The following is a 57,671-nucleotide window of genomic DNA, read 5'->3' as shown; positions in this document are numbered from 1 at the left end:
CGGATTGCCCGTTGCCGAATCCTCAGCCACGTCGCTGACAGCGACGACCTTCTGCGTATTGAACACGTTGAATACGTCCATCTTGAACTGCAGGCCAGGCGCGAACGACGGCCGGTAAGCCACATTCAGATCGAACGTCGTTGTCGTCGGCAATCGACCCGCGGTACCACGGGGGACCGCCGACACGGTGGCGTCATTCGAGGCGCCGTCGGGTGAATTGCTGCAACGCATGAAGCCGGAGCCGTAGGGGTGTGGCGAGTAGTTGGTCTCGCCGAAATTGCCGTCACCGTCCGGATCCGTTCCAGCCGGTTCCGGGAGCAGCGGATTCTGGTCCAGTACGCCCAGGCAGTTGATTGGCCGACCAGTCTGTACAAGCAGGTTGCCGCCCACCGACCACTCGTCGGTCACATCGTAGTTGCCGAAGACTTTCAGGGCGTGGCGACGGTCATTGGGCAGATAGCCTTCCGTATCGACCGTGAGTTCGCGATAGTCGAAGTCCTGGGTGGTATTGGTGTCGCCCTGGCCGATGTCCGACTTCACGCCGCCTTCGGTATTGCCCTTGTTGTAGCCCAGCGTGTAAGACGCCTGGAAGAAGAACTTGTCCCAGCTGCCGTCCAGGAATAGCTCCAGCGCCTTGTACGAACGCTTGGCCTGCGGGCTGAGGCGATCTCCCTCAACCGTGTAGGTGGTGTAGATACCATCGCCGTTGAGGTCGGTGACGATGACGGCGTCCTCGCCCGGATTGAACAGGCGGCAATACGGGAAGCCCGGATTCGGCACCGTGTAGTCCAGCCCGTCCGCATCAGCCAGGTCGGTGATGGCGGTGTAGTCGCAGTTGTCGTCGATGGCCGCCTTCAGCTTGCGGTAGATGCCCCGCGCACCGAAATTCAGGTGGTCGGTCAATGCGCTCTGGAAGCCCAGGATGAACTCGTCCTGGTACATCGGATCCAGGTTCTTGCTGGCGATGGTGTTCGGGTCATGGGCGTTGCCGTCTTCACCGTTGATCAGGTTCAGCGGATTAAGCGGACCGATCAGGATCGGGGCGCCTGTCACCGGATCGACCCCGGAAAAACGGTTGTTGTTGCTGCGCTGGTAGATGGAGGCACTGGAGCCGCGAACGGCGACGCTGGGAGTCAGCGGAAGCGCGTAGCGGCCGGCATTGCCGTAGATCTTCAAGGTCGAATCGCCATTCACGTCCCAGGAGAAGCCGAGGCGCGGGCCGAACTGGTTCTTGATCTTGACGAAGGCCTGGCCGTTTGCATCCAGGTTCTCGAAGGTATCCCAGCGTGCGCCCAGATAGGCCAGGAAATTCTCTGTGACGCTCCAGCTGTCCTCGATGTAGAAAGCCTGCTGCTTGACCTCGAGGGTGGTGCCACGGGCCGTGGTCTGCCGACGGACGACGTCGATTTCATCACCCGTCTGCGCCTTGCCATCGGGACCGTTCTGAGTGGAATAGCGCCACAGCCAGCCACCGGCGTTGGCCTCGCCTGCCACCGATTCGTAGTTGTCGATGTCCACGCCGAAGCGCAACTGGTGCGGGCCCAGGATCCACTCGGCGTCGATGCGGTACTGGTCGCGGGTATCCTCGTTGTTCTCGGCCTGCAGCAAGGCGCCATTGGTCAGGTTGCAGAAGCTGCCATAGGTTCCGGTGATGTCCTGGCGATAGCCGGGACGCAGGTCCAGGATCACCGGGCAACCACCCAGGGCCGTCGTCCCGGTGATGCTGGTCGTATAAGCGGTGGTGATGTCGCCGTTGTAGGTCACCCGCGAACCATCCGGATTTTCAAGATGCTGCTGGCGCTTGAAGACACCATGCCCATACAAAGCCGTCAGGGTGAAGCTGTCGGACAGGTACCCGGTGTACTTGAGCACGTAGTTGTCGCCGCCCTGGGTATCGAACAAGGTCCCCGCATAGGCGCCGCGATCGACTTCGCCCGGGGTGTTGGCGTAGACCCGGGTCTCGGTGTCCTGCTTGTCAGAGAAGGCGGTGAGTTCAAGCTTGTTGCTGTCGTTGATGTTCCAGTCGAACTTGGCCAGCCAGGTCGGATTCTTGAGCGTACCGCTGCGGTTGGTGAAGGCATTCCTGTCACCCCAGGTGTCCGAATCGGTTTTGCCGTACGACAACAGTCCATAGGCGAAAAGCCGGTCCTGTACCAGCGCGCCTCCCGCCCATACGCTCGTAACCAGTTCGTCCTGCGAGTCCTTGCTGTTGTCTTCGGCCAACGTGCCGAAATCGCTGGCCTCCAGGGGATTGGAATAGATGACGTTATCGACGTCCGAGCGCAGCGAATTGGGTGACCAGAACACATTGGCGCCGGCCTTGAACTCGTTGGTGCCCCGCTTGGTGATCTGGTTGACCACCCCGCCCAGCGAACGGCCGAATTCCGCTCCATACCCACCGGTCTTGATCTGTTGCTCAGCGATGGCCTGGAAGGGGACCTTGGAGAAGTTGAGGCTGCGGAACGAGTTGGTGACGTTGAAACCGTTGACGAAATACTGGTTCTCGGCGACCGAGGACCCACCGAACGACGCCAGGTTGCCGAAGGCGTTGTCGCCGCGCACGGTGCCGGGTGCCAGCAGGGCCACGGACGTTGTATCGCGCGGCACCGGGATCTTCTCCAACTGGGCCGACGTCAGGATGGTGGTCGATTCCACCGAGGAAACGTCAATCGGGTTGACCAGCTGCACGCCCCTCACGGTCACCGCGTCCAGATTGACAGCCCCGCCACCGCCGGCCGGACCGAAGTTCACCGAGGCACCCGTGCCTACATTGACCGAGACCTCGCGGGTGGAGGTCGTACCATCGGCGCGCCGCAAGGTGACGCGATAGGTGCCGGGGGAAAGCGCCGAAACTCGGAATGCTCCGTCGCTGCCTACTGAAATTTCACGACTGAAACCCGTGGAGGGGTTTTCGACGAGGACGGTCTCGCCCGGGGGGGCCTGGCCGAACACCGCGCCGGAGGTATTGGATTGTGCATAGACGGTGGAGTTGAAGCACACGCCGAGCGCCAGGGTAAGGGCGCTGCGCCGGAGCGCGCGATTGAAGGTGCGTTTGGACACTGTGATTCCCCGCTGCAGGTTGACTTCACATGGACGTCCGGACGGGCCCGCCCTCCGAAAAACATGACTTTGGTCCTACGACTTTGGCCACACGCCTTAATAACAGGTTAATTAAATGTTGGGATTGGGTTACGTGAGATTATGCCGATAATGTGATGTCTATCACAATTTGTTGGGGAACTTTGCCAAGCTTGGTCACTGCGATGACTTATTGCGCCAGTCCACGGGTCAATGTGGCACCTCTTTCCCACAATTGGTGCAAGCCAGGAAATCTGCCGAATAAACCCCGCGCAAGTAAAAAAAGCCGCGCAACGCGCGGCTTGGGGCAACTACGACACGGCACTGGAAGTCAGTCCTTGACCTGGAAGACCACCTCCTCGTACGGCTGCACCACCACCCATCCATCACCCGCAAATCGCAGCTGCACGCTTTCCCCCGAACCACGGCCAAGCAGTGTTCCGAGCGAAATATCGGTGATGATCTCGGGGGTGAGCCCGCCTGACCAGGCTACGGTCGCATTGGGATCGGTGAACACCGGGCCAGTCTGCGCGTTCACCGGCAGCGTCAACGGCTCGTAATGGGAGGTGATGGCGACAATGCCGCTGCCGCTCAAGCGCACGTTGAACAGGCCGCCGGAAAGCATGCCGGCCACCTTGCGCATCATGGTGATCCTGCTTTCGACGCCTGACTCGACGGCAAGCACGTCGTTGCCGTTGACGAATATCGACTCGCCCCCGAGGCGCAGCAGGGTGATCTTCTTGCCTGCATCGGCCAGGTACACGCGGCCCTGGCCTTCCATCTTCATCAGTTGCATGCCCTCGCCACTGACCATTTTCTTCAGCAGATTGCCCAGGCCCTGCTCCAGGATCCCCTGGCGGGTGAATTTGACGCTGCCCTTGCGCGCGACCATGGAGCCGGCCTTGGCCCACACCAGGCCGTCCAATCGCACCTCCAGCATGTGTGGGCTTTCCAGTTCGAAGGCATCGCCACTTACGTCCTTTTCTTTCGACGACGCCAGGAATTCCTGCAGGGTACGCACGCTCATATTGGTTCCTTGATGATGGATGACTGGCAATACCGTGGCCGCGGCAAAACTTCCTGGCCGCGACTACCTCGTGCCGGCACCGTTCTGGGAGCGCATGCCGACTGGAGGCACAGGCGTCAGCGCGGCTATCGGAGCATGCGGCACCTGCATTGCCCTGAGTCGCCTGTTTTCGCGCTTCATGCAAGCCTTTCGCCTGACGTACCGTATGGCCTCGGCTAGAATGTACCTGCTTCCCCCACGCCAGAGACACCCATGACTGCTCCCCTCGCCTACCGCCGCATCCTGCTCAAATTGTCCGGCGAGGCGTTGATGGGGGCCGAGGACTACGGCATCGACCCGGCTGTGATCGGGCGCATCGCGCGCGAAATCATCGAGGCCCGCGACGCAGGGGCTGAAATCGGCCTGGTCATCGGCGGCGGCAATATCTTTCGCGGTGCCGGGCTGGCGGCCAGCGGCATGGACCGGGTCACCGGCGACCAGATGGGCATGCTGGCCACCGTGATCAACGCGCTGGCCATGCAGGATGCACTGGAAAAGCTCGGCGCCCGCGTACGGGTAATGAGCGCGCTCAAGATCAACGACGTGTGCGAGGATTACATCCGCCGCCGCGCCGTGCGCCACCTGGAAAAAGGCCGCATCGCAATTTTCGCTGCAGGCACTGGCAATCCCTTCTTCACCACGGATTCGGGCGCGGCGCTGCGGGCGATCGAGATTGGCGCCGACCTGCTGCTGAAAGCGACCAAGGTCGATGGAGTTTACGACAAGGATCCGGGCAAGTTCCCCGATGCCGTGCGCTACGACCAGCTGACCTACGACGAGGTGTTGAGTCGCGACCTGCAGGTGATGGATACGGCCGCCTTCGCCCTGTGCCGCGACAGCGACGTGCCCTTGCGTATCTACGATTTGTCGGTGCCCGGCAACCTGATGCGCATCCTGCGTGGCGAGCATATCGGCACGCTGGTGAAAGGCCGGGGCTGAGGGCTGGTGATGCAGCGCCTTCGGCGCTGCGAAGGGTAAAGTCGGCCGCCGCGCGGCCTGCGAAGAGCAAGTGATCAACTAGACCATTGGCCATCAGCCTTAGGCGGGCGGCGAAGCCGTCGACTTCACTGCAAGCGCAGCGACCGACCTCCCAACCTGGGCATGTAATTGTGTCCGCCAGTCCGCATTGGTCACGCTCGAGCCCATGGCACACTCCCACGCACCCCACCTGCCCCATGGATCGGCCAGCCGCGCTTTCGGCTGGGCACTCCTGATCAACCTGGCTTATACCGCGCTCGAAGCGGGTTACGGTTTCCATACCAATTCGCTGGCCCTGCTCTCTGATGCGCTGCATAACCTGGGGGATGTGCTTGGGCTGGGCCTGGCATGGGGGGCGGCGAAGCTGGCGCAACGACCGCCCACGCTGAGCCATACCTATGGCTGGCGGCGCGCGACGCTGTTGTCGCCACTGGCCAACTCGATCCTGCTGATGGTGTTTGCCGGCGCGCTGGGTTGGGAAGCAATCCGGCGCTTCAGCGCGCCGCCATCGATTCCGGCGATCCCGGTGATGGTGGTGGCAGGCATCGGCATCTTCGTGAACCTGGGCGCGGCCTGGCTGCTGCGCGATGGGCACAACCACGACATGAACAAGCGGGGCGCCTTCCTGCATCTGATTGCCGACGCCGCGGTCTCGCTGGCGGCGGTGCTGGCTGGCGCCGGCATGCTGGCGTTCGGCTGGGCCTGGCTGGATCCGGCCATCGCCCTGCTGGTGGGCGTGGTGATCGCGGTCGGCACCTTCGGCCTTCTGCGCGACAGTTTCAATGCCGCCATGGACGCAGTGCCGGACAACATCGACCAGGTCGAGGTCAATGCGTTCCTGAGCTCGCAACCCGGCGTCACTGCGGTGCATCACCTGCATATCTGGCCGCTTGGCGCCCATGAAGTGGCCCTGACCGCCCACCTGGTGCGGGCGCAGGACCACGATCACGACGCCTTCATCGATGCAACCGCGCATGCGCTGGACCAGCGTTTCGGCATCAACCATGCAACCTTGCAGATAGAGCGCGGCCTCGCCTGCGGACACGACCTGCACGATGCGGCGCCGCATCATTCGCATTGACGGCCCGGCGGGACCCGGGCCGGGCCGGATAAACCGCCCACCTCCCGTATAATCGCCGGCTAACTGGATGACGCCGGATAACCGCGATGCTCAACGAAATCAAGAAAGACGCCCAGGCGCGCATGCTCAAGAGCATAGAAGCCTTGCGCCACGACCTGACCAAGCTGCGTACCGGCCGGGCCACGACGGCGCTGGTCGACCACCTGAAGGTCAACTACTACGGCTCTGAAATGCCGTTGACCCAGGTCGCAAGCGTGACCGTCTCCGACGCGCGCTCGCTGACCATCAGCCCCTGGGAAAAGCAGATGGTCTCGGCGGTGGAGAAAGCCATCCTGGCCTCTGACCTGGGCCTGACCCCGAACACGGCCGGCACGGTGATCCGGATCAACATCCCGGCGTTGACCGAAGAACGCCGGCGCGACCTATCCAAGCATGTCCATGGCGAAGGCGAGAACGCCAAGATCGCCGTGCGCAACATCCGCCGTGACGCGAATCAGCAGGTCAAGGACCTGCTGAAGGAAAAGCAGATCACCGAGGACGAGGAAAGCAGGACCCAGGATGAGATCCAGAAGCTCACCGACAAGGCCATCAAGGACGTCGACGAGGTAGTCAAGGCCAAGGAACAGGAACTGATGTCCGTCTGACGCAGTCGCATAACCGATGACTGCCATGCCACCCGCTACCGCCCCCGCAATTCCGCGCCACATCGCCGTCATCATGGATGGCAACGGGCGCTGGGCCGAGCGCCGCCGCCGGCCCCGCATCATCGGCCACCGCGCCGGCGCGCGCGCGGTCAACATCTGCATCGACTTCTGCCTGGAGCGCGGCGTGCGCGCGCTGACGCTGTTCGCCTTCTCGAGCGAGAACTGGGGGCGGCCGCAGGAAGAAGTCGGCGCGCTGATGAAGCTGTTCCTCAACGCGCTTGACCGCGAAGTCGAGGAGCTGGACCGACGCGGCGTGCGCGTGCGCTTCATTGGCGAACGCGAACGCTTCTCCGCCAGCATCCGTGAGCGGATGCATGCGGCCGAACACCAGACCCGTGCCAATACGCGCCTGGACCTGGTGGTCGCCGCCAGTTATGGCGGTCGCCAGGATATAGCCCAGGCCGCGCGGGCGCTCGCCACCGACGTTGCCGAGGGACGCCTGCGCGCCGAAGACATCGACGAAGCCGCCGTGGCCGCGAAGATGGCGCTGGCCGACCTGCCTCCGCCCGACCTGTTCATACGCACGGGCGGTGACCATCGCATCAGCAATTTCCTGCTCTGGCAGCTGGCCTACACTGAATTGTGGTTCACGGAACTGTTGTGGCCAGAACTCGATGCCGCCACCCTGCAGCACGCGCTGGACGATTTCGCCGGTCGCGAACGCCGTTTCGGCCTTACCAGCGCCCAAGTGGCCGACGTCGCCCCGGAGAAAAATCCCGCATGACCAGTACCCGAATCATCACCGCGCTGGTCATGGCACCCATTGCCATCGCCGCCATCCTGATGCTGCACACGCCCTGGCTGGTCGCGCTGGTGGCGCTGTTGTTCCTGATGGGCATGTGGGAATGGTTCAAGCTGGCGGAAATCGACGACACCCTTTCTCGCACCATCCTGCTGCTGGCCAACCTGTTGCTGATGGTGCTGCTGGTATGGGCCTCGGCCGGATCGATGGCCCTGTTCCAGCTTGTCACCCTGATCGGCGCGGCGTGGTGGTGTCTTGCGCTGCTGTGGCTGCGCTACTTCAAGTTTGCTTCCGACCACGAGACCTATGCGCGGGTGTTCAAGCTCGCCGCAGGAACCCTGGCCATCATCCCGGCCTGGTGCGCGCTCGGCCTCATCCATGCCGGCCAGCCGAATGGCCACCGCTGGCTGCTGGCCGCGCTCACCATCGTCTGGGCCGCTGACAGCGGCGCCTACTTCGCAGGCCGCCACTTCGGGGGCCGCCTGTTCGGCAAGCGCAAGCTGGCGCCCCGCATCAGTCCCAACAAGACCATCGAAGGGCTGCTGGGCGGACTGCTGGGCGGCGTATTGGTCGGGCTCGCGTTCGCCTGGTTCGCCGGCCTGGGCTGGCCACAGGTACCGGGATTCATCGCGGTGGCAGTGGTGACCGTGCTGTTTTCAGTCGTGGGTGACCTGTTTGAAAGCCTGCTCAAGCGCCACGTCGGCGCCAAGGATTCAGGCACCCTGATCCCCGGCCACGGGGGCATCCTCGATCGCCTCGATGGCGTGCTTGCAGCCCTGCCCATATTCGCACTGGGCAAGGAACTGTTCGGTTTCTGATGGCTGGCATGCGGCACATCGCGGTATTGGGGGCTACGGGCTCCATTGGCGCTTCCGCGTTGGACGTCATCGCCCGCCACCCCGACCGCATGCGCGCCACGGTGCTTTCCGCAGGCAGCCAGGTCGAAGCGTTGGTCGCGCTATGCCGCACGCACAGGCCCGACCATGCGGTGATAGCGGATGAAGCGCGCTTCGCCGAGCTGCGTGGCGGCCTGCGGGACGCCGGGTTACTCACCCAGGCCCATGCAGGCGCCGACGCGCTGGACGGGCTGGTGGCTGGCGCGGGCTGCGACACGGTTGTCGCGGCCATCGTGGGTGCCGCGGGCCTGCGCTCGACGCTGGCGGCGGCGGCGGCAGGCAAGCGCCTGCTGCTGGCCAACAAGGAATCGCTGGTGTTGGCCGGCGAGCTGCTGATGTCGGTGGCCAACGGCGCAAATGCCGAGATCATCCCGATCGACAGCGAACACAACGCCATCTTCCAGTGCCTTCGTTCACGCGAGACTCAGGGCGATGTGCGGCGCATCGTGCTCACTGCCTCGGGCGGTCCGTTCCGGGGTCGCTCGCGCGATGCCCTGGCCACGGTCACCCCGGCGCAGGCAGTAGCGCATCCCAAATGGTCCATGGGGCCGAAGATCTCGGTCGATTCGGCCACCCTGATGAACAAGGGGCTGGAGTTGATCGAAGCCCACCATCTGTTCGGCGTTCCCGGCGAAAAGCTCGCCGTGCTGGTGCATCCGCAGAGCCTGGTGCATTCGCTGGTCGAATTCGTGGACGGCTCGACGCTGGCACAGCTCGGCCTGCCCGACATGCGCACCTCCCTCGCCGTGGGCCTGGGTTGGCCGCAGCGGATCGAATCCGGCGTGGCCGGGCTGGACCTGCTCACCCAGGGCCGGCTGGATTTCGAAGCACCCGATACCGATGCTTTCCCTTGCCTGCGACTGGCCTGGGAAGCCATGGAAGCCGGCGGCACCGCGCCTGCGGTGCTGAATGCGGCCAACGAAGTGGCGGTTTCAGCCTTTCTTCAGGGCCGGATAGGCTTCCTAGCCATTCCCGCGCTGGTAGAGGACACCCTCGCCCTGCTGCCTGGCGGCCCGGCCGAATCGCTGGAAGCCCTGCTGGCAGTCGATGCGCAGGCACGCCGTCTCACCGCTAGCGCAATCACAGGCCACGCCCTTCCCGCATGAGTGACATCGTTGGCTCAATCTGGTGGATGGTCGTTGCCTTGGGCGTGCTGGTCACGTTCCATGAGTTCGGCCATTACTGGGTCGCACGCCGCTGCGGGGTGAAAGTGCTGCGTTTCTCGGTCGGCTTCGGCAAGCCGCTGTGGTCGCGCCGCAACCGCAACGGCACCGAATTCGCGATAGCCGCGATTCCACTGGGCGGTTACGTGAAGATGCTGGACGAAGCCGAGGGCGACGTCGCCTCATCGGACCTGCCACAGGCCTTCAACCGCAAACCGGTACTGCAGCGCATCGCCATCGTGGCCGCCGGGCCGATCGCCAACCTGGTCCTGTGCGTGGCGCTGTTGTGGGCGATGTTCGTGATAGGGCGGCAGGATTACAGCGCCACGGTGGGCCATGCGCAGGGGCTCGCCGCGCAAGGCGGATTCCAGCCCGGCGACCGCATCGATGCAATTGATGGCCAGTCCGTGTCGACCTGGGGAGACGCCTTGCAGGCGATGACCCTGGCCGCCATGGACCGACGTGACGTGCAGTTCGAAGTGACGGACGGGTTGGGCAACCAGAGGCACCGGGGCCTGGCGCTGTCGGCGCTGCCGGAAGGGTTCGACCAGGAAAACGTGGCCGGCATCGCCGGGTTTGCGTGGCGGCACCAGATGCTGCCGGCCGTCGTCGAAGAGACCGCCCCCGGCTCGCCGGCATCCCGCGTCCTGAAGCCTGGTGACCAGGTCACTGCCCTGGACGGCGACCCGGTCCGCAGCTTCGGCGATCTTTCGCCGCTGGTGCAGAAGCTGGGGGCCAAGGGCGGCGTGGCCATGATCGAGGTGACGCGCGGCGATGAAAGGCTGGCGCTGAACATCAAGCCGCAGTGGACGCGCGACCCGGAATCGGGGCGGGAATACTGGACCGTGGGCATCAAGCCGCCGCAGCAGGCCGCGCCCGCCGCTTACGACGCCGAGCAGCAATTCGGACCGCTTGCAGCAATCCCGATGGCGTTCAGGGAGACCGGAAAGCTGACCTCCAGCTCGCTGGGCATGATCCGCCGCATGCTGACCGGGCAAGCCTCGGTGAAAAATATTTCCGGGCCGTTGACCATCGCGCAGGTGGCCAATGCCACCGCCAAGCGGGGACCGGACTGGTTCCTGTATTTCATGGCCCTGCTCTCCCTGAGCCTGGCCATCATCAACCTGCTGCCTATCCCGGTCTTGGACGGCGGGCACCTGCTGTATTACCTTATAGAGTTGGTCAAGGGCAGTCCGCTCAGCGAACGGGCCATGGCTACCGGGCAATACGTGGGCCTGGCCATGCTGGCCAGCCTGATGGGTCTGGCGTTCTACAACGACATTCTTCGCCTGGTGACCTGATGGCAACGTTTTCCCGGTTTTCCACCGACCTACCGCCGGCTGCACTGCGGCACCCTCCTGCTGCTGCGCAGGCAACACCCGCACTTACCCAATCGGACGTGATGATGACGCGACTCCCCACCCGCCGCCTGCTTGCCCTCGCCCTGGCTTCGGCCATCGCCTTGCCGGCATTGGCGCAGACGACGGAACCAGGCCCGGCCCCGGCCGCCAGCACCAGCGCCTTCACCGCGACCGACATCCGCATCGATGGCCTGCAGCGCATTTCCGCAGGCACCGTGTTGACCTACCTGCCAATCGAGCGCGGTGACACGGTCGACTCGGGCAAGGCCGGCGAAGCGATACGCGCGCTGTACAAAACCGGATTCTTTGAAGACGTCAAGCTCGACCGCCAGGGCGACATCCTGGTGATCACGGTGGCCGAGCGGCCCGCGATCAACAAGCTGACCCTGGCCGGCAACAAGGACATCAAGACCGAGGACCTGATGAAGGGCCTGCAGGACATCGGCCTGGCCGAAGGTGAAACCTTCGACCGCCTGGCCCTGGACCGCGTGACCCAGGAGCTGACCCGCCAGTACAACAATCGCGGCAAGTACAACGTCGAGATCAGCCCGACCGTCGCCCAGCTGGACCGCAATCGCGTCGATGTCACCATCAACGTTAAGGAAGGCAAGGCCGCGAAGATCCGCCACGTCAACCTGGTGGGCACCGAAAAGTTCGAGAACAAGGACATCCTGGACAACTGGGAATCCAGCGAAAGCAACTGGCTGTCCTGGTACCGCCGCGACGACCAGTATTCCAAGGAAAAGCTTTCCGGCGATATCGAGAAGCTGAACTCCTGGTACCTGGATCGTGGCTATGTTGATTTCGCGCTGGATTCCACCCAGGTGGCCATCAGCCCGGACAAGCGCGACATGTACATCACCGCCGGGGTCACCGAAGGCGAGCAATACAAGGTCTCGGACGTCACCGTTACCGGTGACACCGTGCTGCCGGTGGAAGACATCCAGAAGCTGGTGCTGGTGAAGAAGGACCAGGTCTTCTCGCGCGCCTTGCTGGAATACACCTCCGATGCCATCACCGCCACCCTGGGCAACATTGGCTATGCGTTTTCGCAGGTCAATCCGATCCCGACCGTGGATCGCGAGAACCGCACCGTCGCCATCAACCTGCAGGTCGTCCCCGGCCCGCGCGTGAACGTCCGCCGCATCGTGTTCAAGGGCAACACGCGCTCGGCAGACGAGGTACTGCGCCGCGAGATGCGCCAGTTCGAAGGCTCCTGGTATTCGCAGGCGGCCATCGACCGCTCCAAGATCCGACTGCAGCGCCTTGGCTACTTCGAGACCGTGGACGTGGAAACGCCGCCGGTCCCGGGCAGCAACGACGAAGTGGACGTGGTCTTCAACGTCAAGGAAACCACCTCGGGCAGCTTCGTGTTCGGCCTTGGCTACTCGCAGCTGTCGGGCCTGACCACTTCCATCCAGCTTTCGCAGAACAACTTCCTCGGCGGCGGCAACCGGGTCTCGGTGGAGGCACAGCGCAGCGACTACCTGCAGCGCTATTCGTTCTCCTTCGTCAATCCGTTCTTCACCGACGAAGGCATGTCGCTCGGCTACAACCTGTGGTGGCGCGAGTTCGACTACTCCAGCTTCAATACCGCGCAGTACTCGACCACCAGCGCCGCCGCGCAGGGCGTGCTGGGGCTGCCGATCACGGAGAACGACACGGTGTCGCTGCTGTTCGGCATCGACACCAATGAAATCCTGACGTTCCCCGGTTCCACGCCTCGCAGCATCATCGACTACGTCGACGCAGTAGGCAGCCGCACGTTCCATGCATGGCGCACGGAGCTGGGCTGGGCGCGCGATACCCGCAACGATTATTTCATGCCGACCCGCGGCACCTACCAGCGCGTCTCCACTGAAATCACCCTGCCCGGCTCGACGGTCGAGTATTTCAAGCTCAATTACGAGTTCTCCAAGTACTGGCCGCTCAGCCCGTCGCTGGTGCTCAATACGCGCGCCGAGGTCGGATATGGCGACAGCTACGGCAGCGACTCGACACGACTGCTGTGCCGGGTGCCACCGGCCGGGCCAACCACCGGGGCCGACGAAGCCTGTCCGCCTGGCAGCGTGCAAGCCGGCACCGTCACCGCGACCGGACTGCCGTTCTTCGAGAACTTCTATGCCGGCGGCGTGCGCTCGGTGCGTGGCTTCCGCGACAACACCCTGGGTCCGCGCTCGGAATCCATCAGCGGCTACCAGGGCCAACCGCTGGGCGGCTCGCTGAAGACCACTGGCTCGCTGGAAATGTACTTTCCCAAACTGTTCGATTCCAAGGCGGCCCGTATTTCGGCATTCGTGGACTTCGGCAACGTGTTCGCCGGAACCGACAACTTCGATGCGGGCGAACTGCGCGCATCCACCGGCGTGTCACTGTTGTGGCGTGCGCCGGTGGGCCCGATCTCGATCAGCTATGCCTTCCCGTTGCGCAAGGAAGATGGCGACGAGATCGAGCGCCTGCAGTTCACCTTCGGCGGCGCGTTCTGACCACGCGTTGACCCAACTGCACCACTGCAAGGCCCGGACATGTCCGGGCCTTTCTTTTTACCGGGCGCGGTGCAAGAGGCTAAACTGTGCCCTGATGACAGCCTTCCAAGCCACTGCCGATGAACTCGCCCAGCGCTTCGGGTTGATCGTGCACGGCGATGGCACCGTGCCCGTGCATGGCGTGGCGACCCTGTCCGGCGCGGGCCAGGGGCAACTCACCTTCCTGGCCAACAGCCGCTACCGCAACCAGCTTGCAGACAGCCGCGCCTCGGTGGTCATCCTTCGCCAGGAGGACGCGCCCGCGGCGCCGGCCACCGCCTTGATCGCCAAGGATCCCTACACGACCTTCGCCAGGATCGCCGCGCTGTTCGATGCGCCGCCTGTGCGTGAGCCCGGCGTACATGCCAGTGCGGTGATCGATGCTTCCGCCCGTATCGCGCCCTCTGCCCATGTCGGGCCGTTCGTGGTGGTGGGTGCCAACAGCATTATCGGCGAAGGTGCGGTGATTGGTCCCGGCTGCGTGATTGGAGACGACTGCGAGGTCGGCGCCGCAACCGAACTCATCGCACGCGTGACCCTGGTGACGCGCGTACGCATCGGACAACGGGTGCGGGTGCATCCGGGCGTGGTGCTCGGCGCCGATGGTTTCGGCCTGGCCATGGACGCAGGCCGATGGATCAACGTGCCGCAACTGGGTGGCGTGCGCATCGGCGACGACTGCGAGATCGGTGCGAACACCTGCATCGACCGCGGCGCCCTCGAGGACACGGTGCTGGAGGAAGACGTGCGCCTGGACAACCTGATCCAGGTCGGCCACAACGTGCATATCGGCGCGCATACGGCGATGGCCGGGTGCAGCGCCGTTGCCGGCAGCGCGAAAATAGGACGCTACTGCCTGATCGGCGGCGCGGCCGGCGTGCTCGGGCACCTGGAGATCTGCGACAAGGTCACCATCACTGCCATGTCGCTGGTCACCAGTTCCATACGCGAACCCGGCCAGTACTCCTCCGGGACCCCGCTCACCGACAACCGCAGCTGGCGGAAGAATGCCGCGCGTTTCAAGCAACTCGATGCACTGGCGCGACGCGTGCAAGCCAATGAGAAGGAACAACCATGAGCCACCACTTCCAGCTACCCCTCGACGCCGCCGGAATCCAGAAGCTGCTGCCACACCGCTATCCATTCCTGCTGGTCGACCGGGTGGTCGAGCTGGAGGCGGACAAGCGCATCCTGGCCTACAAGAACGTGACCCAGAACGAGCCCTTCTTCACCGGCCACTTTCCCGGCAAGCCCATCATGCCCGGGGTGCTGATCATCGAGGCGCTGGCCCAGGCCGGCGGCCTGCTGACCCAGCTTTCGCATGACGGCCAGACCGCCGGGCGCATGTTCTACATGGTCAAGGTCGACAACGCGCGCTTCAAGAAGATGGTGGTGCCCGGCGACCGCCTGGACCTTGAAGTCAGGCTCAAGCGGCTGATCCGGAACATGGCCCTGTATGAAGGCGTAGCCAGCGTCGATGGCGCCGAGGTCGCGTCGGCCGAAGTGCTGTGCGCCGAGGACCGGAGCTGAGCATGGCCGGCGACAGTGATCGGATCCATCCCAGCGCCTTCATAGATCCTGCCGCCAGGCTGGCGCCCGACGTGCGCGTGGGAGCCTTCACCCTGATCGGGGCGGACGTGGAAATCGGCGAAGGCTGCGTCATAGGGCCCCATTGCAGCATCACCGGACCTACCCGCATCGGCCGCGACAACCACTTCATCGGGCACGCCGCGATCGGCGGAGATCCGCAGGACAAGAAGTACCAGGGCGAACGCACCGAGCTGGTCATCGGCGACCGCAATATCGTGCGCGAATTCGTCACCATCAGCCGTGGCACGGTCACCGGCAGCGGCGTCACCCGCATCGGCAACGACAACTGGCTGCTTGCCTACACCCACGTGGCGCACGACTGCCTGATCGGAAGCCACTGCGTGTTCTCCAATAATTCCACGCTGGCCGGCCACGTGGAAGTCGGTGACTGGGTGATCACCAGCGGCTTCGCCGGCGTGCACCAGTTCTGCCGTATCGGCGCCCACGCCTTCCTCGGCATGGGCGTGCTGATCAGCGGGGACGTGCCCCCGTACACCATGGTGGCCACCGAAGCGCAGGGACGTCCGCGAGGCATCAACAGCGAAGGCCTCAAGCGCCGTGGCTTCGATGCCGCGCGCATCAGCGCGATCAAGCGCGCCTACCGCACCTTGTACGTCGCCGGCCTGCCGCTGGCCGAAGCCAGGCTGCAACTCGAAGAACAGGCACGTGACAGCGCCGACGTGCGCGCGTTGCTGGACTTCATCGAAAGCGGCGAACGGCCCCTGCTGCGATGAGTGGTGGGCGGGACCGCACGATGACGGGCAACGACGAACAGTCGCCGACCCTGTCGGAGCTGTCCACGCAGCAGGACCTGTTGCAACCTGCGAAACGGCCCAGGCGCATCGCGCTGGTGGCGGGCGAAACTTCCGGCGATGCCCTGGGCGCCGGCCTGGTCAAGGAGTTGCGCAAGCGTTTCCCCGATGCGGAATTCGCCGGTATTGGCGGCAAGGCCATGCGCGAGGCCGGTTGCGACACCTGGCATGACGCGGGCGAGCTTGCGGTCATGGGCCTGTCGGAAGTCCTGCGCCACCTGCCGCGCTTGCTCAGGCTGCGGCGTGGCTTCCGTACGCGGGTGCTGAAATGGCAGCCCGATGTTTTCATCGGCATCGATGCGCCCGACTTCAACCTGGGCGTGGAGCGCTGGCTCAAGCAGCGCGACGTGCGCACCGTGCATTACGTCAGCCCCTCGGTATGGGCGTGGCGGGAAAAGCGTGCGCAGAAGATCGGGGCCAGCGCGGACCTGGTGCTGTGCCTGTTTCCGATGGAACCCCCGATCTACGCGCGCCATGGCATCGATGCGCGCTTCGTCGGCCATCCGATGGCCGATGACATGCCGATCGAACCCGACCAGGCTGGCGCGCGACAGGCAGTGGGCCTGCACGCCCATGCGCCAGTGCTTGCCGTATTGCCCGGCAGCCGCCTCGGCGAGATCGGGCGATTGGGGAAGATATTCCTGGAGGCGGCGCGGCTGGTATCCCAGGCTGTTCCCGACCTGCAGGTGGTCGTGCCCGCGGCCAATGCCGATTGCCGCCAGGCGCTGCAGCCGCAGCTGGACCAGGCAGGATTCGACAGCCCGCCGCGACTGCTCGACGGACGCGCGCGCGAGGCCATGGTGGCGGCCGACGTGGTGTTGCTGGCCTCGGGCACCGCGACGCTGGAGGCGATGCTGGCCAAGCGTGCCATGGTGGTCGGTTACAAGGTGGCCCCGCTCACTTACCGCATCGTCAAGGCCTTCGGCATGCTGAAGGTGGAACGCTATGCGCTTCCCAATGTGCTGGCCGGCAGTGACGTGGCGCCGGAACTGATGCAGGACGACTGTACCCCGCAGAACCTGGCCGCCGCCGTGCTCAATCAGCTGCAGCATCCGGCGATCACCAGCGCACTGCAGCCACGCTACCGCGAGTTGCACCAGGTCCTGCGCCAGGACGCGTCGGCACGTGCCGCCGACGCCATCGCGGGCATGCTGCGAGCCAGCAGGTTCTCGCCATGAACCAGCATTCGCTCGATTTCCCGGTCGCCGCAATCACCGAGCGCGCGGTCCTGGTGGCCGGCGTGGACGAGGCAGGCCGCGGCCCGCTTGCAGGCCCGGTGGCGGTAGCCGCCGTGGTCTTCGATCCGGGCCGTTCGCGCATCAACGGCCTGGACGACTCCAAGCAGCTCACCCCCGCGCGGCGCGAGCTGCTTTATTCGCGCATCGTCGAACGCGCCCTGGCCTGGCGGGTGGTACTGGTGCAGGCCGATGAGATCGACCGCATCAACATCTACCAGGCCACCATGCTGGGAATGCGCATGGCGGTCGAGGGCGTCGCCCATGTCGCAGGACTGGCCCGCATCGACGGCAATGCCGTGCCCAAGGGCCTGCCGTGCCGGGGCGAGGCGCTGATCGGCGGCGATCGCCTGGACCGGGCCATCATGGCTGCTTCGATCATCGCCAAGGTCACCCGGGACCGCCTGATGGTTTCCATGCACGACGAATTCCCCGCCTACGGCTTCGACGTCCACAAGGGCTATGCCACGCCCTCGCACCTGGCCGCCCTGGCCTTGCATGGTCCCTGCGCCCATCATCGGCGCAGCTTCGCGCCGGTGATGCGTGCACAGGCCCTCAAGGACGGAACCCTGCCTGCCGGGACCGGCCACCCCCTGGACTGACCTGCACGCACTGAGGGCGCGCGGATCCCGGTTGGAATGCAGCTCCGGCGTGCCTGGCGTATAGACAACCCATTACGCGACAGACATGCAGGCGACGCGCCCCCTGGCAGTGTTCCCGGATTGTCCGGATCTAGGACTCGCAGGACGCGGCGAACTCTTCCCGGAACGCTCCGAGCTGGAGGCGATCGCTCTCAAGCTGGTCCTCAAGCTCCTGTATGTCCGCCTTCAGTTCGTTGATCTGGATCAGGTCGGGATTCGGCTGGCTTTGCAGCTTCTGGATGCGCTGCCTCAGGCTCCGGATCCGGCGCTCCTTGGCCTTGATCTCTTCCTCGATAAGCTTGATGGCCCTGGCCATCATGTTGCAGACACTGCGTAACGGCTCGCTGGCCATGGCCTTGCTCCTGCTTGTTGATATCGACATGCCGTGATCGGCACGGCCTGACCGGCTGGGCCATCCACGAAGGCAATGCCACGCCTCGCATCTGGCCGCGTCGGCCGGGCCGCGCGCCGTTGCTACTGGGGATGCCCACCCGGACCCACGACGATGGCACCGGCCACGCCCTGCTTCACGTCGGCGTTGATGACCAACGCCCGGGTCTCATCGATCCTGCGCGCGAACTGCACCTCCATAAAACCCGGCCGCGGGCCAGGCCCGACCTTCGGCACCGATGCAATGGTGATGCGGATCTCGATGAATTCCCCGCCGTCCAGCGGGATGCGTATCAGTTGCTCATGCAGGATGTTGTCTTCGTCGCTCATCTCGTTCTCCTCATGTGGCCCCGTGGCGGGTGCTCGGGGCGAATGCCTGGGTCTTGACTGGAAGCGGGGCGCCGGTCGCAGTGGCGACGCGGCGAAGGATCGGATTGCCATTGATCCGGTATTCGACGATGCCTGCGGCACGCGCTGCGGCGATGCGGCTACGGGCCTGTTCGTATTCGCCCAGCAGCACCAGGGTCTGGGCGTTGTAGAGGGCCACTTCGCCGGGCTCGCCACCCAGCGCCTCCGAACGGGCGAGCAATTGCCGCGCCAATCGCGGCTGGCCGAGGTTGGATTGATACCAGGCCAGGGCCGCAACCACCTTGGCGTCATCGGACTTGATTTCCAGATAGCGCTGCGCGCGCCCGACCGCCTGCTGGAACGCCGCCGGCGCCTGGCTTGCCGTGGCCGGATCGGCCAGCAGGGCCTGGGCCAGGTTGCCCCAGGTCGTGTGGTCGGATGGATCCAGTTGCACGGCGCGCCGCTGCAAGGCCACGGCTTCGGCATAGCGGCCCGAGAGGTATTTGATCTCGCCCAGGTTGGTCAGCGCCGCATAACCCGGCTTGATGGAGATGGACCGGGACAGTGCGCGCTCGGCTTCGGGCACCTTGCCCGCGGTCAGGTATACGCCGCCCAGGTAACTCCAGAGATCAACATCGTCCGGCTGCAATTCGACTGCCTTGCGATACGAGGCGATGGCTTCGGGCAATCGCCCCGCCAGGAAATGCCGGTAGCCGATCTGGGCGTGGATACGGGCATTTCCGGGACGCAGTGCCAGGGCGCGGTTGAAGTAGTCCATGGCCTGGGCGTCGCGCCCCTGCTCGGCATGCACGATGGCAATGCCCACGTAGGCCGCAGGGCGGCTGGCCGGATCGGACTGCGCCTTGGTGTAGTAGTCGATGGCTTTTCCGTACTCGCCGTCAGCGTGGTGCAGTTCGGCCAGGGCCAGGTTGACCTCGCCCAACCCCGCGTCCATGGCCCGGGCCCGTTCGCAACTCACCTGGGCGCGGCCGAAGGCGGCGGCATCGTGGCGGTTGATGAAGTCGGCGACCTCCGCGCGGCAGATTCCCGCCTGTGCCCGCGAGAACTTGCGGTCGGTCGACAGCGCCTGGTTGAAGTAGGTGATCGCGTTGCGCGCGTCGCCGCCGGAGCCGGCCTGCAGCAACTGCTGGAGGCCACGCAGGTAGGCATCGAAAGCAGCCGCGTTGGTGGTTGGGGTCAGGCGTTTTTCCATCGTCCCGCCCTGCCTGGGCAACACGCCCAGCAAGGACTGCACCACCTGGTTGGCGATTTCGACCTGGGTGGCGAAGACGTCGGAAAGCTGGCGGTCGTAGCTGTGGCTCCAAAGGGTGAACCCGGTGGAAGTATCGGACAGGCGCGCATTGATGCGGACCCGTTGCCCTTCGCGCCGGACGCTGGCATCGAGCACGGTGGCCACGCCCAGGTTCCTGCCCAGCGCCTTGACGTCCGAAGCGCCGGCCTTGGCCGGCGGCGACGAAATCTGCGCGGCCACCTTGATGCCTTCGACGCCGGCCAGGGCGTCATGCATTTCCACCGCCAGGCCCTCGGCGAAGTAATCGTCGTCCTTGTTGCCGCCCAGGTTGGTGAAAGGCATCACCGCGATGGAAGCCTGGGCGGGTGCAACCCGCTCGGCGAAGCGGTCACGGACCAGCCAGGCCACGGCGAGCGCGGCGGCCAGCAACCAGGGCAGCGGGGATTTCCACCAGGACCGGTCGCTGGCGGGAACGGGGCCCGGCGGCTGCACGTCCGCGATGGCTGTTCCGGCAGCTGCCGCAGGTGCTTCGACAGAGGCGCTTGCCGGCTCGACCGGCTGCGCCGGCACCGCGCCGGGTTCATCGACCAGTTCGCCTACGAACCGGTAACCCACTGCATGCTGGGTCTGGATGTAATGCGCCTGGCCGCGGTCATCCAGGGCCATGCGCAACTGGGCGATGGCCCGGGTCAATACGCCCGGAGTGACGTGCCGATGGCCCCATACCGCATCCAGCAGTTCGTCGCGCGGAACCAGCTGGCCGGCGTGGCGCAGCAGCACCAGCAACACCGAGAAGGCCTTGGGTTCCACGGCCACCGGCTCGCCGTTGCGGCTGATCGTGTAGGCGACCGCATCCACGAGGATGTCGCCGAAGCGGTATCGCTCTGCCCCCGGGGTGCCTGCGTTGGTGCCAGAACCGGCCTCCACGGCATTTCCTCATGGAAACCTCGCAATCCAGCGCAAAGGCTGGCGGAAGCTTCGTGTCCGCCTCATGACCGGTCCATCGATCCGGAGGAGGCTGGTCACGCACCCAAGCGGTGCCTTCCCCCGCATCCCTTACCGGAGAACCATCATGTCCACCAACGCCAATCACATCGAATCCCTGCCACAGGTGCTGTTGCGGGCAACCAGCCCCAGCCGCCCCGGGCGCCGCCGCCGCATCGGCAGCTTCCGTCTCAGCAGCCTGGACATGGACCGTTTCAACGCGCTGCTTGCGTCCCTGGCCGGTGACCGGGCCCCGCTCGACTGCGACCAGGTGGTGACCGCCGCGCGTGCCCTGGCCGATGCTTCTGGTCCACAGTCCACGCCCGCCTGCATCCGCCAGCGGCTGGAACAGGCAGGCGCGCTGACGGCGATGCTGGCCGACCGCGGCTGGCAGCCGGCCAATGAGGCCGTCGAACCAGCCAGTGCCGTGTTGGGCTATCTCGGTGGGCAGGACGAGCTCATCCCCGACTGGATACCCCAGGTAGGCCAGCTGGACGACGCCATCCTCATCGATGCCGCCTGGCCGCGACTGGCCGCCGAGGTGCTGAGCTACCAGGACTTCTGCCGCCTGCGCCAGGTCGAAGCCCAGCTGCACCAGCAGGAGATCACCGCCTTCCGTTTCGACCGCAGGGACTGGGAATGCGCCCGCCGCGCCGAGGCAGGCCTGCATGAACACCAGCGCCGCGTGCGCAACAGCAGCTATGTGCCCGAGGTCGCCGGCCTGTTTCGCGTCCATTGAACCCCGCACACCCCACCGCAAAGCCCTTCTTCCGGCCACCCCGCCAACACGGGGTGGCCGCGGAATCCGTACCGAGGGTTGGCCATGCCCATTGCATACCGGCGGCCCGATGCGTACCCCACCCTGCATCGGCCCCTGCCATTCCGGGAACCAGACGATGATCGCCTGCAATTGCTGAGGTCGATCCTTGCCGACCGTTGCTGGTCGTGCCCACCGTGCGTACGCGCGCAACTGCTGCAGGTGCTCGCCAGCGCCGCAGGCAACGGCAGCACGAGCGAACATGCATGGATGACGCTGGCCGAAGAACTGGCGCGCTACCTGCTTTATCGCCGCACCGGCCAACAGGAAAGCGCGCTGCTGGAGTGGCAGCGTCCCCGCCGCCAGCACCGGCATGCAATGGCTCAACGCTGCGAAGCCTGATGCAGCAAGGTCCAGGCGCCGCCGCCGGACTGTCAAGCCTTGTTCGACCCCACCCCTCCCGCTACCCTGCTAGCGGTATGTCGTCCCGCTTCATCCACCTCCACCTGCACACCGAATTCTCGCTCGCGGATTCGACCATTCGCGTGCCCGAAAAACCCGATGAGGCGCGTCCGGACAAGGCCAAGCGGCCCAACCTGCTGAGCCGCGCGGTGGAGATGCGGCTGCCTGCGCTGGCGGTGACCGACCGCAACAACCTGTTCGCGCTGGTCAAGTTCTACAAGGCCGCCGAATCGGTGGGCATCAAGCCCATCGCCGGCGCCGACATCAGCATCATCGACGGCAAGGAAAGCCCCTGGCAACTGACGTTGCTGTGCCGCGACCACAGCGGCTACCTGTCGCTGTCGCGATTGCTCACCCGCGCATGGCTGGAAGGCCACCACGCCGATGGCGTGGCGATAAACCCGCAATGGCTGCACGAGGATTGCGAAGGCCTGTTCGCCATTGCGGGACGCCACAGCCTGGCCGGTCGCCTGGCCGCCGCCGGACGCCACGAACATGCCGAGCAGCAACTCGCCGACCTGCAGCGCAGCTTCGGCGAAAACCTGCACCTGGAAATCACCCGCACCCAGCGCGATGGCGAAGATGCTTTCAATGCATTCGCCCTGCATGCCGCTTCCACCCGCGGCCTGCCGGTCATCGCCAGCAACGACGTGCGATTCCTCGACCGCGACGGTTACGACGCGCACGAGGCGCGCGTGTGCATCTCCACCGGGCGCGTGCTCGACGACCCCAAGCGGCCGCGTGAATACAGCGCCGAGCAATACCTGAAATCGCCAGACGAAATGGCGGCGCTGTTCGCCGACGTGCCCGACGCGATCGACAATACCTGGGCACTGGCGCAGCGCTGCAACCTGGAGATGCGGCTGGGCAACTACTTCCTGCCCGCCTACCCCGTGCCGGGCGAAGAGACGCTGGACAGCTGGATCCGCAGGCTTTCCCACGAGGGCCTGGAGGCGCGCCTGCAGAAGAGCCCGCTGGCGCCGGGACACACCCGCGAAGATTACGTGGCACGGCTGGACTTCGAGCTGGACACCATCTGCAAGATGGGTTTCCCCGGCTACTTCCTGATCGTGGCCGACTTCATCCAGTGGGGAAAGAACCACGGCATTCCGATCGGCCCCGGACGCGGCTCCGGTGCCGGCTCGCTGGTGGCCTGGGCGCTGCTGATCACCGACCTGGATCCCCTGCCCTACGGCCTGCTGTTCGAACGCTTCCTCAACCCGGAACGCGTGTCGATGCCGGACTTCGACATCGACTTCTGCATGGACCGCCGCGACGAGGTGATCGACTACGTCGCCGCCAAGTACGGCCGCGACCGGGTCAGCCAGATCATCACGTACGGCACCATGGCGGCCAAGGCCGTGGTCCGCGATACCGGCCGCGTGCTCGGCTTCCCGTACGGCCTGGTCGATGGCGTGGCCAAGCTCATCCCGATGACGCTGGGGGTGACCCTGAAAGACGCGATGGGCGAAGGCAAGAGCGACATGGTGTCGCAGGAGCTGATCGACCGTTACCGCGACGAAGACGACGTCCGCGACCTGATCGACCTGGCGCGCGAGCTGGAGGACCTGACCCGCAACGCCGGCAAGCATGCCGGCGGCGTGGTGATCTCGCCCACGCCGCTGTCCGACTTCTGCCCGCTGTTCGCCGAACACGATGAGGGCGCGCGCGGCAGGAACCCGGTGACCCAGTTCGACAAGGACGACGTCGAAGCCGTCGGCCTGGTCAAGTTCGACTTCCTGGGCCTGCGCACACTGACCATCATCGACTGGGCGGTGAAGGCGATCAACCAGCGCCACTCGCGCGCGGGCCTGCCGCCGGTGGACATCACCACGATCCCGCTGGACGACGCCAGCGTCTATCGGGACATCTTCGCCAACGGCAACACCGGCACCGTGTTCCAGTTCGAATCCTCGGGCATGCGCCGGGCCCTGAAGGAAGCCAAGCCCGACCGCTTCGAGGATCTGATCGCGCTGAATGCGCTGTACCGCCCCGGCCCGATGGACATGATTCCCTCGTTCGTCGAGCGCAAGCACGGGCGCGAGCAGTTCGAATATCCCGACCCGCGCACCGAGGTCATGCTCAAGGAGACCTACGGCATCATGGTCTACCAGGAGCAGGTCATGCAGATGGCGCAGATCGTCGGCGGCTACTCGCTGGGCGGCGCCGACCTGCTGCGCCGCGCGATGGGCAAGAAGGTGCCGGCCGAGATGGCCAAGCACCGCGAGATCTTCCGCGAGGGCGCCGGCAAGGACGGCGTGAGCCAGCGCAAGGCCGACGAGATCTTCGACCTGATGGAGAAGTTCGCCGGCTATGGTTTCAACAAGTCGCACGCGGCCGCCTATTCACTGGTCGCCTACCAGACTGCCTGGCTGAAGAAGCACTACCCGGCCGAGTTCATGGCCGCTACGTTGTCCTCGGACATGGACAAGACCGACAAGGTCGTGGCCTTCCTCGATGAATGCCGCACCCTGGAACTGGAAGTGCTGCCGCCGGAGGTGAATGCGTCCGAATACATGTTCGTGGCCACCGATCCGCGCACCGTGCGCTATGGGCTGGGCGCCATCAAGGGCGTCGGCCGTGGCGCCTGCGAAGCGATTTCCATCGAACGCGCCCAGCGCGGCGCATTTGGTGACCTGCTGGATTTCTGCAAGCGCGTGGATTCCTCCAAGTTGAACCGGCGCGCGCTGGAAGCGCTGGTCAATGCGGGTGCGCTGGATGCGCTGGGCAGCAACCGCGCGTCGCTGATGCTGCAATTGCCGGAGGTGGTGAAGGCCACCGACCAGCTGGCCAGGGAACGCGACGCCGGCCAGGTCTCGCTGTTCGGCGGCGGTGGCGACGCAGCGCCGGCGCTGGAAGTCCACCTGACCGAAGTGGCGGAATGGCCGCTGTCGCAGAAGCTTGCCGGCGAGCGCGAGACCCTGGGTCATTACCTCAGCGGGCATCCGCTGGATCCGTATCGCGACGACCTGCGTTCGCTGGTCGGCACCGACCTGGGCGAACTGGACAAGCTGTGGAGCGGCGCGCCACAAAGCGAGAAGAAGGGCTGGCGTCCCGAAGTCGGCGTGGTCATCGCCGGGCAAGTGGTCGCGCTGCGCAAGAAGGGCGACAGCCAGGTGTTCGTGCAACTGGAGGACGGGCGCGGGCGCATCGAGTGCAGCGTATTCGCCGAGGCGTATGCAGAGCTTGCGCCGCTGCTGACCCGCGACCGCATCCTGGTCGTCCAGGGCGGCCTGCGCGAGGACGAGTTCAGTGGCGGCTTCAGCCTGCGCGTGCGCAAGTGCTGGGACTACGCGCAACTGTGCGGCAGCCATGCCCAGCGCCTGTCGCTGCGCCTGGACATGCGCGTGCCTGGGGTGTGGGATCGCATCGATGCGCTGCTGGCCCGGCACCGTCCTGGCGCGACCCCGCTGCGCCTGGACCTGGTGCTGAAATCGGGTGAACGCGGCGTCGCCGGCGTGCTGGACTTGAACGGACCCAAGTCGGTGCGGGTGGACACCGAACTGCTGGATGCGCTGCGTGCGCAGCCCGGCGTGCGCACGGTCAAGGTGGCAATAAGCCGGCCCTGGGCCAACTAGCCAGCCCTACCCGGGCGTACGGGTCGCCGGCCCCGCATCGGCTAAACTCCCCTCCTTTCCGGTCCGCGGTCCGTAGATGAACCCGAATTACCTGGATTTCGAACAGCCCATCGCCGACCTGGAATCCAAGATCCAGGACCTGCGCAGTGCCAGCGCGGGCCCGGCGGTCAACATCGATGCCGAAGTGCATGCCCTGCAGGACAAGCTGCGGGTGCGCACGGCGCAGATCTTCCGCGACCTCTCGCCGTGGCAGGTCTCGCAACTGGCGCGGCATCCGGCGCGTCCCTATACGCTCGACTACATCCGCGTGTTCTGCGACGAATTCCAGGAGCTGGCCGGCGATCGCGCCTTTGCCGATGACGCCGCCATCGTCGGTGGCCTGGGCCGCATCGACGGCCGCAGCGTGGTCATCATCGGCCACCAGAAAGGCCGCGACACCAAGAGCAAGATCGCGCGCAATTTCGGCATGCCGCGCCCGGAGGGCTATCGCAAGGCCTTGCGCCTGATGAAGCTGGCCGAGCGTTTCAAGTTGCCGCTGCTGACCTTCATCGACACGCCCGGCGCCTACCCCGGCGTCGGCGCCGAAGAGCGCGGCCAGTCCGAAGCCATCGCCCGCAACCTGATGGAAATGGCCGAACTCAAGGTGCCGATCATCTGCACGGTGATCGGCGAAGGCGGCTCCGGCGGCGCGCTGGCTATCGGCGTGGGCGATCGAACGCTGATGCTGGAATACGGCACCTACTCGGTGATCTCCCCCGAAGGCTGCGCTTCGATCCTGTGGAAATCGGCCGACAAGGCCAAGGACGCCGCCGAGCAACTCGGCATCACCGCCAAGCGCCTGTTCTCACTCGGCCTGGTGGACAAAGTGGTACGCGAGCCCATCGGCGGCGCGCACCGCAACCCCAAGCAGATGGCGACACGACTCAAGGCCGTGCTGCTCAACGAGCTGGATGCGCTTGAGCAATTGCCGGTGGACGAGCTGGTGAAACAGCGCTACCAGCGACTGCGCAACTACGGCGCCTACGAAGCCGGCTGAGACGCCTGGGCGTTGTAGGAGCGACGCAAGTCGCGAAGCTGGTAGCGCCTGCACTACCAGCAGCTTCGCGACACGCGTCGAACGTCCTCTGAACCGATACGAGCTTCGCCACTCGCGTCGCTCCTACAGATCAACTGCCCTGGGCTTCGCGACTTGCGTCGCGTTGGAGTTGAACTGATACGAGCTTCGCGACTTGCGTCGCTCCTACGTCCAACCCTCGGCTGGGCGATCACCACGCGCGCTGGTACTGCAGCGGCACCTCGATCTCCACGCCCAGCTCCCTGGCCGCACGCCGCGGCCAGTACGGGTCACGCAGCTCCTCGCGTGCCAGCAGCACCACATCCGCCTTGCCCTCCGCGATGATGGCTTCGGCCTGCCCGGGTTGGGTGATCAGACCGACCGCGCCGGTCGCGATGCCGGCTTCGCTGCGGATGCGCGCGGCGAAATCCACCTGGTAGCCCGGCCCGACCGGAATCTTCACGCCAGGCACCAGGCCGCCACTGGACACATCGATCAGATCAACGCCCAGTTCGCGCACGTTGCGGGCCAGTTCGATGCTCTGCTCGATGTCCCAACCGCCTTCGGCCCAGTCGGTGGCGGAGATTCGCAGCCACAGCGGCAGGCGGTCCGGCCACACTTCGCGCAACGCCGACAGCACCCCGCGCAGCAGCCGGGTGCGATTTTCGAAGCTGCCACCCCAGCGATCCGAACGCCGGTTCGACAGCGGCGACAGGAACTGATGCAGCAGGTAACCATGCGCCGCGTGCAGCTCGATCAGCTCGAATCCTGATTCCAGCGCGCGCAGGCCGGCGGCGCGGAAGTCGGCGACCACCTTGGCGATGCCTGGCTCGTCCAGTTCCGCGGGAAACGGGTAGTCATCGCTGAAAGCCAGTGCCGACGGGGCGACCGGCTGCCAGCCTCCCGATGCCGCTGCGACCGCCTTGCCGCCATTCCAGGGTTCGGCGGTGCTGGCCTTGCGTCCTGCATGCGCGAGCTGGGTGCCGGCGATCGCGCCCTGGGCGCGAATGAAGCGGGCAATACGACGCCATGCGTCCGCCTGCGCCTGGTTCCAGATGCCGGCGTCGGCGGGCGAGATGCGGCCTTCCGGCGAAACCGCCGCGGCCTCGGTGATCACCAGTGCGGCCCCACCGACCGCGCGACTACCCAGGTGGGCCAGGTGCCAATCACCCGGGATGCCGTCGGGCAGCGAGTACTGGCACATCGGCGACACCGCGATGCGGTTGCGCAGCACCAGGGAGCGTTGGGTGAAGGGTTCGAACAATGCCATGGGCCACGCCTTGGAAACCGGACCGGCAATGTAACCGGCAGTGGTGGGCATCGACGTGCACGATGATGGATCGCTGCATGCCATCGGCGCAGCGCGCTAGCATGCAGGCATGGATTCCACTGCTTCCCTCGCCGGCTTCAACCGTGCATTGCCACCCTCGCATCCCGCCCCACTGCTGGTCGGGCTGAGTGGCGGGCTGGATTCGACCGCGCTGCTGCATGCACTGGCAAGCGACGAGCACAGCCGGGCGCACGGCATGCGCGCCGTGCACGTGCATCACGGCCTGCAATCGGCGGCCGATGACTGGGCCGCGCATTGCAGGTCGTCATGCGATTCGCTGGGCATCGAACTGCAGGTGGTTGCCGTTGACGTGGATCGCAATGGCGGCGAAGGACTGGAAGCGGCTGCACGCAAGGCCCGCTATTCGGTATTCGAGCGCCTGCTGGGCGATGACGAAGTGCTGGTAACCGCGCACCACCTCGACGACCAGGCGGAAACCTTCCTGCTACGCGCATTGCGCGGATCGGGGCCGGATGGCCTGGCGGCGATGCGGCCGTGGCGGAAGTTCGGGAAGGGCTGGCACTGGCGTCCCCTGCTGGACACGCCGCGCAGTGACTTGCTGGCCTATGCCCGCCAGCATGGGCTTGCCTGGCTGGACGATCCCAGCAACGAGGACCTGCGCCACAACCGCAATTTCCTGCGCCAGCGCATCCTGCCGCTGTTGCGCGAACGTTGGCCGCAAGTGCACGCTGCCTTCGCGCGCAGTGCCGTACTGAGTGCCGATGCGGTGGAACTGCTGGCGGGCGAAGACGCACTGGCGCTGGCGATGATCCGCACGCTGGATCCGCGGGCCATTTCCGTGAACGCGCTGCTGGGCCTGGCCACGGTGCGGCGCGCGCGCGTGCTGCGTCGCTGGATCGATGAACTCGGCTTGCCGCCGTTGCCGGGTGAGGGAGTGGCGCAGATCGAAAGCGACCTGCTGCCCGCACGCGCCGACGCGAGGGCCCGCTTCGAGTGGCGCGACGTGGTCATCGAGCGCTGGCGCGACCTGCTGCACGTGCAATACCAGCGGCCACCGTTGCCCGACGCGTGGAGCGTGCAATGGGAGGGTCGCGAGGCCCTGGCCCTGCCCGGTGGCGACTTGCTGCAGCTCGAGGGAGCCGATGCGCTTCCGGTTCCCCTGCGCGTGTTCGCGCGCCAGGGCGGCGAACGCATCACCCTGCCCGGCCGCACGCAGTCGCGCACGCTCAAGAACGTGCTCCAGCAGCTGGGCGTGCCACCGTGGGAACGCGCGGTCCTGCCGTTGCTTGCGGCCGGCGACGGTGAACTGGAGGCCGTGGGTGACCTGGCCTACTCGGCCGGCCTCGATGCATGGCTGCGCCAGGCCGGCGCACGCCTGCACTGGCTGCGGCGGGAATGAACGAGCCGGATTGACCTATTCCCGCCGCGTCCCCAAACTGGCCGCATGCCTCGCAAACCCGCCGCCGAAACATCTCCCGTCGCCCACTTCGAACAATCCCTGGACGAGCTTGAATCGCTGGTCGAGAAGATGGAGCTGGGCGAAATGAGCCTTGAGGAATCGCTGGCCGCCTACGAGCGCGGCGTCGGCCTCTACCGCACCTGCCAGTCGGCCCTGGAACAGGCCGAACTGCGCGTGCGCCTGCTCAGCGACCCCGAGCAGCCCGATACCGCCGAACCCTTCGCGCCCTTGCCCGATGGACAATGACGCCCCGTTCCTGCGCTGGGCGCAGCGCGTGGAAACGGCAATGGGCCACGCCCTTCCTTCGGCCTCCGTGCATCCACAAAGCCTGCACGCTGCCATGCGCCACGCCGTGCTCGGCGGCGGCAAGCGCATCCGTCCGTTGCTGGTCTACGCAACCGGCTCGGTATTCGGCACCGACGAGCGCTGGCTGGACGCACCTGCGGCGGCGGTCGAACTGATCCACGCGTATTCGCTGGTGCACGACGACCTGCCCTCGATGGACAACGACGAGGTTCGGCGCGGCCGGCCCACCGTGCATGTCGCGTTCGACGAAGCCACCGCCATCCTGGCCGGTGACGCGCTGCAGTCGCTGGCCTTCGAAGTGCTGGCCGAAGCGCCCGTCGCATCGGAACTGCGGGTGGCGTGGTTGCGTTCGCTGAGCGTGGCGGCCGGCGCGGCAGGCATGTGCGGCGGCCAGGCGCTCGATGTCGACGCCACCGGCAAGGCACAGGGCCTGGCCGACCTGGAACGCATGCACCGCCTGAAGACCGGCGCGCTGATCCGCGCCTCGGTGCGCATGGGCGCGCTGGGTGGCTGCATCGACGAAGGCACGTTGCAGCTGCTGGACAAGTTCGCCGATGCGCTGGGCCTGGCCTTCCAGGTGCGCGACGACATCCTGGACGTGGAATCCACTTCCAGGCAGCTCGGCAAGACCGCCGGCAAGGATGCGGCCCAGGAGAAATCCACCTATCCCGCCCTGCTCGGCATGGATGGCGCCAAGGCCAAGCTGGTCGAACTGGACATGGCCATGCACGAGGCACTGGCACCGTTCCGTGACCATGCAACTGCATTGTGGGCACTGGGCAAGCTGGCGATCCATCGCACCCACTGACCTTGCCCGGCGCAGCCTGCGTGCCGCCCGCAAACTAACAAGGCCCGGACTGGCCGGGCCTTGTTCTGAAAACCGGATCTCCAGATCCTTTGCTGTCGGCTTACTTGATCAATCGCAGCGCGAATGGGTAGCGATAGGCTTCGCCACCGTTGGCTTTCATCGCGGCGATGATGGTGAGCACCAGCCAGGCGATGCCGATGATGATCCACAGCGGGATGGCCACTATCAGCCCAATGCCCAAGGTGAGCAGGGCCAGCAGGAACAGGGCCAGGAACACGATCGCCACGGTGATGTTGAAGTTCAGCGCTTCCTTGGCCTGGTCACCGACGAAGGACATCGTGTCCTTCTTCACCAGCCAGATGATCAGGGGGCCGATGAAGCAGCCGATGCTGCCGGCCCAGCCGGAGGTCAGGATGCCGCCGACCAGGGCCGAGAGGTGCGCAAAAAGCGCCCATTGCCTTTCCTCGGCACTGGGAGCGCCGGGCGGCGGTGGCGGCGCAGCAGTCAGGTTGTCGAATTCACTCATTGCATTTTCCCCTTGCGGACGTGTGGTGTCGTTTCACACCGGCTGGTGCGTCGTTGCGACTCATATTGCCCGACCAGAGGCTAACGTCAATCACTGCCGGCGACGGTCATCCTGCCCACGAGAATGGACCCGCAACTGATGTGGGAGCGCGTATCGACGTCAGTACCCACCGCCTCGATGCCCGCGAACACCTCCCTGAGGTTGCCGGCGATGGTGATGCCATCCACCGGCCAGGCGATGGCGCCGTTCTCCACCCAGAACCCGGCCGCGCCGCGCGAGTAATCGCCGGTCACCGGGTTCACACCCTGCCCCATCAATTCGGTGACCAGCAGCCCGCGCGACATCCCGCCGACCAGCGACTCGAAGCCGCCAGCATTGGCCGCGACCTTGAGGTTGTGCACACCGCCGGCATTGGCAGTGGTCTGCAGGCCCAGCTTGCGTGCCGAATAGCTGCCCAGCACGTAACGCTGCAGCACGCCGCCGCTGACCAGCGGCACTTCGCGCGTGGCCACGCCTTCGGCATCGAATGCAGCCGAGCGCAGGCCGCGAGCCAGCAGCGGATGCTCCTCTATCGAAAACCACTCCGGGAAAATCCGCGTTCCCACCGAGTCGAGCAGGAAGCTGGCGCGCCGGTACAACGCACCGCCAGACACCGCGCCCAGCAGGTGACCGACCAGGGAACGGGCCACCTCGGCGGCAAACAGCACCGGGTATTCGCCGGTAGGCACCGACCGCGGCGCCATGCGGGCCAACGTGCGCTCGGCTGCGCGGCGTCCGATCAGAGCCGGCGCCTCCAGTTCCTCGCGCGCCAGCGCGCTGCTGTACCAGCCGTCACGTTGCATGTCATCACCCTGGCCGGCGATCAGCGCGCAGCCCAGCGAATGCTGGGTGCCGCGATCGCGACCGAAGAAGCCATGCGAGTTGCCGTAAACGGAAATGCTTTCCCCGCTGCCGACCGAGGCGCCGTCGGAATTGGCGATGCGCGGATCGAATTCGCGGCCGGCCGCCTCGCAGGCCAGCGCCAGGTCGACCGCATGGTCGGCCTCCAGCGCCCAGGGGTGCCAGGCGTCGAGGTCGGGGAATTCGGTGGCCATCAGGTCGGCATCGGCCAGCCCGGAGGCTTCGTCGTGTTCCGTGTAGCGGGCAATGGCGCAGGCCTGCGCCACCGTCGCTTCCAGGCTTTCCTCACGCAGGTCGGCGGTGCTGGCGCTGCCCTTGCGCTGGCCGAAGTACACGGTCACGCCGATGCTGCGGTCACGCGTGGACTCGACTGTTTCCACTTCGCCCATGCGCACGTTGACGTTGAGTCCGCGGTCTTCGCTGCAGCTGACCTCGGCCTGGCTGGCCCCGGCGGCGCGGGCGCGCTCCAGCAGGCGCCGTGACAGGTCCTCCAGCGCATCCAGCCTCGACAGGCTGTCGTCTGCGGAAAAATCGGCTATTGCGTTCAATGGCTTATCCTGTGGCAAAGTTTTGGAGAACGAACATGCGTGGAAACGACCCGGAAACCGGCGAATTCCTGGGGCCCAGCCGCAGCGAACAACGGCGCGAAGCCCTGGACATCCGCAGCCTGGGCGAGAAGCTGGTAGCGCTGGCGCCTGCGCACCTGGCCAGGCTGCCCATTCCCGAAGACCTGCTGGAGCACATCCACGACACCCAGCGCATCACCTCGCACATCGCGCACAAGCGGCAGCTGCAGTTCCTGGCCAAGCAGATGCGCCGGGAAAGCGACGAGACCCTGGATGCGATCCGCGATGCGATGGAAGTAGGCGGCGACGCGGCCAAGCGCGAGACCGCGATCCTGCACAAGGTCGAGGGCTGGCGCCTGCGCCTGCTCGAGGAAGGCGACAGTGCGCTTGCCGACCTGCTGACCGAATTCCCGGCGGCCGACCGCCAGCGGCTGCGCCAGTTGCTGCGCAACGCGGGCGAGGAAAAAGCGAAGAACAAGCCGCCGCATGCGTTCCGGGAACTGTTCCGTGAGTTGCGGGAGCTGCTGGTGCAGGCGGAAGTCGATGACGAGGACGACGCGGACGACGAGACGCCCTAGCCCTGCCGCCGGGAATCGAGGACGCAGCCGGCGGTCGACGCACCGGGCGGGGAAACGGCAAGGACGTAGCGCCACAAGCTGCGCGTGACGGACGACAGGCGCAAAGCCGCTGATGGATGGCTTCTCGCAATGCGAAGCTAATCTCCTGCGCAGCACCCTCACCCGACGCTGCGCGCCACCTTCGCCCGGAGGGAGAAGGGAACGGCAACCCGGCATCACGCCTTGGTCCCACCCACGGTGATGCCCTCGATCAGCAGTGACGGCTGGCCCACGCCCACCGGCACGCTCTGCCCGTCCTTGCCGCACACGCCGACGCCGGCATCCAGCGCCAGGTCGTGGCCGATCATCTTCACTTTCTGCATGGTTTCCGGACCGTTGCCGATCAGGGTCGCGCCCTTCACCGGCGCGGTGATCCTGCCATCCTCGATCAGGTAGGCCTCGGTGGCGGAAAACACGTACTTGCCGCTGGTGATGTCGACCTGGCCGCCGCCGAAGTTCACCGCGTACAGGCCCCTCTTCACCGAACGGATCATGTCCTGCGGATCGTCCTTTCCGGCGAGCATGTAGGTGTTGGTCATGCGCGGCATGGGCAGGTGGGCGAACGATTCGCGGCGCCCGTTGCCGGTAGGAGCCACGCCCATCAGTCGCGCGTTGAGCGTGTCCTGCATGTAGCCGACCAGGACCCCGTCTTCGATCAGCGTGGTGCAGTTCGTAGGCGTGCCTTCGTCGTCGACATTGAGCGACCCGCGGCGTCCTTCCAGGGTGCCGTCATCGACGATGGTCACCCCCGGCGAAGCCACGCGCTGGCCCATGCGCCCGGCATAGGTCGAGGTGCCCTTGCGGTTGAAATCGCCTTCCAGGCCATGGCCAACGGCTTCGTGCAGCAACACGCCGGGCCAGCCCGAACCCAGCACCACCGGCATCATCCCGGCCGGTGCGTCCACCGCCTCCAGGTTCACCAGCGCCTGCCGCAGCGCATCGCGCGCGAATTCCTCGGGCTTGCCGCCGCCGAACAGTTCGGCATACGAATAGCGGCCACCGAAGCCGGCATAACCCGACTCGCGGCGGCCGTCCTGTTCGACGATGACCTGGATGTTCATGCGTACCAGCGGGCGCACATCGGCGGCCAGCACGCCGTCGCTGCGCGCGACCAGCACCGTGTCCACGCCGCCGGCCAGGCTGACGGTCACCTGTTGCACGCGCGGATCGGCGGCGCGCACCAGCTTGTCGACGATGCGCAGGGCTTCGACCTTGGCATCGTTTCCCATCGCATCGATGGGATCCTCGCTGGAATACAGGGCGCGGCCGGCACTGCGCACCAGCGCGCCGGGCGCGTGCGAGCCGCCGTCGCGGGCGATGGCGCGCGCCGAGCTGGCAGCGCTCAGCAGCGCCTGCGGGTTGATGTCGTCGGAATAGGCGAAGCCGGTCTTCTCGCCTGAAATGGCGCGCACGCCCACGCCCTGGTCGATGGAATGGGCACCGTCCTTGACGATGCCATCCTCCACCGTCCAGCTCTCGCGGCGCGAATGCTGGAAATACAGGTCGCCGAAGTCGATGCCAGGCCCAAGCAGCGTGCCGAAGGCGCGATGCAGGCCCTGCTGGTCGAGGCCGGCGGGAAGAAGGAGGCGGGTTTCGGCGAGGGCCAGCGAGGAGTCGGTCATGGGGAATAAGTCTGGGGGCGGATAGGGCAAAGGCAAGCAGGCTTCAGCGTTTCAACGTTAGTGGCGACAAGGGCGACAAGCCACGAAAACATCCCCGGAAACCGCAGGGCACAGGCGTGGCAATCATCCTAGTAACCAATGCGGAACGGCGGTCGGCGCAGTCAACACAGGATCTCACTGGACATCCGGTGCACCCGATGTTCCCGCCGCCTCCAGCCGCGATTGTTCGCGGCTCATCACTTCCACCTTCGGGTCCTTCCATGGGCCGGTCACGCGATAGGTCTTGGCGCCCAGCGCGCCGAGCGGCTTCTTCAGCACCGCATTGGCAGCGGCACCTATCGCCGCGCCCAACGGACCGCCGGCTACGGCGCCGACCACGGTCAGCATGTTGCCGGACCTGGGCAGCACTTCGATGGTCTGGTCGAAGCGTTGCGCGCGCAGGTCGGTGTTGCCGCTGATGTTGATCTGCGCGGCGGGGCCATCGATTACCATGTCATCACTGTGCGCGGTGCCGGCGCCGAAGCGGACATTGCCGTCGATGCGGTTGAAGGCAAAGCCCTTGGAGAAGAAGTCGCGGAAGTCCAGCATCATGCGACGCGGCAGCTGGGTCAGGCTGAGCAGGCCCAGCACGCGCCCTGCACCTGGCTCTACTTCCAGCAGTTGGCCGTCGCGCACGGCGATGCCCAGGCTACCTTCCATCGTGGCCAGCGAGAAAGAGGCAGGACTGCCGCGCCAGCGCGCATCGAACTTCACCTTGCCCTTGCCGCCGCGGACCTGCCCCTTCACTCCCAGACCATCCAGCAGGCTGCCCAGGTCCTGGCTGCCGACGCTGGCGGTGACCGTCGTGCGCGCGTTCGCGCCGCGCCCCAGCCAGTCGCCCTGCACGTCGATCTGCTGTTTGGGCGAACGCAGCGCGAGCTGCTGCACGCGCATGCCACCCGCCATCTGCTGGGTCCGCAATTGCGCGCTGCCAAGCTGCGCCTCGCCGAAGCGCAGGTCGGCGATATCCAGCTTCAACGGCGGGATGGCGGCGGGATTGAAAGCGTCATCGCTGCCCGCGGCCGTGGCACCCGCCGCGGTTTTCGCAGTGGCACTTCGCCAGTGGAAGCGTGAAAGTTTTCCGGCAATCGCCGCCCCGTCCGCATCAGGCACCAGCAGGGCACCTGCCAGGGCCCGCCCCTCCATGGTGACTGCGAGCGCGTTGCCTGACGGCGCGACCTGCAGGCGCGTGTCGGGGAATACCGAGCCCAGCAGCAACAGCCGGTCAGCACTGACATCGATGTGGCGCAGTGGCAGCTTGCCGCCACCGCCGCTGCCGCTGCCGCTCTTGGCGAGCGTTATCCATTCGATCGCATCCAGCGTCGAGGTGCGACCGGTGGCGACAAGCCCCAGCGCAGGAGCCGCCTCGGCAACGGTGTTGCTGCCCAGCACGACCCGTACGCCAGTCTGTTTGCCATCGCCGCGCGCCCGCAATGCAAGCAGCTTGCCGAAGGCGACATCGATATTGCCTTCGCCCATCGGCAAGGCCGTCCGCACGGTGGTTTGCAAGGCCACTGATGCCGCCTTGTCCAGTGGCGCCGGCAGCTTGAGCGTAGTTCCGACCAGGTCGGAGCGCAGGTTCAACTGGCTTGGTACGCTGGCGCCGCCGCCGGCAGGCAGGTTGACCCCGATCGTCCACTGCGAGCGTCCCTGCACGTACGGCTTCAACCAGGCCATGTCGGGCGCGCGTTCCAGCAGTTCGTTGGCGGTGAGGCTGGCGGAGAGTTCGGCCTCGAAAGCCTGCTTCGGATCACGCACGCCGCCACCGGCACGCAGCGACAGTGCGCCCGGCTGGCCGCCCTGGCGGACGCTGAGCTTCTCCGCGGTGAAGCCGTTGTCGCGGTAATCGACCCTGCCCTTCACCGCATCGAAGGCCAGGTTCCAGCGCTTGTCGGCAAGCCGGTTTCCCAGCAGCTCGACCGTGCCACCGGACTTGCGGACCGCACCGGCATGCGCATGCAATGGCAGCAGCATTTCATAAGTGGCGCGCGCCGGACCGGTGGCGCTCAGGCTGGCCAGGGTTTCACCGTATCTGGCCTGCAGTGGAGACTGTCGCAGCATCGCCAGCATCTGGCTGGCATCGGCGGCACCCTGTGCACTGATCGACAGCTCGCCTTTTGCGAAATCAGGAATGCCGGCAGTGAAGCCTTCGACCCGCACGCCAGCCAGCGCGCCCTGGCCCTGCATGGAAAATCCGTTGCCGATGAAGGCGACGTCCGCCTGCACGTGGTCCATCGCCGGCCAATCGTGCTGGAACCTGATCTGCCCGTCCTCGATCCGCGCCAGGCCTTCGAAGCGCCCGTTGTTGTGGGTGAACGGCCAGTCATCCAGGTCGCCGGATATGAGCGCGCGCGCGCCTGTCACCCGGCCCCCGACCAGCGCGCCATTGAGCCAGTCGACCGCGGCCTTGGACATCTTGTCGTGGATCCAGAATCCCTTGGCGGCCGCCACCGGTGCTTCATCGATGTCGGCGGCGATGTCGATCCAGGGACGCGTGCCATCGCCCTGGAACCACAATCCGCCGCGCGCCTTCGCGCCGAAGTCCTTGCCACGGATGCGCAGTGACGAAGTACCGACCCGCCAACCGTTGCCTTCGCGCCAGCCTGCAAGCGATCCGTCCAGGGTCACTGCATGCGCAACGCCGAACCCGGCGGGCCAGTCGAAACGGAACGGCGTGGAAGGATCCAGCTTCAGCGTGAACCCCTCGCTGTCGCCCATGAACTCACCGGCCAGACCGCTCACCCCGGGCGAATGCGCGACCGGCAGGAAGCTGATGCCCTCCAGGCGCCCGCTGGCCTGCATGCCCCCGGCGTTGCCGGCCAGCGAAACCCTGGCCAGGCGCGCGCCCGGCGCTGCCCGCGACAGCCAGTGCCGCAGGCCGGCGTCCACGCGATCGCTCAATCCCAGCATCGCCAGCAACGGAGCCGCATCGATGCGTTCGGCGAGCAGCGCATATTGCCGGCCGCCGGCCACCACCAGCCCGTCAAGCTTCTGGGGCGCCTGCTGGCTTCCAATCAGCAGGTTGGGTGCGTCAAAACGCCAGCCGTTGGCCGACAGGCGCCAGCGCACGCGCCCTTCCACGCGATCAAAAAGCGCGCGAGGCACCTGGCCACCCGCCAGTGGCGCGCCATGCAAGGCGATCTGCTGCAGTTTCAACTGCGAAGTGACCATCACCACGCGGTTCCGGCGCAGCTCCGCCCAGGCCTGCGCCCGCCCGTTTCCCGCATCGGCAACCACGCCCGCATAGCGCAGTACCGGCGTCCAGGCGGCGATATCCAGGGATTTCGTGTCCAGATACGCGCGACCGTCACCGCTGCGGCGATTGAAATCCAGCGCGACCTGCACCGGAGTGCCCTTGCTGTCCATCCACGCGCGCGTTCCGGCGCGGACGCGATCGCCGTCCACGCGCAGGCGCAGGTTGATCCTGGGCAAGTGCAGGTTCCAACCCAGCGAAGGCGCCGAAACGGCAAGCCTGCCATCGATGACCTGCAATTCACCCAGGCCTTCCAGGTTCTGGAACGGGTCGCCACCGCCCTGCTGTCCAGGCAATCCCAGCACCGACCAGGCGCCATCGTCGGCGCGCTGCAGGGTCAATGACAATCCGCGCAGCCGCAGCTCGGTGAAGGAACGTCCGGGCAGCATCCCGGCGTACATCGACACCAGCACTTCGGCTTCACCGATGCGCACTGCGTTGCGACCACTTCCCACGCGCAAGCCATCCAGTCGCAACAACGGCCCGCGGCGCGTCCATTCGGTCTCCACCTTGTCGAATGCGACCGGCCTGCCGGCGCGCGCGCTAAGCCACTGGGCGATCTTCTGCGGATTGCGTTCGGCCAGTGGCAATACCTGGCTGGCCACGCCCAGCACCAGCGCCATGCACACCAGCAGGCCGGCCACGGCGTACCAAACGCCGCGGCGCGCAAGTCGCAAGCGACGGCGCAACGGAGTGGGCATCAGCCGGCCACGTGCACGGCGGTGCGGCTCATCGCGGCGGCCTGATCAGAGCAGCACCACATCGAACTGCTCCTGCAGGTACTGCGCGTCGGCCTGGAAACGTATCGACTTGCCAAGGAACTCTTCCAGCTCGGCGACGGCAGGCGATTCCTCCTCGGTGATCCGCGCCACCACCTTGGGCGAAGCGATCACCAGCAGGCGCGCGGCCTCGAACTGGCGTACCGCGCGGGTGATCTCGCGGAAGATTTCATAGGTCACGGTTTCAGCGGTTTTCACCGTGCCGCGCCCACCACACTCATGGCAGGGTTCGGACAGCTGGCGCTCCAGGCTTTCGATGGTGCGCTTGCGGGTCATCTCCACCAGGCCCAGCGGCGAGAACTCGTACACCGTGGTCTTGGCGTGGTCGCGGGAAAGCGCTTTTTCCAGCGTTCGCAACACCTGCCGGCGATGCTCGGGATCATCCATGTCGATGAAGTCGATGATGATGATGCCGCCGAGGTTGCGCAGGCGCAGTTGCCGCGCCACCGACTGCGCGGCTTCCAGGTTGGTGCGGTAGACGGTTTCCTCCAGGTTGCGCTGGCCGAGGAAGGAGCCGGTGTTGACGTCGATGGTGGTCATCGCTTCGGTCTGGTCGATGACCAGGTAGCCGCCGGACTTCAAGGGCACCTGCTTTTCGAGCGCGCGGCCTATTTCGTCCTCGACCCCGTACAGGTCGAAGATCGGGCGCTCACCGGCGTAGTGTTCGATGCGTTCGGCCAGCACCGGCATGTACTTGGCGGCGAAGGCCTGCAGGCGGTCGCAGGTCTCGCGCGAATCCACCTTCACCTTCTCCACGTCGCGGCGCATGAGGTCGCGCACCGCGCGCAGCGGCAGCGTCAGGTCTTCATAGACGCAGGCACCCACGGCCGAATCACGGCTGCGCTGTTCGACCAGTGCCCACACCCGCGACAGGTAGGCGATGTCTTCGGCCAGCGCTTCCTGCGGCTGGCCTTCGGCATTGGTGCGCACGATGTAGCCATGCCCGCCATGGGTGGCAGCCAGTTCGCCGACCAGCGTCTTCAGGCGCAGGCGTTCGGCTTCGTCCTCGATGCGCGCCGATACGCCGATCACCTTCGACTGCGGCAACAGCACCATGTAGCGCGAGGGAATGCTGATCTGCGTGGTCAGGCGCGCGCCCTTGCTGCCGATCGGATCCTTGACCACCTGCACCACGATGTCCTGGCCGTCGCGCAGCAGCTCGACGATTGGCACGGCGTTGGCCGCGGGCGAGACCTCGACTTCATCGCCACTGGTGGTGGGCAGCGAGCGCACCACGTCACTGGCATGCAGGAAAGCGGCGCGGTCCAGGCCGACTTCGACGAAGGCGGCCTGCATGCCAGGCATGACCCGCTGCACCTTGCCCTTGTAGATATTGCCGACCACGCCACGGCGCCAGCCACGTTCGATATGCAGTTCCTGCAGCATGCCGTTCTCGACCACGGCTACGCGGGTTTCGCGCGGGGTGACGTTGACCAGTATTTCCTCGGACATCAGTAAACCCCGAACGACTTCAACAGCTGCGATGTCTCGAACAAGGGCAACCCCATCACCCCCGAATAACTGCCTGACAGGTGCCTGACGAAGCGTTCCGCCTGGCCCTGGATGGCATAGGCACCGGCCTTGCCCATCGGCTCTCCGCCGGCCACGTAGGTGGCGATGTCTTCCTCTGAAAGTGCCATGAATTCCACCTCGGTCACCGACATGGCCTGGACCTCGCGGCCGGCGCTCACCAGCGAGACCGCGGAAACCGCCTGATGCGTGCGCCCGGACAGGCGCCGCAGCATGCCGGCGGCATCTTCGGCATCACGCGGCTTGCCAAAGACTTCGTCATCCAGGACCACCTCGGTATCGGCGCCCAGCACGATCGCGCCCGGCACGGTCATGACCTGCAGCAACCCGGCCCCGGCTTTTTCCCTGGCAACGCGGCGAACATAGTCCAAGGCCGGCTCGTTGGGCTGGCGATGCTCGGGAATGTCCAGCTCCAGCACGCCGAAATCCAGCCCGAGGCGGGCCAGCAGTTCGGCCCGGCGGGGCGATTTGGAAGCGAGATGCAACATGCAGGAAGGATACCCTGCGCATGCTGACTGAATGGATGCCCGTCACGGTGTGTCACTGCAAACCCCGGTCCGGCTCACAACGCGTTCATCGTGGTCCCAACAACCTAGCCGCACTTTGCGTGGCCAACGCAACCGCCGCATCCAAGGAGAAACCCATGCGCACCCCCCTGCTACGTCCGCTGCTGCTCGCCCTGTCACTTGCCCTCGGAGCCACGATGATGCCCGCACACGCACAGAACGCCGCCGGTTACGTGGTTCCCACCGATGGCACCCTGCTGTCGGTCTCGGCCAACGCCCAGGCATCGCGGGTACCCGATGTGGCGACGATTTCCGCCGGCGTGGTGACCCAGGCCGTGGACGGCAATGCCGCCATGCGCCAGAACGCCGAACAGATGGCCAAGGTGATGGCCGCGATCAAGGCAGCAGGCATTGCCGAAAAGGACATCCAGACCAGCGGCATCAATCTCAGCCCACAGTATCGCTACGTGGAAAACGAGGCCCCGAAGATCACCGGCTTCCAGGCCAGCAACACCGTCAACCTGAAGGTGCGCGACATCGCCAAGCTGGGCAAGGTGCTGGACGCGCTGGCTGCACAGGGCAGCAACCAGATCAACGGACCGACTTTCGAAATCGACCAGCCGGAGCCGGTGTATGACGAAGCCCGCCTGGCCGCGCTGAAGAAGGCACAGGCGCGCGCCCAGACCTATGCCAGGTCGCTGGGTCTGCAGGTGCGTCGCATCGTAAGTATTTCCGAGGGTGGTGGCGGCAACTTCCAGCCGGTGCCGATGATGCGCATGCAGGCAAAATCGGCCGAGATGGATACCCAGGTGTCGCCCGGCGAGACGACCTTGTCGGTGAATCTGGACGTGGTGTTCGAGCTGGGCAAGTAAGATCCCGCAACAGCCCCTGAAACGGCGCCGCAAGGCGCCGTTCTCAATTGTCTCCGGCAAACCGCTCCACCCGCCCCTGCGCGCGGCACCCCCGACCATAGTCCAATGCCGCTTGCAAGGCGCCACAACCCGGCGCACTGTCGAACTGCGGCACGACGCAGCGCTCCAACCCCGCAGCCCGTGCCCAGGCGTTGTTCCTCTCGCATACCCGCTATGGAGGTGGATCATGGTTCGCACACTGCCGCTACGCTCTGAAACCCGTCCCGAACCCGCGCGCATCCTGGCCATCACGGCCGCGATCGCGGTGCATGCGTTTGCTTTCATGCTGTTGCTGATTCCGATGGCTGCACCAGTCCCCGACGCGACATTGGCCGACCAGAAGCCGGTGATCGATTGGTGGCTTCCAAAAACCGTACCCGTCACGCCCAGGCCACCGCAAGTCGTTCCAGTGCGTAAACAGGAGTCGAAACCACAACCCCAACCCCGCCTTGCACAGGACACCGCCACGCCGGTTTCCGACCCGGTGATCGTGGAGCAGGGCACGGTGGCGACGGAGCAAGGCACCGCAGCGTCAAGCGACGCAGTTACTTCCAGCGGAGAATTGAGCCAGCCGATATCCGGGGTGCAACTGGAATACGAACTGGCCAAGGCGCCCCCCTATCCACGCGAAGCGTTCCGCGACGGACTGCAGGGGCAGGTGCTCCTGAAGATCCTGGTGGATGCGGATGGCAGGCCGCTGGAAGTGGTGGTGTCCACCAGCAGCGGGCACCGCGTCCTCGATGAGGCAGCCAGGCGTTTCGTATTGAAGAACTGGCGGTTCAAGCCCGCCCTGCGCGACGGACACGCCGTCCAGGCCTACGGGATGGTGCCGATCAACTTCACACTGGAATAAGTGCCAACGGCCCTCCCTGCTCCTGCAGGGCGGGCCTGGCCACTAGGCGCGGTGGTAGGGATGGTTGGCCAGCATGGCCGCAGCGCGGTACAGCTGTTCGGCCACCAGCAGGCGGGCCAGCATATGCGGCAAGGTCAGCGGACCCAGCGACCAGGTTTCGCTTGCACCGGCCAGTACTTCCGGTGAGTGCCCTTCCGGGCCTCCGATCAGGAAAGCCATGTCGCGACCCTGGCCGCGCCAGTGTTCCAGGCGCTGCGCCAGTTGTTCGGAGGAAAACGGCTTGCCGGCGACTTCCAGCGCGACTACATGCGCGTTCTTGGGCAAGGCGGCCAGCACGCGCCGTCCTTCTTCCTCGATGGCGCGTTGCGCATCGCGGCCCTTGCCGCGCAGGCCCGGCTCTATTTCCACCAGCTCCAGCGGAAGCCAGTGCGAAAGGCGCTTCTGGTATTCGGAAAAACCCTGTGCGACCCAGGCGGGTGCGCGTTCACCGGTGGCAATCAGGCGGGCCTTCATGCCCTGGCCCGCAAGCTGCGCTCAGCGCTGTACTGCATCCGCGGCTTCATGATCGTCCGGCGGCTGGTCGCCGACGGTCCACAGGCGCTCGAGGGCGTAGAACTCGCGCACGCGCGGCAGCATGACGTGGACGATGACGTCGCCCAGGTCGACCAGTACCCACTCGGCCTCGCGCTCGCCTTCCACGCCCAACGGCATCACATCGAGCCTCTTGGCGAACTTGACCACTTCGTTGGCGCTGGACTTCACGTGGCGGGTCGAGGTGCCCGACGCGATGACCATGTAATCGGCCACGCTGGACTTGCCGCGAACGTCGATCTCGACCACGTCCTTCGCCTTGAGTTCTGCCAGTGCCGCATGGACGTTGGCGAGCAGCGCCGGGACCGACGGCGGCGGAGTGGGAAGGCGGGTCTTGATGACTTGGGTTTGGCTGGACAAAGGCTTGGAAGCTCCGGTGATTGGGGCGAATTATACCGGACTGACCACGGGGCCCGGCTGTGAATACAACCCGTGGGCAAGGATGTAGCCCGCCACGGGGCCTGGCACCAAGCCCTGCCACGCCTCCCCGGCACTGATGCGCCGGCGCACTTCACTGGCCGATTCAGGCTGCAGGGGCTGGTTGAGCAGGTACAGGTGTCCTGCAGGCGCGTGCCGGAGCGTCTCGGGGGATCCGGTCCAGCGGCCTGCCAGCGCCTCTGCAAGCTCGGGCGGCAGTCCCGTATCCACCGGGCTGCCCGGGCGTGGTGCGACCACGAAATGGGCCAGCCCGAACAAGGTCCGCCACTCCCGCCAGGTGGGCAGGCCAAGCAGGCTGTCCGCGCCGATCAGCAGGGCGAGCGGCTGCGACGGTCCGAATTCGAGCCGCAACTCGCGCAGGGTGTCGATGGTGTAGGAGCGCCCCTGCCTTTGCAGCTCCCGCCGGTCCACCACCAGCCCGGGTTCCCCGGCCACGGCGAGGTCGAGCATCCGGGCGCGATGGAACGCATCCGCCCCGGGCGGATCACGGTGCGGCGGATCCGCGGCCGGCATCAGGCGCATCGTGCTGCCCAGCTCGTCGCACGCGGCGCGGGCGATGGCCATGTGCCCGTTATGGACGGGATCGAAGGTGCCGCCGTAAAAGAACTGGAGCGCCTGATCCCCGGCCACGTGCTTCAGGCCACCAGCAGGCGAACCGCGCGTGCTTCGGCAACGGCCAGCAACAGGCGTTCCAGGGCCACCCATGCGTCACCGTCGCCGCGACCCTTGGCGATGCGGTCGATGCGCGAGGCCTCGGCGACGAAGCGATCCCAGCGTGCGGGGTTGGGATGACGCAGCAGCGCGCGCTTGAAAGGAGCCTGCCTGGTTTCCCAGATGCCCTGCGATTTCATTTCCGAAGCAAGGTTGCCGCCACGCGCCTGGGCGCGGGCCAGCGCGGCGGTGCGCAGCAATTCGCGGACCAGCATCGGCAGCAGGCCGGGGACCGCGTCACCTTCCGCGCGCAGGCCGGCGAGCATTCGAGATACCTGCGGCCCCTGCCCGCCCAACATGGCATCGGTCAACCGGAACACGTCGTAACGCGCGGCATCGGCGACCAGTGACTGCATCTGCGCGGCGTCCAGCGGCGTGCCGCCGGCAAGCAGGACCAGCTTGTCGATTTCCTGCGCTGCGGCCAACAGATTGCCCTCCACGCGATCCACCAGCACCTGCACGGCCGCGCGGTCAGCCTGCAGGCCTTTGGCGCGCAAGCGGGTTTCCACCCAGCCGGCAAGTTCGTGCGGCTTGATCGCCCAGGCCACCGCCAGCACGCCGATCCGCGACACCGCCTCGGTCCACTTGCCGTGGTGGGCCTTGCTCCAGTCACCGGCGGTGATCAGCAACACCACGTCCGGCGGCGGGTTGTCGCAGAACTCGATGATCGCAGCGATGCCGTCCTTGCCCGGCTTGCCGGTCGGCAACCTGACTTCCACCAGCCGCCGCGCACTGAACAGGCTGGGTGCGTTGAAGGACGCCTCGAGGTTGCTCCACTCGAAATCGCGCCCGTCGGCGTCGAAGACTTCACGCTCGCTGATGCCTTGCGCCCGCGCCCGCCTGCGCACCGAATCGGCACCTTCCAGCACGCGCAGCGTTTCGGGCCCCGCCACCAGGTAGACCGCGTGCAGCACGCCGTCGTCCGGCAAGGCGACCAGTCTTTCGGGCGTCAGTTCCACTGGCGCAATGCCACTAGGGCGCCGGGCTCTTGCCCTGCACGCCGCCCAGGATCACGCCATCGATGCGGCGCAGGATGGAGGCGGCCATTTCACGGCGCAGCTCGGTGGCAAGTACTTCGCGTTCGGTAAGGGTGCCGGTCGCGTTCTCGGGCGGCGACACATAGTCGCGCGACAGTTCCACTACCTGTTGCGGCACCAGTTCGGAGCCATCGGCACGGCGGAACACGAAGACCGTCGCATAGCGCAGGCTGAATTCCTGCGCGCGTCCCTGCGCATCGATGGCGATGGGAAGGTCACCCCAACGCTCCGACAGGATCTGCAGGGTCGCCACCTCGGTGGCATCGGCTCCAGCCGGCACGGCACCGGCACGGCCCAGGCTGTCAGCCAGTGACTCGGCCAGCGGACTGTAGGGCGTGGTCGAGGTCACCCGCACCGGCCCGAGGTCGGCGGGCAAAGCGATCTTGTTGCGCAGGTGGAAACCGCAGGCCGACACGGCCATGGCAAGGAAACAGATCGCCGCGAGGCGCACTACAGGGGATGAGGTCATGGGCGAAGTCTGGAGTAGCCCGGCGCGGGCGGCAATAGGCGGGCTGCCTAGACTGCCGCATCAGGCGTGAATGCGCCCTAGCGGCAAGCCCGGGGCCGCATGGACCTCATGCGGCGACGATGTTGACGATCTTGCCGGGCACGATGATCACCTTGCGGATCGCCAGCCCCTGCATGAACTTGGCCGTATTGGGTTCGGCGCGCGCCAGGGCTTCGATCTGGTCGCGCGGCAGGTCCGCAGCCACCTCGATGGTCCCGCGCAGCTTGCCATTGACCTGGATCGCCAGCGTCACCTGGTCGCGCACCAGCGCGGCGGTGTCGCATTGCGGGAACGGCAGGTCTTCCAGCAAGGTCTCCGCGTGCCCCAGCACCTGCCACAACGCGTGGCTGGTGTGCGGGGTGATGGGGTTGAGCAGCAACACCGCCGCTTCCAGCGCTTCCTGGCGGATTGCCTGGCCGTTGGCGGTCGCGTCGTCGAATTTGTTCAAGGAGTTCGAAAGCTCCATCACCGCCGCGATCGCGGTATTGAAACTGTGGCGACGTCCGTAATCGCCAGCGACCTTGTCGATGGTTTCGTGGGTCTTGCGGCGCAACGCCTTCTGCTCAGCGGTCAGGGACGCGGGATCAGCTGCGCTGTGGCGAGTTCCGGCAGCCGCATGTTTGTGCACCTGTGTCCACAGGCGGCGCAGGAAGCGCGACATGCCTTCGACGCCGGCCTCGTTCCACTCCAGCGACTGTTCCGGCGGAGCGGCGAACATGGAGAAGAGGCGGACCGTATCGGCGCCGTATTTGTCGACCATGGACTGCGGGTCGACACCGTTGTTCTTGGACTTGGACATCTTCTCGCTGCCGCCGATCATGACCGTCTGCCCATCGGCGATCAGTGCCGCACCGGTCACGCGACCGCGTTCGTCGCGCTGCACTTCCACGTCGGCGGGATTGATCCATTCCTTGTTGCCGTTCGCCGACTCGCGGTAGTAGGTGTCGGCGATGACCATGCCCTGGCACAGCAGGTTGGTGGCTGGTTCGTCACTGTCCACCAGCCGCGCGTCGCGCAAAAGCTTGTGGTAGAAACGGAAGTACATCAGGTGCAGGATCGCGTGCTCGATGCCACCGATGTACTGGTCGACGGGCAGCCAGTAATTGCCGCGCCTGTCGACCATGTCCTTCGCTCCGGGCGAGGTGTAGCGCGCGTAATACCAGCTCGATTCCATGAAGGTATCGAAAGTGTCGGTTTCGCGCTCGGCCGCACCACCGCACTCGGGACAGGTGGTCTTGCGCCATTCCGGATCGGACTTGATCGGCGACTTCACGCCATCCAGGGTCACGTTCTCCGGCAAGACCACCGGCAGTTGCGATTCCGGCACCGGCACAGCACCGCACTTGTTGCAGTAGATGACCGGTATCGGGCAGCCCCAGTAGCGCTGGCGCGATACGCCCCAGTCGCGCAGGCGATAGTTCACGCGCCTCTGACCCTGGCCCTTGCGCTCGAAACGTTCGGCCAGCGCCTCGAAGGCGCCACGGAAACCCAGGCCGTCGAATTCCCCGGAATTCACCAGCTCCAGGTCGGTGCGGGTCTTGTCGCCATACCAGTCATGCCAGGTGCTCGCGTCGTAATTCTGCTCGGCCTCGTTCTTCGGCGACTTCAGCGCGATCACCTGCTGGATCGGCAGCTGGTACTTGTGGGCGAATTCGAAATCGCGCTCATCGTGGCCGGGAACGGCCATCACTGCACCGGTGCCGTAGCCCATCAGCACGAAGTTGGCGACCCACACCGGGACCTTGTCGCCGGTGACCGGATGCACTGCGCGCAGGCCGGTATCCATGCCGCGCTTTTCCTGGGTCTCCAGCTCGGCTTCGGACACGCCGCCGCGCTTCAACTCGTCCAGGAACGCAGCGAGCGCCGGATTGGCAGCGGCCGCCTTCAATGCCAGGGAATGTTCGCCGGCAATCGAGATGAAGGTCACGCCCATCAGCGTGTCGGGACGCGTGGTGAACACACTGATCGAGTCCGGACTGATCGAGTCGGTGCTGCCTTCCACCGCGAACTTGATCTCCAGTCCTTCCGACCTGCCGATCCAGTTGCGCTGCATGGTCTTGACCGAATCCGGCCAGCCCGGCAGGTTGTCCAGCCCGTCCAGCAATTCCTGCGCATAGTCGGTGATGCGCAGGAACCATTGTGGTATTTCGCGCTTCTCGACCAGCGCACCCGAGCGCCAGCCGCGGCCGTCGATGACCTGCTCGTTGGCCAGCACGGTCTGGTCCACCGGATCCCAGTTGACCACCGAGTTCTTGCGGTAGGCGATGCCCTTGCGCAGCAGGCGCACGAACATGCGCTGCTCATGCACGTAGTAGTCGGGACGGCAGGTGGCGAACTCGCGCGACCAGTCGATGGCATAACCCAGCGACTTCAGCTGGCTGCGCATGTGCTCGATGTTGGCGTAGGTCCACTTGGCCGGCGCGGTGTTGTTCTTGATCGCAGCATTTTCCGCCGGCAGGCCGAACGCGTCCCAACCCATCGGCTGCAGGACGTTCTTGCCGGTCATGCGCTGGTAGCGGCTGATCACATCGCCAATGGTGTAGTTGCGCACGTGGCCCATGTGCAACGCGCCGGACGGATACGGCAGCATCGACAGGCAATAGAACTTCGGCTTGTCGGAGCTTTCGTTGACCTCGAAAGCGCGGTTGCGGTCCCAGAAGGATTGCGCGGCGGTTTCTACGGACTTGGGATCGTGGACGGCGGGTTCAGCGGAAACGGACATGAAGGGCGGACTTCGGCACGGAAATCAAGCTGCGAAGCGTACCGCAGCGCACCAGACACCGCCATGGCATTGGCTGCCCTTGCGCGCTTCCAACGGCTAAATCCACGGGAAATCGACGATCCACGGCGAAAACGGCCTGCCCGGTCGTTCTGCAGGTCCGTGCTTGGCCGGTGCTCAGGGCTTGCCCGTGGCAGCGCCGTGCTGCCATCCCGCCAGGGCCAGCCAGGCCAGCCACGCAGCGAATGCCAGGCGCTGGGCAATTCCGGCGGCGATGACGCTGGTCAGCAGGAAGGCGGCAACCAGCACGATCATTGCGGCGAAAACGCTCAGGCGCGCAAACAATCGCCACTCGGGAAATTGCCGCAATCCCGCAGCCAGCAGGCAGGCACCGGGAACGAAGGCCAGGCACCACATCATCCACGCGGTGCCATGGAAACGGCTGGCCTCGCTTTCCAGGTCGCGCGGATCCAGCGGCAACAGGCCCATGGCGATGAAGGCCAGCGCCGACAGGAACACCAGTTGCGCACCGATGCGCGGCAGCCAGTCCGCGTTGCGGGGAAGACGCAGGCGCAGCGCCAGGGTCACCGCAGCGGCCATCATGCCCGGCAAAACGAAGGCAAGCAGGTTGAAAGCCGTGGCATTCGGGAAGCCCCGCGCGCCCAACAGCGCCACCGGATACACCGACTGCAGGTAGCCGTCCAGCGCTGCGCCAAAACCGACTAGCGTGAGGACGAAGATCAGCGCCGCGGCGACGCCGGCCAGGCGCAGGTATCTCATTCCACTTTCCATCTGAATACCTCCGCTACGCCTACGCCGAACACCCGCGCAATGCGGAACGCCAGTTCCAGCGAGGGCGAATATTTCCCCGCCTCCAGCGCGATGATGGTCTGCCGGGTCACCCCGCAGGCCTGGGCCAGTGCTTCCTGGGTCATTTCGCCGCGTTCAAAACGCCAGCGGCGAATGTCGTTGGCCAGCGGCGTGCCGCTCACCGGCGGTCGCGCCAGTAGAGCAACACGGTGGCGGCGTATTCGCACAGCCATCCCCACATCAGCGCGCACACCAGCAGGTTGGCGATCATGAAGTGGGTGGCCCATTGCAGCCTGTCGGCGGGCGAGAAGCCCAGCATCACCGCCAGGGCGATGACCACGAACACCAGCGCGCTGCGTCCCCGGGCACTGGCCTTTTTTTCTATCTCCAGGTCGCGCTCGTCCTGCTGCACCGCTCCCTTCCAGCGCGACCCCATCACGCTGGACAGCAGGAGCCAGGCGACCAGCAGCATCACCAGGTTGCGGGCGACGGCGCTGGCACCGGCGCCGTTCTGCTCGAACACCGGGACCTGGGAGAGGAAATAGACGATGGCCACCAGGGTGAAGCCGAAGCCCACCCAGGCCCGCCATTCGCCCGGCGAGACCACCGCCTCCAGCTGGCCCCGCGGCAGCCGCGACACCGCATAAAGCGACAGCCACGCCGTGGTCACCAGCACGGCCATGCCGAGCTTGCCCGCGTCCACGCCCAGCACATCGGCCGGACCGGCCAGCAACAACCACAGGGCCATGCCCAGCGACGCAACCCCCCGACTTTTTCCATGATGTAACCCCTGACGGACTATATGTAAAATATACTTTACCTTTCCGGCACCTGATGTCAACTCTTCTTTACATCGCCTTGTATCCTCGACCCCTGCCACCATCTCACCGGCACGCCTCCACCCCAGGCCGCCACCCAGGCCGTCACCCAGACCGCCACCCAGACCAACCCAGCGAGTCCCCCATGTCCGAGCTGCCCCACGTTTTCGACGCCACCACCGAGACCTTCGAGGCCGAAGTCCTGCAGAAATCCATGCAGACCCCCGTGCTGGTCGACTTCTGGGCGACTTGGTGCGGACCATGCAAGACCCTGGGGCCGATGCTGGAAAAGCTGGCCGGGGAATTCAACGGCGGCTTCCTGCTGGCCAAGGTCGACGTGGATAAGGAGCAGGAAATCGCCGCGGCCTTCCAGATCCGTTCGGTGCCGACCGTGTTCCTGGTCAAGGGCGGACAGATCGTCGACGGCTTCCCCGGTGCGGTCCCCGAGGGCCAGTTGCGTGAATTCCTCAAGCAACATGGCGTCGAGCCGGGCGCGGCCGCGAACGAAGAGCCCGTGGCCGACGCCGCCCTGCCGCTGGACCCGCATGCCGAGGTGATGGCGCTGCGCAAGGCCATCGAGGCCGAGCCGGACAAGGCCGAACTGAAGCTCGACCTGGCCCTCGCACTGCTCAGGAGCGGCGCCGCGGCCGAGGCCGAAACCCTGCTCGATGGCCTGCCCGCCAACCTGGAAACCGACGACCGGGCCATCCGCGCACGATCGCGTCTCTGGTTCGCCGCCCTGGTCAAGGATGCCCCCCCGGCCGAGGTGCTGGAGGCCGCCCTTGCCGCCAACCCGGACGACCTGCGCGCACGCCACCTGCTGGGCGTACAGCAACTGCTGGGCGGAAAGCCGCAGGCCGGGCTGGAGCAATTCATTGAAATGCTGCGGCGTGATCGCGGCTATGAGGATGGGCTGCCGAGGAAAACGCTGATCGACGCCTTCCGGGTGGTCGATGACGAAGACCTGGTGGGCCAGTACCGCCGCAAGATGTCGTCATTGCTTTTCTGAGGTCCTGCGCCAGTCCATACCTTTGCGTATGGTAGGCTGGCCGCCGTTTCGAATACGGCTACCGCATGAAATCCACCCTCCTCCGCCGCCTGTTCAATTTCTGGGCGCCCTTCCTGCTCAGCGGCATCCACGTGACCCGCATCGCCCCGGACTGGCGTCATGTCCGCGTCGAACTGCGCATGCGTCCCTGGAACCGCAACTACGTGGGCACCCATTTCGGCGGCAGCCTGTTCGCCATGACCGACCCGTTCTGGATGATCCAGATCAAGGAATGCCTGGGCAACGATTACCTGGTCTGGGACAAGGCCGCGGCGATCGAATTCGTGAAGCCCGGCAAGGGCACCGTGCATGCGGAATTCAACCTGGAAGATGCGGTCCTGGACGAAATCCGCGCTGCGACTGCCGGCGGCGGGAAATACCTGCGCTGGTTTCCGGTCGAGGTGCTGGACGCGCAGGATCAATTGGTAGCCACGGTCCGCAAGCAGGTCTACGTGCGCCTGAAACCACGGGCCCGCTGAAAGCCGGACAGCGCTGGCACCCCGTTACAATGCGCGCATGCATAACGACCCCCATGCCGCTCGCCCCTCGCTGCAAAAACTGTTCCTCACCGGCCTGCTCACCCTGCTGCCGATCTGGCTGACCTGGGTGGTGGTGAAATTCGTGTTCGTGCTGCTGTCGGACATCAGCCGGCCGCTGGTCGAGCCCTTGTCGCACCAGATCGCCGCGTCTTTCCCCGGCTACATGGGCTGGTTCAATGCGCAATGGGTGCAGGCCGGCATCGCACTGGTAGCGACCCTGTTCGTGATCCTGGCAGTCGGCGTGCTGAGCCGGCGCGTGATCGGCCAACGCATGCTGGGGTGGTTCGAGCTGCTGATCCTGCGCATCCCGCTGGCCAGCACCATCTACACCAGTGCGCGTCAGCTGCTCGACATCCTGCAGACCAAGCCGGGCAATACCCAGCGCGTGGTGCTGGTGGACTTCCCGCACAAGGAAATGAAGTCGGTGGGCCTGGTCACCCGCATCCTCAAGGAAGAAGGCACCGGCCGCGAACTCGCCGCCGTCTACGTGCCCACCACCCCCAACCCTACCTCGGGTTACCTGGAAATCGTGCCGATCGAACTGCTGACGCCGACCGACTGGACCGTGGACCAGGCGATGAGCTTCATCATTTCCGGCGGCGCCGTTTCCCCGGAGAGCGTGCCCTTCACCCGCGCCGGTGACCGCTGAGCCATGGCCCACACGCGCACGCTCGATGACCGCGCGACAAGGCTGTTCATCGCGCTGGCCGCGTTCTTCTGCGTCAACGCCGTGTTGGCCGAGTTCATCGGGGTCAAGATCTTCGCCCTGGAAGACACACTGGGCATCGCGCCGTTCGAATGGAACCTGTTCGGGCAAAGCGGCTCGCTGAGTTTCACCGCCGGCACCCTGCTGTGGCCGATGGTGTTCATCCTCACCGACACCATCAACGAATTCTTCGGCCGGCGCGGGGTGAAGTTCATTTCCTGGCTTGCGGTGGGCCTGATCGTCTACGGCTTCCTGTTCGCGTTCGCGGCCATTGCCCTGGCGCCTGCCGACTGGTGGGTGAAAGCGGCGCAGTCGCAGGGCGTGCCGGACTACCAGAAGGCCTTCGCGGCGATATTCGGCCAGGGCATGTGGACGATTGCCGGCTCCATCGTGGCCTTCCTGCTGGGACAGCTGATCGACGTGGCGGTGTTCCACCGCATCCGCGCGGCCACCGGCGAGAAACACGTGTGGTTGCGCGCGACCGGCTCCACCGCGGTCTCGCAACTGGTGGACAGTTTCGTGGTGCTGTACATCGCCTTCGTACTGGGCCCGCAGCACTGGCCGACCTCGCTGTTCCTTGCGGTCAGCAGCGTGAACTACGCTTACAAGATGCTGGCCGCGGTGGCGCTGATCCCGTTGCTGTACCTGATGCGGCATGCCATCCGCGCCTGGCTGGGCCACGAGCGCGAGCGCCAGTTGCGTGAGGAGGCCGCGGCCGATTGACCAGGCATGTTGACCCGGGCATGACTTCCGGCCCCTCGCTTGTTGCCTGCCGATGGGCCACGCTTGCTGTCCGATACCCATGGAGGAACACCCGCATGACCTTCCGTCGCCCTTCGCTGCTCGCCCTGGCGCTGTCCGCCGCCCTGCTGGCACCTTCCGCTTCATTCGCCGTTGAAGCAGTCGCCGCGCCCGTCGCCAGCCAGCCCGCATCGGCCAAGGCCGCGCAATTGCAGAAGCTCTACGTCGACTACTGGGAGGAAGTACTCAAGCTCAACCCGATCCAGGCAACCTTCCAGGGCGATCCGCGCTACAACGACCAGCTTCCGGATTTCGGCTCGGCCGCTTTCCGCCAGCAGCAGCACGACTTCACCGCGCGCTGGCTCAAGACCATCGAGGACGTGGGCAGCGCCGGCCTCACCGGCCAGGACCTGCTGAGCTACGAGATCTTCGTGCGTGATTCGAAGAATTCGCTGGAAGGCGAGAAATTCCCCGACTGGATGATGCCGGTCAACCAGATGGCCAGCATCGCCAGCTATGCGGTGATGCTGGGTTCGGGCACCAGCGCGCAGCCGTTCAAGACGGTGAAGGACTACGACAACTGGCTGGCGCGCGGCAACAAGCTGCCCACTCTGTTCGACACCGACATCGCCAACATGCGCGAAGGCATCAAGGCCGGCGTGGTGCAGCCGCGCGCGCTGATGGTCAAGGTGGTCCCGCAGCTGGATGCGCTGATCAAGGACAAGCCCGAGGACACCCTGTTCTGGGGACCGGTCAAGAGCCTGCCCGCCGACTTCAGCGCCGCCGACAAGCAGCGGCTGACGGCTGCGTACCGGACCATGATCGCCGACCGGATGCTGCCGGCCTATCGCAAGCTGCGCGCCTTCATCAACGACGAATACCTGCCGGCCACCCGCGACAGCGTGGGCCTGGACAAACTGCCGGACGGACAGGCGTGGTACGCCTACAACGCGCGCAACACCACCACCACCGAGATGAGCCCGGCCGAGATCCATCAGCTGGGTCTGGACGAAGTGGCGCGCATCCACGGCGAAATCCGCAAGCTGATGGCCGAGACCGGCTTCAAGGGCTCGCTGCAGGACTTCTTCAAGTTCATGCAGAACGACCCGCGCTTCAGCTTCAAGGACGAGCCGGCGCTGCTGGCGTACTACCGCGCGCTTGAAGCACGCATCAACAAGCGCATTCCCGAGCAGTTCTCGCTGACGCCGAAGGCGCCGTTCGAGATCCGCGCGGTGGAGGCATTCCGTGCCAAGTCCGCGGCCGGTGGCGAATACCAGAGCCCCAGCGAGGACGGCAGCCGGCCGGGCGTGTTCTACGTCAACACCTACGACCTGCCGACGCGCAAGACCTGGGATGCAGAGGACCTGTTCCTGCACGAAGCCATTCCCGGCCATCACTTCCAGCTGGCGCTGCAACAGGAGCTGCAGGGCGTGCCGGCATTCCGCCGCTTCGGTGGCGAAACCGCCTTCGTCGAAGGCTGGGGCCTGTACGCCGAATCGCTTGGCAAGTCCCTGGGTGTGTACGAAACCCCGTACGACTACTTCGGCTACCTGCAGAACGAACTGTGGCGCGCGATCCGCCTGGTCACCGACACCGGCCTGCACAGCAAGGGCTGGACCCGCGAGCAGGTGATCAAGTACATGCTCGACAACTCTGCCGAAAGCGAAACCCAGTCCACCGCCGAAGCCGAACGCTACATCGCCTGGCCGGGCCAGGCGCTGGCCTACAAGATCGGCGAACTCAAGATCAAGCAGGTGCGCGCGAAGGCGGAGAAGGAGCTCGGCGGCAAGTTCGACGTGCGCGAATTCCATGCCGAAGTGCTGAAGGACGGCTCGGTGCCGCTGAACGTGCTGGAAGCCAAGATCGACCGCTGGATCGCCGGCAAGAAGGGCTGACCCAGCTGAGCAACGGAGCCGCCGGCCGCACTGCAGCCGGCGGCTTTTCCATTTGCGCTACCACCGGCGACCCGCAGCGCGTCAATGCCGCTCAGCCTGCGGAGGCGATGGCTGGAATTCCGTTGGTTGCAATGGGATGGCTGCGCCTCCATTCGGTGAACAGCGCACGCATCCGCCTGTTGCCCCGGTGTCCAGTTCTTGATCTTTTGTTCGAATCCCTCGTCCTGCCCCCATGCCGGCATCGCGCGCACCGTGGCATCGAACCACTGCAGCGCTAGCGGCTCTGCCCCCGTGGTCCAGTAGGCCAAGGCATAGGTATAGGTCACCCAGTACGGATGGCCGCCGTGCAACTGCTCGGCGTTCCTCCAGTCTTCCAGCGCAAGATCCGTCGATCCCATGTCGTAGTGGACCCAGCCGCGCGACCACAACACGCTCCGCTGGTAGACCCTGTCATCTCCCGCGGATTCAAGCGCCGCATCGAAATCGCGTCTGGCGCGTACCGGATCGCCCGCTTCGGCGAACAGGTGGGCACGATGCGACAACGCGACGCTGTTGCGCGGATTTTTCTGGATTGCGGCGTTGACCATCTTCCTGAAGGTCGCGCGCCTGCCGGGAGGAATGGTCAGATAGCTGGCGGCAGGATCCGCGTCTGCATACACGGCCAGCGCGGGCCCGGGCACCGCCGGATCGGCGACGAGAAGCAACATCGGCAACAACAGGGTGGCCAAAAAGGACATTCGGACTCCTTGGGACGGGTCGTCAGAAATCCGAGAGGATGACTTTGGCTGCATTGTGTCCGGGCGCCCCGGTCACGCCGCCGCCGGGGTGGGTTCCGGCACCGCACAGGTAGAGCCCCGCGACCGCGCCGCGATAGTCGGCCTGCCCGACCATGGGCCGCGCACTGAACAACTGGTTGAGCGACAGCGCGCCGTGGAAGATGTCGCCGCCAATCAGGCCGAAGGTGCGCTCCAGGTCCAGCGGCGTCAGCACCTGCCTGCCCAGCACCGAAGCCCTGAAGCCGGGCGCATATTTGTCGACGGTGGCGATCATCAGGTCGGCTACTTCATCGCGATGGTCGTCCCAGTTGCGACCATCCGAAAGCTCCGGCTGCACCTGCTGGCAGAAGAGACTGGCGACGTGCTGGCCGGCGGGCGCCAGCGTGTCATCCAGCGTGGACGGAATCAGCATCTCCACGATGGGTTCTTTCGACCAGCCATGCGCGCGCGCATCCAGGTAGGCGCGGTCCATGTAGTCCAGGTCGGGCGCCATGATGATGCCGGCGGTCAGGTGGTCGCCTTCGCCAGGCAATGCGGTGAAATCGGGCAGTCGCGACAGCGCCACGTTCATGCGCAAGGTGCCCGAACCGCAACGCCAGTTAGCCATGCGTTCGCGCGTTGGCGCCGGCACCACGTCGGGCTTCATCAGGCGCTCGTACAACAACTTGGGATTGACGTTGGCGACGACCGCGCGCGCGCGCAGGGTTTCTCCCGATTCGGTGAGCACGCCCACCGCGCGGGCCGGCTTTCCATCCACCTTCTCGACAAGCACTTCGCGGACGCCGGCGTCAGTGCGGATCTGCACGCCGGCGGCGACCGCGGCTTTGGCCATGGCCTGGGTAATCGCGCCCATGCCGCCGATGGCGTGGCCCCAGGCACCCTTGACGCCGTTCACTTCGCCGAAGACGTGATGCAACAGCACATAGGCCGAGCCCGGCGTGTAGGGGCTGGCGTAATTGCCGACGATGCCGTCGAAACCCAGCACCGCCTTGATCGGCGTGCTCTCGAACCAGCGATCCAGGTATTCGCCCGCCGAAACGGTGAACAGGTCGAGCAATTCCTGGCGCATGGTTTCGTCGAGCCGGTGCAGCTGCCTGCCCAGGCGGCCGGCGCGCATCAGTTCCGGAAGCGCCTTCCACCAGCCATCGTCGGTAACGTTGGGCGGCGGCTGCATGGCCAGCGCGCGCAACACGTCGGCGATCGCATCCAGCCGGCGTTCGTATTCGGGCAGGCGCTCGGCATCGCGTGCCGAGAACTTGGCGACCTGCTGCAGGGTCTCGCCACCGCCGGTCAGCAGGTGACGGCCATCGGGCAAGGGCAGGAAGTTGCTGCGCTTGCGCTGCACGATCTTCAAACCGTGCGCGTGCAGGTCCAGGTCGGCGATGACCCTGGGCTGCAGCAGCGACACGGTGTAGGAAGCCACCGAGTTGCGGAAGCCGGGATGGAATTCCTCGGTCACCGCCGCCCCGCCCACCACGTGGCGGCGCTCCAGCACCGTGACCTTCAGGCCGGCCCTGGCCAGGTAGGTGGCACAGACCAGCCCGTTGTGGCCCCCGCCCACCAGCAGCACATCGCAGTCGACTTGCCTGTTTGCCATCATGCGTTCCCGGAAGGCGGATCGTCCCGCGCCCCAATCATCGCCCGAAACGGTACGGAATGAGGGCGGCCCCG

Annotated in this window: 50 protein-coding genes (1 of these 50 running past the window's edge); 28 read left to right on the top strand and 22 right to left on the bottom strand. The window is 65.8% G+C overall.

What is annotated here, in order from left to right; all coding sequences use genetic code 11:
- Window positions 1–3,060 carry the 5' portion of an outer membrane beta-barrel protein gene (locus DT603_RS12710; RefSeq protein WP_162350263.1) on the bottom strand. 75 nt of this gene lie to the left of the window's left edge, so only the first 3,060 of its 3,135 coding nucleotides appear in the window; the start codon lies at window positions 3,058–3,060; the stop codon falls past the left edge of the window.
- A 349-nt stretch (window positions 3,061–3,409) separates the two neighbouring features.
- Window positions 3,410–4,105 carry an AIM24 family protein gene (locus DT603_RS12705; protein ID WP_162350262.1) on the bottom strand — a complete coding sequence of 232 codons (696 nt, stop codon included), beginning with the start codon at window positions 4,103–4,105 and terminating at the stop codon, window positions 3,410–3,412.
- A gap of 252 nt (window positions 4,106–4,357) precedes the next feature.
- On the opposite strand from DT603_RS12705, the gene pyrH reads away from it, so the two are divergent.
- The 13 genes from pyrH (at window position 4,358) to DT603_RS12640 (ending at window position 17,833) form a co-directional block, all read left to right on the top strand.
- Entirely contained in the window at window positions 4,358–5,083 is a 726-nt protein-coding gene (pyrH, locus tag DT603_RS12700) for a UMP kinase (RefSeq protein ID WP_162350261.1), read from the top strand.
- Window positions 5,084–5,288: 205 nt separating this feature from the next.
- Window positions 5,289–6,203: a cation diffusion facilitator family transporter gene (locus tag DT603_RS12695; RefSeq protein WP_162350260.1), complete on the top strand. Its 915-nt coding sequence runs from the start codon at window positions 5,289–5,291 to the stop codon at window positions 6,201–6,203.
- An 86-nt stretch (window positions 6,204–6,289) separates the two neighbouring features.
- Complete coding sequence (gene frr / locus DT603_RS12690) at window positions 6,290–6,847, top strand: ribosome recycling factor (RefSeq protein ID WP_162350258.1); 558 nt, start codon at window positions 6,290–6,292, stop codon at window positions 6,845–6,847.
- A gap of 25 nt (window positions 6,848–6,872) precedes the next feature.
- Window positions 6,873–7,631 (top strand): polyprenyl diphosphate synthase, encoded by a 759-nt coding sequence (uppS, locus tag DT603_RS12685; RefSeq protein WP_162350257.1) that lies wholly within the window; start codon window positions 6,873–6,875, stop codon window positions 7,629–7,631.
- The gene (locus DT603_RS12680) at window positions 7,628–8,467 is read left to right on the top strand and encodes a phosphatidate cytidylyltransferase (RefSeq protein ID WP_162350256.1); all 840 of its coding nucleotides are present in this window, start codon (window positions 7,628–7,630) and stop codon (window positions 8,465–8,467) included. Before uppS ends, DT603_RS12680 begins: the two co-directional genes overlap by 4 nt.
- A complete protein-coding gene (dxr, locus tag DT603_RS12675; RefSeq protein ID WP_162350255.1) occupies window positions 8,467–9,651 on the top strand; it encodes a 1-deoxy-D-xylulose-5-phosphate reductoisomerase in 1,185 nt (394 codons plus the stop codon). The genes DT603_RS12680 and dxr overlap by 1 nt, the downstream gene beginning before the upstream one ends.
- Window positions 9,648–11,009, top strand: coding sequence for an RIP metalloprotease RseP (gene rseP / locus DT603_RS12670; RefSeq protein WP_162350254.1), 1,362 nt, complete (start codon window positions 9,648–9,650; stop codon window positions 11,007–11,009). The genes dxr and rseP overlap by 4 nt, the downstream gene beginning before the upstream one ends.
- A gap of 104 nt (window positions 11,010–11,113) precedes the next feature.
- On the top strand, window positions 11,114–13,555 hold the full coding sequence (bamA, locus tag DT603_RS12665) for an outer membrane protein assembly factor BamA (RefSeq protein WP_162350253.1): 2,442 nt from the start codon (window positions 11,114–11,116) through the stop codon (window positions 13,553–13,555).
- Between the two features lie 94 nt (window positions 13,556–13,649).
- The gene (gene lpxD / locus DT603_RS12660; protein WP_162350252.1) at window positions 13,650–14,672 is read left to right on the top strand and encodes a UDP-3-O-(3-hydroxymyristoyl)glucosamine N-acyltransferase; all 1,023 of its coding nucleotides are present in this window, start codon (window positions 13,650–13,652) and stop codon (window positions 14,670–14,672) included.
- Window positions 14,669–15,124: a 3-hydroxyacyl-ACP dehydratase FabZ gene (gene fabZ, locus DT603_RS12655; protein ID WP_162350250.1), complete on the top strand. Its 456-nt coding sequence runs from the start codon at window positions 14,669–14,671 to the stop codon at window positions 15,122–15,124. Before lpxD ends, fabZ begins: the two co-directional genes overlap by 4 nt.
- Window positions 15,125–15,126: 2 nt before the next feature.
- Window positions 15,127–15,918 carry an acyl-ACP--UDP-N-acetylglucosamine O-acyltransferase gene (gene lpxA / locus DT603_RS12650; protein ID WP_162350249.1) on the top strand — a complete coding sequence of 264 codons (792 nt, stop codon included), beginning with the start codon at window positions 15,127–15,129 and terminating at the stop codon, window positions 15,916–15,918.
- Between the two features lie 20 nt (window positions 15,919–15,938).
- Window positions 15,939–17,174 carry a lipid-A-disaccharide synthase gene (lpxB, locus tag DT603_RS12645; RefSeq protein WP_211368423.1) on the top strand — a complete coding sequence of 412 codons (1,236 nt, stop codon included), beginning with the start codon at window positions 15,939–15,941 and terminating at the stop codon, window positions 17,172–17,174.
- On the top strand, window positions 17,171–17,833 hold the full coding sequence (locus tag DT603_RS12640) for a ribonuclease HII (RefSeq protein ID WP_162350247.1): 663 nt from the start codon (window positions 17,171–17,173) through the stop codon (window positions 17,831–17,833). Before lpxB ends, DT603_RS12640 begins: the two co-directional genes overlap by 4 nt.
- Before the next feature lie 130 nt (window positions 17,834–17,963).
- Here DT603_RS12640 and DT603_RS12635 read toward each other — a convergent pair whose 3' ends face one another.
- The 3 genes from DT603_RS12635 to DT603_RS16260 all read right to left on the bottom strand — a co-directional run bounded on the left by DT603_RS12635 (window position 17,964) and on the right by DT603_RS16260 (window position 20,789).
- On the bottom strand, window positions 17,964–18,224 hold the full coding sequence (locus DT603_RS12635; protein ID WP_162350246.1) for a hypothetical protein: 261 nt from the start codon (window positions 18,222–18,224) through the stop codon (window positions 17,964–17,966).
- Between the two features lie 122 nt (window positions 18,225–18,346).
- Window positions 18,347–18,592 carry a hypothetical protein gene (locus DT603_RS12630; RefSeq protein ID WP_162350245.1) on the bottom strand — a complete coding sequence of 82 codons (246 nt, stop codon included), beginning with the start codon at window positions 18,590–18,592 and terminating at the stop codon, window positions 18,347–18,349.
- 10 nt (window positions 18,593–18,602) lie between these two features.
- Window positions 18,603–20,789: a tetratricopeptide repeat protein gene (locus DT603_RS16260; protein ID WP_162350244.1), complete on the bottom strand. Its 2,187-nt coding sequence runs from the start codon at window positions 20,787–20,789 to the stop codon at window positions 18,603–18,605.
- Between the two features lie 145 nt (window positions 20,790–20,934).
- On the opposite strand from DT603_RS16260, the gene DT603_RS12620 reads away from it, so the two are divergent.
- The 4 genes from DT603_RS12620 (at window position 20,935) to DT603_RS12605 (ending at window position 26,679) form a co-directional block, all read left to right on the top strand.
- Window positions 20,935–21,585: a YkvA family protein gene (locus DT603_RS12620; RefSeq protein ID WP_162350243.1), complete on the top strand. Its 651-nt coding sequence runs from the start codon at window positions 20,935–20,937 to the stop codon at window positions 21,583–21,585.
- Window positions 21,586–21,669: 84 nt separating this feature from the next.
- The gene (locus DT603_RS12615; RefSeq protein ID WP_162350242.1) at window positions 21,670–22,005 is read left to right on the top strand and encodes a hypothetical protein; all 336 of its coding nucleotides are present in this window, start codon (window positions 21,670–21,672) and stop codon (window positions 22,003–22,005) included.
- A gap of 77 nt (window positions 22,006–22,082) precedes the next feature.
- Window positions 22,083–25,643, top strand: a complete 3,561-nt coding sequence (gene dnaE, locus DT603_RS12610; RefSeq protein ID WP_162350241.1) for a DNA polymerase III subunit alpha — start codon at window positions 22,083–22,085, stop codon at window positions 25,641–25,643.
- 76 nt (window positions 25,644–25,719) lie between these two features.
- A complete protein-coding gene (locus DT603_RS12605) occupies window positions 25,720–26,679 on the top strand; it encodes an acetyl-CoA carboxylase carboxyltransferase subunit alpha (protein WP_162350240.1) in 960 nt (319 codons plus the stop codon).
- A 229-nt stretch (window positions 26,680–26,908) separates the two neighbouring features.
- On the opposite strand, the gene DT603_RS12600 is transcribed toward DT603_RS12605, so the two are convergent.
- Complete coding sequence (locus tag DT603_RS12600; protein ID WP_162350239.1) at window positions 26,909–27,967, bottom strand: NADH:flavin oxidoreductase/NADH oxidase; 1,059 nt, start codon at window positions 27,965–27,967, stop codon at window positions 26,909–26,911.
- A gap of 109 nt (window positions 27,968–28,076) precedes the next feature.
- Between DT603_RS12600 and tilS the strand changes: the two genes are divergently transcribed.
- The 3 genes from tilS to DT603_RS12585 are packed head-to-tail and all read left to right on the top strand — an operon-like array spanning window position 28,077 to window position 30,561.
- Window positions 28,077–29,387, top strand: coding sequence for a tRNA lysidine(34) synthetase TilS (gene tilS / locus DT603_RS12595; protein ID WP_162350238.1), 1,311 nt, complete (start codon window positions 28,077–28,079; stop codon window positions 29,385–29,387).
- Window positions 29,388–29,432: 45 nt separating this feature from the next.
- Window positions 29,433–29,693, top strand: a complete 261-nt coding sequence (locus DT603_RS12590) for an exodeoxyribonuclease VII small subunit (RefSeq protein ID WP_162350237.1) — start codon at window positions 29,433–29,435, stop codon at window positions 29,691–29,693.
- The gene (locus DT603_RS12585; protein ID WP_162350236.1) at window positions 29,683–30,561 is read left to right on the top strand and encodes a farnesyl diphosphate synthase; all 879 of its coding nucleotides are present in this window, start codon (window positions 29,683–29,685) and stop codon (window positions 30,559–30,561) included. The genes DT603_RS12590 and DT603_RS12585 overlap by 11 nt, the downstream gene beginning before the upstream one ends.
- A 100-nt stretch (window positions 30,562–30,661) precedes the next feature.
- Here the strand turns inward: DT603_RS12585 and DT603_RS12580 are convergent, their stop codons facing one another.
- Window positions 30,662–31,087 carry a DUF4870 domain-containing protein gene (locus DT603_RS12580; protein WP_162350235.1) on the bottom strand — a complete coding sequence of 142 codons (426 nt, stop codon included), beginning with the start codon at window positions 31,085–31,087 and terminating at the stop codon, window positions 30,662–30,664.
- 86 nt (window positions 31,088–31,173) lie between these two features.
- A complete protein-coding gene (gene pmbA, locus DT603_RS12575; RefSeq protein WP_162350234.1) occupies window positions 31,174–32,535 on the bottom strand; it encodes a metalloprotease PmbA in 1,362 nt (453 codons plus the stop codon).
- A 35-nt stretch (window positions 32,536–32,570) separates the two neighbouring features.
- On the opposite strand from pmbA, the gene yjgA reads away from it, so the two are divergent.
- Entirely contained in the window at window positions 32,571–33,131 is a 561-nt protein-coding gene (yjgA, locus tag DT603_RS12570) for a ribosome biogenesis factor YjgA (protein ID WP_162350233.1), read from the top strand.
- Window positions 33,132–33,346: 215 nt separating this feature from the next.
- On the opposite strand, the gene tldD is transcribed toward yjgA, so the two are convergent.
- The 4 genes from tldD to DT603_RS12550 all read right to left on the bottom strand — a co-directional run bounded on the left by tldD (window position 33,347) and on the right by DT603_RS12550 (window position 40,881).
- A complete protein-coding gene (gene tldD, locus DT603_RS12565) occupies window positions 33,347–34,792 on the bottom strand; it encodes a metalloprotease TldD (RefSeq protein WP_162350232.1) in 1,446 nt (481 codons plus the stop codon).
- A gap of 174 nt (window positions 34,793–34,966) precedes the next feature.
- Window positions 34,967–38,785 carry a YhdP family protein gene (locus DT603_RS12560; protein ID WP_162350231.1) on the bottom strand — a complete coding sequence of 1,273 codons (3,819 nt, stop codon included), beginning with the start codon at window positions 38,783–38,785 and terminating at the stop codon, window positions 34,967–34,969.
- A 45-nt stretch (window positions 38,786–38,830) separates the two neighbouring features.
- Window positions 38,831–40,315 carry a ribonuclease G gene (rng, locus tag DT603_RS12555; protein ID WP_162350230.1) on the bottom strand — a complete coding sequence of 495 codons (1,485 nt, stop codon included), beginning with the start codon at window positions 40,313–40,315 and terminating at the stop codon, window positions 38,831–38,833.
- Entirely contained in the window at window positions 40,315–40,881 is a 567-nt protein-coding gene (locus DT603_RS12550) for a Maf family protein (RefSeq protein WP_162350229.1), read from the bottom strand. Before DT603_RS12550 ends, rng begins: the two co-directional genes overlap by 1 nt.
- A gap of 155 nt (window positions 40,882–41,036) precedes the next feature.
- Between DT603_RS12550 and DT603_RS12545 the strand changes: the two genes are divergently transcribed.
- A complete protein-coding gene (locus tag DT603_RS12545; RefSeq protein WP_162350228.1) occupies window positions 41,037–41,771 on the top strand; it encodes an SIMPL domain-containing protein in 735 nt (244 codons plus the stop codon).
- A gap of 226 nt (window positions 41,772–41,997) precedes the next feature.
- Window positions 41,998–42,663 (top strand): energy transducer TonB, encoded by a 666-nt coding sequence (locus tag DT603_RS12540; RefSeq protein WP_162350227.1) that lies wholly within the window; start codon window positions 41,998–42,000, stop codon window positions 42,661–42,663.
- A 42-nt stretch (window positions 42,664–42,705) separates the two neighbouring features.
- On the opposite strand, the gene rlmH is transcribed toward DT603_RS12540, so the two are convergent.
- The 9 genes from rlmH to DT603_RS12495 form a co-directional block, all read right to left on the bottom strand.
- Entirely contained in the window at window positions 42,706–43,176 is a 471-nt protein-coding gene (gene rlmH / locus DT603_RS12535; protein ID WP_162350226.1) for a 23S rRNA (pseudouridine(1915)-N(3))-methyltransferase RlmH, read from the bottom strand.
- A 21-nt stretch (window positions 43,177–43,197) separates the two neighbouring features.
- Window positions 43,198–43,614 (bottom strand): ribosome silencing factor, encoded by a 417-nt coding sequence (gene rsfS / locus DT603_RS12530; RefSeq protein WP_162350225.1) that lies wholly within the window; start codon window positions 43,612–43,614, stop codon window positions 43,198–43,200.
- A gap of 30 nt (window positions 43,615–43,644) precedes the next feature.
- Window positions 43,645–44,397: a nicotinate-nucleotide adenylyltransferase gene (gene nadD, locus DT603_RS12525; RefSeq protein ID WP_162350224.1), complete on the bottom strand. Its 753-nt coding sequence runs from the start codon at window positions 44,395–44,397 to the stop codon at window positions 43,645–43,647.
- A complete protein-coding gene (holA, locus tag DT603_RS12520) occupies window positions 44,328–45,362 on the bottom strand; it encodes a DNA polymerase III subunit delta (protein WP_162350223.1) in 1,035 nt (344 codons plus the stop codon). Before holA ends, nadD begins: the two co-directional genes overlap by 70 nt.
- 13 nt (window positions 45,363–45,375) lie before the next feature.
- Window positions 45,376–45,909, bottom strand: coding sequence for an LPS-assembly lipoprotein LptE (locus tag DT603_RS12515; protein WP_162350222.1), 534 nt, complete (start codon window positions 45,907–45,909; stop codon window positions 45,376–45,378).
- Between the two features lie 106 nt (window positions 45,910–46,015).
- Window positions 46,016–48,670, bottom strand: a complete 2,655-nt coding sequence (leuS, locus tag DT603_RS12510; RefSeq protein WP_162350221.1) for a leucine--tRNA ligase — start codon at window positions 48,668–48,670, stop codon at window positions 46,016–46,018.
- Between the two features lie 174 nt (window positions 48,671–48,844).
- Entirely contained in the window at window positions 48,845–49,459 is a 615-nt protein-coding gene (locus DT603_RS12505) for a DUF998 domain-containing protein (RefSeq protein ID WP_162350220.1), read from the bottom strand.
- The gene (locus DT603_RS12500) at window positions 49,444–49,659 is read right to left on the bottom strand and encodes a helix-turn-helix transcriptional regulator (RefSeq protein ID WP_162350219.1); all 216 of its coding nucleotides are present in this window, start codon (window positions 49,657–49,659) and stop codon (window positions 49,444–49,446) included. Before DT603_RS12500 ends, DT603_RS12505 begins: the two co-directional genes overlap by 16 nt.
- Window positions 49,656–50,225, bottom strand: a complete 570-nt coding sequence (locus tag DT603_RS12495; RefSeq protein ID WP_162350218.1) for a hypothetical protein — start codon at window positions 50,223–50,225, stop codon at window positions 49,656–49,658. The genes DT603_RS12500 and DT603_RS12495 overlap by 4 nt, the downstream gene beginning before the upstream one ends.
- Before the next feature lie 215 nt (window positions 50,226–50,440).
- Here DT603_RS12495 and trxA point away from each other — a divergent pair, with 215 nt between their 5' ends.
- The 5 genes from trxA (at window position 50,441) to DT603_RS12470 (ending at window position 55,224) form a co-directional block, all read left to right on the top strand.
- Window positions 50,441–51,304: a thioredoxin gene (trxA, locus tag DT603_RS12490; RefSeq protein WP_162350217.1), complete on the top strand. Its 864-nt coding sequence runs from the start codon at window positions 50,441–50,443 to the stop codon at window positions 51,302–51,304.
- Window positions 51,305–51,369: 65 nt separating this feature from the next.
- Entirely contained in the window at window positions 51,370–51,822 is a 453-nt protein-coding gene (locus tag DT603_RS12485; RefSeq protein WP_162350216.1) for a DUF4442 domain-containing protein, read from the top strand.
- 37 nt (window positions 51,823–51,859) lie between these two features.
- A complete protein-coding gene (locus tag DT603_RS12480) occupies window positions 51,860–52,531 on the top strand; it encodes a DUF502 domain-containing protein (protein ID WP_162350215.1) in 672 nt (223 codons plus the stop codon).
- A 3-nt stretch (window positions 52,532–52,534) separates the two neighbouring features.
- Window positions 52,535–53,311 (top strand): queuosine precursor transporter, encoded by a 777-nt coding sequence (locus tag DT603_RS12475; protein ID WP_162350214.1) that lies wholly within the window; start codon window positions 52,535–52,537, stop codon window positions 53,309–53,311.
- Window positions 53,312–53,406: 95 nt separating this feature from the next.
- On the top strand, window positions 53,407–55,224 hold the full coding sequence (locus DT603_RS12470; protein ID WP_162350213.1) for a DUF885 family protein: 1,818 nt from the start codon (window positions 53,407–53,409) through the stop codon (window positions 55,222–55,224).
- A gap of 759 nt (window positions 55,225–55,983) precedes the next feature.
- Here the strand turns inward: DT603_RS12470 and DT603_RS12465 are convergent.
- On the bottom strand, window positions 55,984–57,597 hold the full coding sequence (locus tag DT603_RS12465; RefSeq protein ID WP_162350212.1) for a phytoene desaturase family protein: 1,614 nt from the start codon (window positions 57,595–57,597) through the stop codon (window positions 55,984–55,986).
- Window positions 57,598–57,671 lie beyond the last annotated feature (74 nt).

This window comes from Pseudoxanthomonas gei (assembly GCF_010119615.1).
In the GTDB taxonomy this organism is placed as follows: domain Bacteria; phylum Pseudomonadota; class Gammaproteobacteria; order Xanthomonadales; family Xanthomonadaceae; genus Pseudoxanthomonas_A; species Pseudoxanthomonas_A gei.
Note: the sequence above shows the minus strand (reverse complement) of the source record. Positions and strands in the feature narration are given on the sequence as shown.

Coding starts and splice junctions, on each gene's coding strand:
- DT603_RS12705 (WP_162350262.1), bottom strand. CDS start 4,105: ATGAGCGTGCGTACCCTGCAGGAATTCCTGGCGTCGTCGAAAGAAAAG.
- pyrH (WP_162350261.1), top strand. CDS start 4,358: ATGACTGCTCCCCTCGCCTACCGCCGCATCCTGCTCAAATTGTCCGGC.
- DT603_RS12695 (WP_162350260.1), top strand. CDS start 5,289: ATGGCACACTCCCACGCACCCCACCTGCCCCATGGATCGGCCAGCCGC.
- frr (WP_162350258.1), top strand. CDS start 6,290: ATGCTCAACGAAATCAAGAAAGACGCCCAGGCGCGCATGCTCAAGAGC.
- uppS (WP_162350257.1), top strand. CDS start 6,873: ATGCCACCCGCTACCGCCCCCGCAATTCCGCGCCACATCGCCGTCATC.
- DT603_RS12680 (WP_162350256.1), top strand. CDS start 7,628: ATGACCAGTACCCGAATCATCACCGCGCTGGTCATGGCACCCATTGCC.
- dxr (WP_162350255.1), top strand. CDS start 8,467: ATGGCTGGCATGCGGCACATCGCGGTATTGGGGGCTACGGGCTCCATT.
- rseP (WP_162350254.1), top strand. CDS start 9,648: ATGAGTGACATCGTTGGCTCAATCTGGTGGATGGTCGTTGCCTTGGGC.
- bamA (WP_162350253.1), top strand. CDS start 11,114: ATGACGCGACTCCCCACCCGCCGCCTGCTTGCCCTCGCCCTGGCTTCG.
- lpxD (WP_162350252.1), top strand. CDS start 13,650: ATGACAGCCTTCCAAGCCACTGCCGATGAACTCGCCCAGCGCTTCGGG.
- fabZ (WP_162350250.1), top strand. CDS start 14,669: ATGAGCCACCACTTCCAGCTACCCCTCGACGCCGCCGGAATCCAGAAG.
- lpxA (WP_162350249.1), top strand. CDS start 15,127: ATGGCCGGCGACAGTGATCGGATCCATCCCAGCGCCTTCATAGATCCT.
- lpxB (WP_211368423.1), top strand. CDS start 15,939: ATGACGGGCAACGACGAACAGTCGCCGACCCTGTCGGAGCTGTCCACG.
- DT603_RS12640 (WP_162350247.1), top strand. CDS start 17,171: ATGAACCAGCATTCGCTCGATTTCCCGGTCGCCGCAATCACCGAGCGC.
- DT603_RS12635 (WP_162350246.1), bottom strand. CDS start 18,224: ATGGCCAGCGAGCCGTTACGCAGTGTCTGCAACATGATGGCCAGGGCC.
- DT603_RS12630 (WP_162350245.1), bottom strand. CDS start 18,592: ATGAGCGACGAAGACAACATCCTGCATGAGCAACTGATACGCATCCCG.
- DT603_RS12620 (WP_162350243.1), top strand. CDS start 20,935: ATGTCCACCAACGCCAATCACATCGAATCCCTGCCACAGGTGCTGTTG.
- DT603_RS12615 (WP_162350242.1), top strand. CDS start 21,670: ATGCCCATTGCATACCGGCGGCCCGATGCGTACCCCACCCTGCATCGG.
- dnaE (WP_162350241.1), top strand. CDS start 22,083: ATGTCGTCCCGCTTCATCCACCTCCACCTGCACACCGAATTCTCGCTC.
- DT603_RS12605 (WP_162350240.1), top strand. CDS start 25,720: ATGAACCCGAATTACCTGGATTTCGAACAGCCCATCGCCGACCTGGAA.
- DT603_RS12600 (WP_162350239.1), bottom strand. CDS start 27,967: ATGGCATTGTTCGAACCCTTCACCCAACGCTCCCTGGTGCTGCGCAAC.
- tilS (WP_162350238.1), top strand. CDS start 28,077: ATGGATTCCACTGCTTCCCTCGCCGGCTTCAACCGTGCATTGCCACCC.
- DT603_RS12590 (WP_162350237.1), top strand. CDS start 29,433: ATGCCTCGCAAACCCGCCGCCGAAACATCTCCCGTCGCCCACTTCGAA.
- DT603_RS12585 (WP_162350236.1), top strand. CDS start 29,683: ATGGACAATGACGCCCCGTTCCTGCGCTGGGCGCAGCGCGTGGAAACG.
- DT603_RS12580 (WP_162350235.1), bottom strand. CDS start 31,087: ATGAGTGAATTCGACAACCTGACTGCTGCGCCGCCACCGCCGCCCGGC.
- yjgA (WP_162350233.1), top strand. CDS start 32,571: ATGCGTGGAAACGACCCGGAAACCGGCGAATTCCTGGGGCCCAGCCGC.
- tldD (WP_162350232.1), bottom strand. CDS start 34,792: ATGACCGACTCCTCGCTGGCCCTCGCCGAAACCCGCCTCCTTCTTCCC.
- DT603_RS12560 (WP_162350231.1), bottom strand. CDS start 38,785: ATGCCCACTCCGTTGCGCCGTCGCTTGCGACTTGCGCGCCGCGGCGTT.
- rng (WP_162350230.1), bottom strand. CDS start 40,315: ATGTCCGAGGAAATACTGGTCAACGTCACCCCGCGCGAAACCCGCGTA.
- DT603_RS12550 (WP_162350229.1), bottom strand. CDS start 40,881: ATGTTGCATCTCGCTTCCAAATCGCCCCGCCGGGCCGAACTGCTGGCC.
- DT603_RS12545 (WP_162350228.1), top strand. CDS start 41,037: ATGCGCACCCCCCTGCTACGTCCGCTGCTGCTCGCCCTGTCACTTGCC.
- DT603_RS12540 (WP_162350227.1), top strand. CDS start 41,998: ATGGTTCGCACACTGCCGCTACGCTCTGAAACCCGTCCCGAACCCGCG.
- rlmH (WP_162350226.1), bottom strand. CDS start 43,176: ATGAAGGCCCGCCTGATTGCCACCGGTGAACGCGCACCCGCCTGGGTC.
- nadD (WP_162350224.1), bottom strand. CDS start 44,397: ATGGGTGGCCCTGGAACGCCTGTTGCTGGCCGTTGCCGAAGCACGCGC.
- DT603_RS12515 (WP_162350222.1), bottom strand. CDS start 45,909: ATGACCTCATCCCCTGTAGTGCGCCTCGCGGCGATCTGTTTCCTTGCC.
- leuS (WP_162350221.1), bottom strand. CDS start 48,670: ATGTCCGTTTCCGCTGAACCCGCCGTCCACGATCCCAAGTCCGTAGAA.
- DT603_RS12505 (WP_162350220.1), bottom strand. CDS start 49,459: ATGGAAAGTGGAATGAGATACCTGCGCCTGGCCGGCGTCGCCGCGGCG.
- DT603_RS12495 (WP_162350218.1), bottom strand. CDS start 50,225: ATGGCCCTGTGGTTGTTGCTGGCCGGTCCGGCCGATGTGCTGGGCGTG.
- trxA (WP_162350217.1), top strand. CDS start 50,441: ATGTCCGAGCTGCCCCACGTTTTCGACGCCACCACCGAGACCTTCGAG.
- DT603_RS12485 (WP_162350216.1), top strand. CDS start 51,370: ATGAAATCCACCCTCCTCCGCCGCCTGTTCAATTTCTGGGCGCCCTTC.
- DT603_RS12480 (WP_162350215.1), top strand. CDS start 51,860: ATGCATAACGACCCCCATGCCGCTCGCCCCTCGCTGCAAAAACTGTTC.
- DT603_RS12475 (WP_162350214.1), top strand. CDS start 52,535: ATGGCCCACACGCGCACGCTCGATGACCGCGCGACAAGGCTGTTCATC.
- DT603_RS12470 (WP_162350213.1), top strand. CDS start 53,407: ATGACCTTCCGTCGCCCTTCGCTGCTCGCCCTGGCGCTGTCCGCCGCC.
- DT603_RS12465 (WP_162350212.1), bottom strand. CDS start 57,597: ATGGCAAACAGGCAAGTCGACTGCGATGTGCTGCTGGTGGGCGGGGGC.